Here is a 57,671-nt window from a genome sequence, read left to right on the forward strand (position 1 = left end):
TCCAACTTCGTCGGAAACCTCAATCTTCATCAAGGAATCTTCCAAAGCTTCCACAGAACCAGAAGAATCGCCCTTAATAACAATGTTGAGCATATCAACTTCGGACTTAGCGAACTGTTCCTTAAGGCTTTCAAGAGACACAACCTTGCGACGCTTAGCAAGCTGAGCTGCACGCTCTGTAGCAGAACGTTTCTCTGCAATCTGGCGAGCGGAACGATCGTCGGATGTAACTAAGAACAAGTCTCCCGCAGTTGGAACAGAAGTCAAACCAAGCACCTGAACTGGCGTAGATGGACCAGCTTCCTGCAAGTGGTTGCCATTTTCGTCGAGCATTGCGCGCACACGACCATAAGACGTGCCAGCAACAATAGAATCTCCGACTTTAAGCGTGCCTTGCTGAACAAGAACAGTAGCAACAGCACCACGACCCTTATCGAGTCGAGCTTCAACGGTTGCACCACGAGCATCCATGTTTGGATTTGCCTTAGGATCAAGCTCAGCGTCAGTTGTCAAAAGAACAGCCTCAAGAAGCTTATCTACGTTAGTTCCCTGCTTTGCGGAAATATCCACAAACATTGTGTCGCCGCCGTATTCTTCTGGCACAAGACCGTACTCTGTGAGCTGACCGCGCACCTTATCTGGGTTTGCTCCAGCAACATCAATCTTGTTTACAGCCACAACAATAGGCACGTGAGCAGCCTGAGCGTGGTTGATTGCCTCAACAGTTTGAGGCATAACGCCGTCATCTGCTGCAACAACAAGAATTGCAACGTCTGTAAGCTCTGCACCACGAGCACGCATAGCAGTAAACGCTTCGTGACCTGGAGTATCCAAGAACGTAATCTTGCGCTTGTCTCCATCTAAAGTAACCGTAACCTGGTAAGCGCCAATACGCTGAGTAATTCCACCAGCTTCGCGCGCTACAACATTCGACTTACGGATTGTATCGAGCAAACGAGTTTTACCATGGTCAACGTGACCCATAACGGTAACAACTGGAGGACGAGTTACAAGATTATCGTCTTCTTGAAGTTCCTCTTCGTCCAAATCAATGTCGAACTGTTGAAGAAGCTCTTTATCTTCTTCTTCTGCAGAAACGAGATTAATATTCCAACCGATTTCTTCGCCAAGAATCTGGAATGTTGTTTCATCCAAAGACTGAGTAGCTGTAGCCATTTCTCCAAGATGGAACAAAACGGTTACCAAAGCAGCTGGATTTACATCAATCTTTTCTGCCAAATCAGAAAGAGTTGCACCTTGACGAAGTCGAATTGTAGCGCCATTTCCAGAAGGAATACGCACGCCACCAATCACTGGTGCTTTAAGCTCTTCGTATTCTCTGCGCTTTGCAAGACGGTTCTTGCGAGCCTTAGAAGACTTTCCACCCTGACGACCAAATGCGCCTGCAGCACCTGCGCGACCGCGACCACCTCCACGAGATGGACCAGCATTTGGAGCGCCAGCAGCTGCAGCTTGGAAGCTTGCAGCCTGATTTGCATTAAAGCGCGATTCTGCAGATGGACGAGAGCTTGCGCTATTACCGCCGCCCTGACGATGTGAACCAGACCACTGCGAAGAGCGGTTTGAACCATTACCGCCGCCCTGACGAGCGCCTCCGCGACCGCCGCGACCGCGACCACCGCCGTTGCCATTACCGCCGCCTTGACCAGGCTTTGCTCCACGAGAATTTTCTGCAGCAGCGCCTGGACGTGACATTGGGTGAGGACGAGGAATATCACCAGGTGTAGGAGCGCGCATACCTTGCTTTCGGCTGAACGGATTGTTACCTGGACGAGGAGCAGAACCAGAACCAGCACCCTGATGCGGACGAGGGCGTGGAGGCATCTGAGAAGAACGATCTGACTTAGAAGAACGATTTTCGCCGCGCTTATCGCCTCGTGCATCGTTACGATTTTCGCTACGCTTATCGCCTCCACGCTTAGAATCAGCGTTAGCGATAGCATGTGGCTTTACGTGACCAGCAGAAGGCTTAGGAATTACACCATTTGGAGTGGAAGATGAATGATTTCCTTTATTGTCACTATCATCATGATTATCATGTGACTTTTGCGAAGATTGCTGTTTTTCTGAAGACTTATCCAAATTTCGTTTTTCAGCATTATTCTGAGCCAACGACTCCGCTTTATTAGAAGAATGATTAGTCTTATTCGAAGAATTATCAGCATTCTTATTTGCAGAAGGTTTCGCATCATTCTTTGCAGCAGACGATCCAGAAGATGATCCAGCGGACGCAAACTCTGTTTTTAATCTACGTGCAACAGGAGCCTCTACTGTTGAAGACGCGGACTTAACAAATTCGCCCATGCTCTTCAACCGCTCCAACACGGTTTTGCTGTCTACACCAAACTCTTTAGCTAGTTCGTATACGCGCTTTTTTACCACTCAGTGTTCTCCTCAGTCTGTGGCAGCGCAAAACGAACGCAGCCACTTTATATTTTTATAAGATTCTTATTCTTATGCTCTTTAGTGAGATACCTCATAATGCGATATCTCATCGTGCGACCATGATTTCAACCATGATTTTCTGTACCTCGTTCCCACTAGGCAGAAAGCTGCGCATAAGCCCAAATTGCAGCTTTCAGCATACTCGAAACGTTGGATTCTCGGGAGTGTCGCTAATGCTAATCCACGGGATGTTACTCTGCTGAAACCTTAGAATCAGCATTCATTTCTTCCTGCTTCTTAGCATGTTCTTCCGCAGACTCAATACCAATCTTCCAACCAGTAAGTTTTGCTGCAAGCCTTGCATTTTGACCTTCCTTACCGATAGCAAGAGAAAGCTGAGAATCATGAATAAACGCTACAGCCGTCTGGTTCTTTTCACTAACAACATGAACCTGTGTTGCTGTTGCTGGAGAAAGAGCAGCGGCAACAAACTTCGCTGGATCTTCCGACCAATCAACAATATCTATTTTTTCTGGACCAAGATTTTCCATAACAGCACGAACACGAGAACCACCAGGACCGATCAAAGCACCCTTTGGATTAACACCTTCCGTGTTGGCACGAACAGCAATCTTAGTGCGAGCGCCAGCTTCGCGAGCAATAGCCATAATCGAAACTGCTCCAGAAACAAGTTCTGGAACTTCGCGCTCAAAAAGTCTACGAACAAGATCAGGATGAGACCTAGAAACAACGATTTCTGGACCACGCAAACCACGAGCAACGTTCACAACGTAAACACGAATACGCTCACCATGGCGATATCTTTCGCCTGGAACCTGCTCACGACGTGGTAAAATCGCCTCAACATCTCCAACAGCAACATGAATATTAGAAGGATCTTTAGAATCCTGCTGCACAACGCCGTTAATCAGCTTTCCTTTTTGTCCAGAAAAAGCACCAAATACGCGGTCATCTTCTACTTTACGGAAAAGTTGAGTAATAACCTGACGTGCCGTAGCAGCAGCAAGACGTCCAAAATCACGAGGTGTATCATCGTATTCTTCACCAAGAGTTGGTGCTGGATGAGGATTATCTTCCGTAGGAACTCCAGGAATCTCGTCTTTTGCCCACACTGTAAAGCTGCCAGCACGCTCATCTAATTCAACGCGAGCATGCCTAGCTGGGTGAGAAGTCTTCATGTATGCAAGACGCAAGGCCTCGGCGAGTGCCTCGTCCAGCTCCTCGGCATTAATCCCCTGCTGCGCCGCAAGCTGATGCATTCCCGCCAAATCCAATTCCATCGTGCATGTCCTCCTGTTGAAAATTCATTTATAAATTCACTTATAAAATTAACTTATTTTTCTTTTATCACGATTCGCACACAACAAACGCGTTAAAATCTAAACCTAACGACGGCTGTAAAGCACAAAATCTTATGACTGCAATTGAAAATGTTAAGCATACAATGCCAAACGCAAAACAAGCAAACATTGGTCACAGTCACGGACTATTTTAGTAGATTATGCAGACACAGTTTGTTTTGTTAAGAAGCCTATTAGAGCGCACAAAACACAATAAAAAGCGCAGTCAAAAGCATACGCAAAATCATCTTTTAATAGTTGCATCATTAATGGCAATAACAATGCTTTTCAGTGCATGTTCTAGTACAAAAGAATTAAAAAACAACAATCTGAATTCTTTGCAAAACCACGAACCTTGCTACAAAATTATGCAAAAAGCAAAATCAAGCCAAGAAAAAGTGGATAAAAAAATAAATAATTTAACATCTAAAGACTTAAAGAATGCTTCTGACACATGGAAAAAAGTCGCAATTCAATGTAACAGTAGATTCGCTCAAGGCGTTGTGTTCAGTGCCCAAAACATTTGGAAATTAGCCAATTTAAATCAAACTGGAAATGCTGAAACAATTAAGCTAGCTGAGCAACTAGAATTAGACGCTTACAAAAAAATCCAAGACTTTGCAGACAATAACAAAAACCTATACTGGAATCATGATCCGCTAGCAAAAGCAGCTGTAGCACAAGACAAACTCGCATTTCTATTGCAAACACTAGCTGCTAGAGATGCAAAAAACGTTTCACTTCGGCAAAGTGACATGACGGCTACAATTGCAAACACGCTTATGCACTTTGCATCAAGTGGAAGTGACTTGCGTCAAAAAGTCTATGAGATACCTAAGCAAAACTTGGAATCAGGAATCGCTAAAGACAACGCCACAGGAAAAGAACTACCTATTGTTGCAATAGCCTATATGGATTGCGCAAGAGAAGAACTAGACGCGTTAAATCAAACGATTTTCCCAGTAAACAAAGATGGAAAAATCAACAATGACGCGATTGTAAGTATCGAAAATCAAGATTTTGTAGGGATACTTGCAGATATTGTAGTTTCACACATAATAAGCGCGTATTCAAACGGATATCCAACTGACGATTCTGCAATCTTTGAACAATAAACGCACTAACCTAGCAACTTCGAGCTTAAAGCGTAGCGCGAGAACGACGTAACCACACTCACATAAGCGTAATCCTATTCCCGCGTTTGTTCCCTTTACCCCACGTTTGTTCCCTTTTTGACCCATTTGGTAAACAAAAGCTGGAACACTTGCCCGCGTTTGTTTACGCATTTGGCAATTTTGGGAACAAATGCGGGAACACTTGCCCGAGATTGTTTACGTATTTGGTGATTTTGGGAACAAACGCGGGATAAAAGAAACAAAAACAAGCGAAGACTCGAGCGCACTCGAGTAGGCTAAACTAGACCACACATGGCGTGGATCCTGCTGCGTCAATCGAGACGCAGCAGGCCGCGTTCGCGCGGTCTAAGCGCGCGAACGTCCTCGCCGCAGCAGAAGCACCACACTGTGCTTCTGCCTTAAGCGGCTCAGGCGCACTCGAGTAGGCTAATTTCCTAGTGAAATTAGCCTAGGCGAGTGCGCCCATTGGGTCCCACGCTGGCAAAACGATTGCTGGCTCTTCAAGCGCCTTGCGATACTCCTCCGGCAAAAGCGCCTTAGGCACAGCCACCTCATACACGTACTCAGTAAACCAATCGTCGCTCATAGTAAAGTAACCCTTGTCGGCAATATCCGCACCCCAAGAGTTCTCCACGCGCCAGCGGCGAGTAGTTGTACCATCATCAGCAACGTCAACTCCAGCAAACGCCATCGCATGGTTCATAGCCGAATCAGCAAAACGCACGCGCTGCTCCTTGTTTAAATCAAAATCAACGCCGTAAACGCGATCATACTCAAACAAGTCCGTAGCCCAAGCACCGTTTACGCGATCCATCATAGGATGGCAATCCGCGCCAAACCAAACTGGAATGCCCTGCTCAACGAGGATCTTACGCACACAATCCTTCATAAACTGATTTGGTACGTTCAAATATTCCGTAGCGTCTCCACCAGCGACGTTACCCAAGTGCTCAATCGCAATCTTCTTGCCTTTTGGATGCTCCGCACGCGGGTCGTCTACTAAGCAAACGTAATCTTCCAGCCCAGCTGTAACGTACTTCTTCCAAAACTCAACTGGCGTAATCTCGCCATCGCGATGGAACTTTCCATCCTCGTCCGTCCACTCCCAGTCAAAGCTCTTTGGCGGCTCGCCCAAGTGGATTGTAAGAATCCTATGACCTGCAGCAGTCGTTTCCGTAATTATGTCGTCAATATCTGCAGCATTAGCGTACATGTGTGCAACAGCTGTTCGCAGCAAACGGCGAAGCTGAGTGTTCATAGCATCCGTATCTTTAGACGACTCCGTTTCTGGATACAAGTCTTTAGGCACGGCACCATACTTCTTATATACGTTCATAGCCATTGTCCACTGACCGCCGTCACCCATAACGTCGTGCAACAAATGCTGAACTAGTCTAGAATCAGCTGGTTCACCAGAGCGAACAAGAGCCGCAACATCCTTTAAGAAATAGTTGATTCGCTCAAGCTTATCGAAATACATTGCGTAATTTTGCGAAAACTCAAAATCCTTAACTTTAAGCGATTTTTTAGCCACAAATCGCGCAACGTTCAAAGAGCTAAATAGCCAGCAGCGACCAGAATGATCCTGATGCCTTGCGTCACCATTGTCCACAACCGTTGAGAATCGGCGCTGCAATAAACGCGCGCGGTCATAGTTGCGCGCTACCTTGTCGATTCCAGCGGCAGTAACGCCGTTCATTGCTAAACGATTCAATGGATTTGCATCAAAATCGTCACGCAAACCTTGCAAAGCCTCGGCACTTAATTCAGAGATCTCAGTCACTGTCTAACCTTTCTTGTTTTCCTTATTTTATCTTTATTTTTTATAGTTTATTTTAGCTTTTTTCGCAAATCTTGCGTCCTGCTTGCGACTTTTCCGTGAAATCTCTTTACTGATTTTCTTTATGAGTTTTCACTTATAAATCCGCCACACAGCGCAATTCGCCACTCGCTACTCGCCACTCAGGATTCCTGCGCAATAGCTTCTTCAACTTGAGCTTGTGCGTCTTTCCTTGCCTGTTTTTGAGCGTCAGCATTGCTATTATTCGAAGCATCCACATCTGCAGAATCGCCAGAATGCCCCTGTTCAGAAGCCGCATCACCAAAATCAAATCCAGAAAAAGCGTTTGCAAACAAAGACCTTAGCTCGGTAACACGCTGCGTGATTTGCGCTTCTCTATGCTGCAGCTGTGTTAGGCGCGCCGTCATACCATCCAGCTCCTGCTGAGCTGCTGCCCTGCGCTCTTCCACTTGAGCCGTGGCATCTTGCATAGCTTTACGAACGATTTGCGCAGCCTGAGCATCTGCATCCTTATGTGCCTGTGCCGCATAATTATCCGCATCCTGATGAACAGTTTTTGCCCTAGCAACAAGCGCATCAGCTTCTTCTTGAGCAGCGTGTTCTCGCTCTTTCAAGCCAGATATAAGTTCGTTCACCTTTTTTGTGGCTTCTTCTTGCTGAGCTGCAATATCGTTTCTAATTTGCTCAACTTCTGCACTAACCTGGCTTAGCGTGCGCGTGCGCTCAACCTGCGCTTCGTCCGCAATCTCCTGTGCTTTTGCCGCAGCAGCATCTGTAATTTCTCCAGCCTTGCGCTGCGCATCCGCCATCATCTTTGTTGCTCGCTCCTGCATGTCTGCAAGTTTCTTGTTTGCTTCTGCCAAAGCCGACTCAATCTGGTCATTTGTCTCTGCTTTAGCATGAGCAATTTCCGCGTTTGCCGCAGACCTCTGTTCCGCGATTTTCTGCGCTGCATCCGCTTTTAGCTGCGCAATTGCACGCTCCTGCTCGGATTTTTCGGATGCCATTCGCTTCGTGTGCTCTTCTCTAGCGTTGTTTATTTCCAGCGTTGCAGCATCTCTTTGCGCAGTAACATCTTTATTTGTTGTTTCGCGCAAACGCTGCGAGTCTTCTTTTGCCGCACTCGTCATCTGGCTTGCCTTGTTGCTTGCTGTAGAAAGCAGCGTATCCGCTTTTGTTTGAGCTTCTTGCAGCAAATGCTCTGCGTCTAATTTTGCATTGTTCAGCAAGGTTCCAGCCTGCGCTTGAGCCGTTTTTTTAATCGACGCAGCGTCTTGTTTTGCGCGTTCAATTAGCTGCGCACTCGTCTGTTCTGCAGACGCAAGTAATTGTTGCGCATTTGCGCCCAAAGATGCAAAAGTATTCCCACTTTTTGCACGTTTTACATTATTTTTTTCTTCTTGCAATTGTGCTTGCAATTGAAGAATAGATTCGTCACTAGATCGCACTTGCTCACGCAGACGCGATATTGTGCGCTCGTAGTTAGAAAAGGCTTCGTTGACTTTATCTTTGTCGTATCCGCGCAAAGCAGTTGGGAAACGATCTGGCACCATAGTTTTTCCTTTCACAAACCCCCGCACGATTCACTAACTTATCGTGCACACTCCATCAGCAATAACGCTATCACTTTAGGCGCAAAAACACTCGGGCGTGTCGAGCGAACTACTCGAGCAATATGCTTAAAGATGAAGGTTTCATATAGTATTTTACGGCTTCACGAATTATGTTTTGACCAGCTTTTATTTGCGAATCTAACGGCAGCCCATGCCTAGCGTCATGAGTTGCAACTACTGGAGGAAAACTTACGAAACCTGCAATTATGCGCTTTTTAGAATTATTCGACGCCCAATCCAGCAATCTATAAAACAGCGAATTGCAAACGTATGTTCCTGCATCCGAGCTTAGTGTTGACGCTATTCCGTCGTGAGCAAAATCGTTTAGAATCATTCGTAATGGCAACCTGGTCCAATACGCAGATGGTCCATTTTCAACAATTTGTACACTTTGTGGAGTGTGGTTATCTACGTCTGGTTTAGTTGCGTCCATAATATTTGTGGCACACCGTTCTAATTGCACTCCGCGAGCAGTATGTTTTACTCCTGTTGCAATTACAATATCCGCATTTTGCGCATTAATCGTTTCTAAAAGCTGAGGCCATGCGTTTGCAAAGCTAATCGGCAGCATTACAGACTTGATATTTACGCTAACATCTTCTGGAAGATCAAGCCCCTGACTTGAATATTGTTCTAAAGTCAATGGCACTTCATAAGACGGGTTTACGCTAAGATCAGCATATGGTCCAAATCCTGAAATAACTACGTTAATTTGCTTCATAACAATAGCTTTCTACACAATTAGCTTTCTACTTGTCTTTGACTATAAGCGCAAGCAATCGTCCTTCATGTGATTTTCCAGCAAGACCCGCGCGTCTATGAGAATACCAGAGTGGATTTTCCAACGTACACATTGGGTTTTGCAACGCCTGAAGGCGACTTTTCAGCGTTCCACCTTCGCGATCAACATCGCAAACTGTACTCAATTCTTCGTCTTCTGCCAAATATTGAGTTGCGGCTGTAACTCGCGGCAAAGCATCAACAATATTTGCAACTCCTGCGAGCGCTAAATCAATGCGGGCAGCTTCAGCAATATCAATTCCCACTCCACCAAAACGCGTTTGTGTTATAGTTTGTGGATATCTGCGTTCAAAGTCGCTAGCTATTTCTTCGCCAACTTCATAGCAATCGCCACAAATGCATGGTCCAAGAACAGCTGTTATATTCGAGCGTTCGGCTCCTTTTTCACACATTGCTTCAATAGTAGAATCAAGTACTCCAGACATTAAGCCTTTTCGTCCGCAATGCGCTGCAGCTATTACTCCAGATTCACTATCGGCAAGTAAAACTGGTAGGCAATCTGCAGCAAACATTCCTAAAGCGAGTGAGCATGCTGTTGAAACTTGCGCATCAGCCTCAATTCGCACTTTGGAATCTGCAAAACCCGTTGCATCAAAACCGTACGGCGTGTTCCACGAATGGATTATTGTATCTGCATCAAATACGTTCCTGCCGTGTACCTGGCTAACAAGACACAAGTCGGCTTTAAGAGTGTTTTGCAAAGCGGAACGGTTGCTAAACACAGCTTTAGCATCGTCGCCAGCTTTGCCACCTAGGTTAAGCGACGCAAAATCACATTCGGAAATTCCACCTAATCGTGTTGTAAAAACGGCGTGAGCGCGCGATCCCAATGGCACTGGAATTGTGACTGGAATTGGCAATCCATGCTCGTCTTCGTGAGCAAGTGGCATTCCTGCTACGCTAGTTTCCTGCATATTATTCGCTTTCGTTTTGTTTTATTTGCCGTAAAAGTTATTTGCCGTAACAATTAGCCCAAATAAGCTAATTCTTCATCGCTTAACTGCAAATCCGCAGCTTTTAGACTATCCAATATTGTAGCTGGCCTATGAGCGCCTGGAATAACAAAAACGTTATTTCCCTTAGCAAGCTCCCAAGCCAAAACAACCTGTTGATAGCTAACTTTATGAGCATCTGCCACTTTGCGGAATGGGTCAAAAAGATGCTCGTCGTATGGGTGGCGGAATCCTCCAAGAGGACTCCAGCAAACAAACGCAATACCAAGCTTCTTGCAATACTGCAACGTGTCTTCGTTTTCTAAATGCACTGGCGAATACTGGTTTTGTACAGCCACAAGCTTTTCTCCCAGAATCCCGCGCGCAATGTCAATCTGCTCAACAGATGCGTTAGAAATACCGATTTCGCGCGCAACTCCTTCATCAAGCAACTGTTGCATTGCTTCAATCGATTCGTTATACGGCACTTCTGGATCTGGCCTGTGGAAGTAAAGCAAATCAATCGTATCTACGCCAAGAGCCATTGCCGACTCTTTAGCGTGAGCAATCAAATGCTCTGGCTTACCATCTTTACCCCATGTTGGCTTTCCATCTGTAAAGTTGCGGAAGTGACCGACTTTTGTTGCGACTAAAATAGAAGACTTGTCGCCTTTCCAACTTTCTAAAGCCTCGCGAACAAGCTTTTCTCCAGTTTGTTCCTCGCCGCCAGAACAATAGTATGCCCATGCTGTATCGATATGAGTGCATCCAGCATCAAGAGCTGCATTAATAGTGTCAATACCCATATCGTGTCCAAGATTGTTTTCAATCGTCAATGGCATTTCACCAAAACCAATAGCAGTGGTTTTAAATGACCCTAAAGTGCGATCCATAATAATATTTCCCTTATTTTAAGCCGTTTTAAAATGCCCCCAAGTGCAAAAGCTACTTGAAGGCATTTAGAATTATTTTTATTTTATGCGACTACGCTTTTGTGCGTTCATCTATTTGACTTAAGATTAATCCTCGTCAAATGGGTCAAAATCGCGACGGATCCTACGACGAGGACGCTCAGAACGCTCTTCGCGAGATGCGCGATACTCATCATAGTGATCGTCATCAGCTGCGTAACGTGGGTTACGGTCGTTTCCATGACGATCGGAATTGCGACGAGCAGACCTATCTTCATGACGATCATCGCGATTATCCCTGCGATCATCCCTATCATCATAACGATCTTCACGCGGAGCACGGCGGCGAGGACGATCTTCAAAATCGTTGTCATCGTAACGATTATCCCTGCGATCATCCCTTCTGGAAGAACGATCCTCATAACGGTCAGAACGATCGCTTCTATCGTTTCGATCATTCCTATCGTCATAACGCGAATCGCGATCATCACGAACATTACGACGACGAGGACGATCATCCCTATCGCCCCTATCATCCCTATCGTCACGTGGAGCGCGTCGGCGATCGCTTCTGCGATCATCCCTATCATCGCGATCTTCACGAGGAGCGCGACCACGGTTTTCGCGAGGCGCTGGAGCAGAAGATTCCTGATTCTCAAAACCTGGAATAGCCAAAGAAATCTTACCGCGTTCATCCACGCTTTGTACGATTACTTCTACGTTATCGCCTTCCTTAAGCACATCTTCGACGGTATCAATGCGCTCACCATTAGCAAGGTTACGAATCTGAGAAATATGCAACAAGCCGTCACTTCCAGGAGTCAAGTTTACGAAAGCACCAAAGCTTGTTGTCTTAACAACCTTACCAGTGAAAGTTTCACCAGCTTTTGGAATACGAGGATTTGCAATAGAATCAATGATTTCCTTCGCCTTCTGAGCAGCTTCACCACCTTCGGAAGAAATATAAACAGTACCGTCATCTTCAATAGCAATCTCGGCACCAGTTTCTTCCTGAATTTGGTTAATCATCTTGCCCTTAGGACCAATAACTTCACCAATCTTGTCTACAGGAATCGTAGTTGTGATAATGCGTGGAGCAAATGGGCTCATCTCAGCTGGGCAATCAATGCACTCGTTAATAACTTCAAGAATCGTTGCACGAGCTTCGTGAGCCTGCTGCAAAGCGGCAGCCAAAATATCAGCTGGAATACCATCAAGCTTAGTATCAAGCTGCAAAGCAGTGATGAACTCGGAAGTACCAGCAACCTTGAAGTCCATATCTCCGAAAGCATCTTCTGCACCGAGAATATCGGTCAAAGTCTTGAAGATATGCTTTCCATCAACATCTCCAGAAACCAAGCCCATAGCAATACCAGCAACTGGAGCCTTCAAAGGCACACCAGCGGCGAGCAAAGAAAGCGTAGAAGCGCAAACGGAACCCATAGAAGTGGAACCGTTAGAACCAATAGCCTCAGATACCTGACGAATAGCGTATGGGAACTCTTCGCGACTTGGCAAAACCGGCACCAAAGCCTTCTCTGCTAAAGCACCGTGACCGATTTCACGACGCTTAGGGGACCCAACGCGACCAGTTTCACCAGTGGAATATGGAGGCATTTCGTAATTGTGCATATAACGCTTAGTTTGCGGACCAGAAAGTGCATCTACCTGCTGTTCCATCTTAAGCATATTCAAAGTAGTTACGCCCAAAATCTGGGTTTCACCACGCTGGAAGAGCGCAGAACCATGAACGCGAGGAACAATATCAACCTCGGCAGAAAGCGTACGAATATCGCGCAAACCGCGTCCATCAATACGATAATCTTCCGTCAAAATACGACGACGAACAATCTGGCGCTGCAACTCCTTAAAGGCGTTACCAAGCTCCTTTTCCTTCTCCTCATCGTCCATATCGGTAAACTCTTCAGCGATTGCAGCACGCACGCCTTCCTTAATCTCCGCAATACGGTCTTGGCGTGGAAGCTTTTCAGCAATAGAAAGAGCCTCGTTCAAATCAGCATGAGCAATCTCATCGATTCTGGCATAAAGTTCGTCAGTGTACTCTGGGAAGAGTTGGAATTCCTTGGTTTCTTTAGCAGCAATACGCTTCAACTCGTTCTGAGCGTCGCAAATAACCTTAATAAACGGCTTTGCGGCTTCCAAACCACCTGCTACGACTTCCTCATCTGGCTTGATTTGACCCTCATTGTAAATCAAATTCCAAGCGTTCTTACCAGCACCAGCTTCGATCATTGCAATAGCAACATCGCCATTTTCAATAACACGACCAGCGACAACAATCTCAAATACTGCACGCTCGCGCTCACTCCAACGTGGGAAAGCAACCCACTGACCATCAATCAAAGCCAAGCGCACACCGGAAACTGGGCCTTCAAATGGCAATCCAGAAATCATAGTAGATGCAGATGCAGCATTCAAAGCAATAACATCGTATGCATCATCTGGATTAATCGCCAAAATCGTTTCCACAACCTGCACTTCGTTACGCAAAGTGTGTGGGAACAATGGGCGCAATGGGCGATCGATAATACGGCACGCAAGCGTTGCTTCGTTAGAAGGACGGCCTTCACGACGGAAGAAAGATCCTGGAATCTTTCCAGCAGCATACATTTTTTCTTCCACATCAACAGTTAATGGGAAGAAGTCGTAATTTTCCTTTGGACTAGATCCTGCAGTCGTCGTAGACAAAATCATGGAATCATCATCCAAATATGCGGCAACAGCACCGTCTGCTTGCTGAGCAAGGCGACCAGTTTCAAAGCGTAGCGTACGCTTTCCAAATGAACCATTATCAATAACGGCTTCTACAGCCTTAATTTCGGGACCCTCCACGGGTTCCTCCTTTTCTTAACTTACCTAATCAACCAACATGCGTAATAACATTGACAACTTCGCTTTTGTTATTTGTTTACCTCTAACATCCACGCGAATTTTGCAAATTTGCATATGTCAATGTTTCATTTCGTAGTGTTTTTTGTTTCGGCTACTTCAATCATCCATATTCAATTATGCTTCTAAATCTTCAGTTATAAATCTTATGAATCCTAAATTCTAAAATCCAAAAACAGAAGTCTCTACAATATTTTCTCTAGTTCTTTTCTATAACTTTACAAATTAGACACTATAAGTCTGTTTAAAACTGATAGATACTAATAGATTTAATTCAAGCTTTTTAATTCTACTTCAAACCCACTAAAACCGATAAACCTAATAAACCCGACAAATACACAATGAAAATATTCATCATGAAAATATAAAAGCCCGAGCTTATGCCCGGGCAAAAAGACTTATCGACGCAATCCGAGTCGATCAATCAAAGAACGATAACGGTTGATGTCTACACGCTTCAAGTAATCAAGAAGACGACGACGATCACCAATCATGAGCATCATACCACGACGAGAGTGGTGATCATGCTTATGCTCCTTCAAGTGATCAGTAAGGTCAGCAATACGCTTGCTCAACAAAGCAACCTGGACCTCTGGGGAACCCGTGTCACCCTCATGTGTCGCGTATTCGTTGATGATGCTCTTCTTATCTTCAGCCGTCAATGCCACGGCGTCCTCCTTAATATCACTGCGCGGTGCTGCAACCTTATGATGCAGCGCTCTCAATCCGCGGGCGTTACACGCCAAATGTTGATTCTACAACAACGTGTTAACAAGATTAATTCGATTGAATACTCTTAACCCTACCAATACCCTACTTCTCCAAACGTTTCTTAGCTTTGTTAGCAACATGAGCTTTATAAAGTCCAATAAATGTTGGCACAAGAGAAATCAGCAGAATCGCCACTATAACAAGCTCAAAATTCTTCTGAACAAAAGGAATATTGCCGAAGAAATATCCGAGCATTGTAAAAAGCGACGACCATACCACTCCACCAAGAATCGAGAAAGGAGTAAAACGCGTCCAACGCATTCCAGAAATACCCGAAATAAAAGGCATAAAAGTTCGTATAAACGGGAAAAACCTACCAAAAAACACAGCGAGAGGACCCCATTTATCAATCATCTTCTCTGTTTTAGCAACGCGTTCTGGAGTCAATGCCTTAACTTTACCAGATTCAACAATTCTTCTGCCGAAAAAGTGTCCGATGAAATAATTGCACTGGTCGCCAACAATAGGTGCAATCCACACAACCGCAAGCAAAAGCATAAGCGGAAGAGAACTTTTACCAGTTTGCGAATCTGGAGCAGCAAAGAATCCTGCTGCAAAAAGCAAAGAATCTCCAGGTAAAAATGGGAAAAACACAACACCTGTTTCAATAAAAATGATTAAGAATATTAATCCCAAAGCAGGAGCTGTACCCATAGCAATCCAACCAGCTATAGCTGAACGCGGGTCTTTAAGAAGATTAAGAATAAAATGAATAAATCCCATAAGAATACCTAAAATCCTGTTTTGTAGTGCCGTGTTGCACTTGCTCTGCACGCATTTTGCGCGGATTAACAATTATATTGCACGCTTTAGATTATAAGATTACGATTTGAATCCCGACTTTGTTTCCTTTTTGAATCCCGACTTTGTTTCTCTAAAGACGATATTTGACTACAAAACCAGGAACACTCGCGCACTTACCTTGCACACGCAACACAAACTAACGATTCGAGATTTTTTACAGACAATCAGGCGTTTTTCGCGTATATTTTATTTTGCTGGTAATGTAGTCATTGAGAATTTGATATTACAAATTTGATCTAGCTTTAAAGTGTTTAACGCGTTTAAAGGAGAGTGGCAAAAGATGGATCAGCGTAAAGCAAACACTGATGCTAACGCAGATAAAACACTTGGATCACCTAACGAATTGGAATCTGAGCTATCGATAGCAGATATTTCCAAACGTCACTCTAATCCTAAACGCTGGATACTCTACTTTGCAGTGCTTCTAGCAGCAATAGTCATTCCATATTGGATAGGTAGAACATTAGCCGTACAACACACTTCATGGGTTGTTCAACATTATTCTGGTTTAACACCACAAGGCGTTGTGTTTATATCATGGGTTACAACCGTTGCAACAGCTACAACACTAGCAATGGCATTAATAGAGTCTAAAAAATGGCTGTGGAGATTCTTATTCGTTATTTTTCTAACGATTGAACAATTTATAAGCGGCTTATGCTTGCTAAGACTGAGCTTTTGGTACTCAACATACGTCGTTTATGGGTCTGCAGCTGGACTGGCTAATGCAGCAAACCTTGGAATAATATCTGCAGGATTTGGCGTTGCTGTATACGCTGTTTTATTCGTAGGACTACTTGTAATAGTGCCTAAAACATCACGCTTAAATGTGCTGACTCGCAGCTGGGCATCATTAATAATGTTCTATACTATTGAAGTCTTAGCGATTCTTGTGGTGATTTTTGGCGGATTTATGACAGCAATGTAGCTTCCACATATGCATACTAAATGTGTGTACTATATGAAAATACAAATAAGCATTAGGCGCATTATTATTGACATTTAAACGTTTTTTGCAACACTCCATACTGGTTTAGCATTGTACTTTTACGCACCTTGTAGTACAGTGTGCAGAGTTGTTGTAGAACAATGGGGCTATAGCTCAGTTGGTAGAGCGCTTCGTTCGCATCGAAGAGGTCGTGGTTTCGATTACCATTAGCTCCACTAAGCCCACTGCATTCATTCCACCGCAGTGGGCTTTTTCTTTTCTTACTCACTGCTGCGTGATTTTCCTATTTAGCGTTGTGAGAGGGCTGGGTGTTTATGCTCTCGCGTTATGGCGCAATATTCCTTGCTTGGTGTTGCGCGAGGTTTGAGTATTTCTCTCCTCGCAAGTCCCGTCGCTACGCTCCTCTTTTATTGCTCGTAGAGAAATACATCAAACCTTCTGAATATCTAAAACTTTTGCGTATCTTTTATCACCGAGATTCTCGATTTTTCTTCTTCATTCGATGAATCACCATCAAAGATGCTGAGGTTCATCTCATTCAGTGCAAAAAATCTCGAATCTCCACCGCACCTAGTGAATCCTTAAACATCAAATATCGCTATTATCAAATATATTTTCAATTGAATCAATTAACAGATCCGCTTGGCTCATTATCTGCTTAACTCTATTGTCAACGTTTTTATTTTGCGACTTTATAGATCGCGCTAAATCCAACGTGTTGTCAAAAATATTTTCAATACTATCTTGACTAACAGCATAAGACTTAAATAAACCAGTCCACGATTTTAACGAATTAAAAACAAGTTCGCACGCATCTATTTTTACAATCTCGTTCTGATTTTTCTTAGCATTTTCAATAAAATTATGCAATTTCGTAATATAATCAAAATTTTGCGGCTTGGGTTGCCCTTCCGCATAAGATGCAAAGCTTAAATACTCGCTTCCAACCGAATAATACATTGATGCCAACTCATAGTCTTTTGATTTAACACCTTCTAACGCTTCTTTAAACCATTCAGACGCTGCTGTTATGCGAGTTTTTCTATTTGAATCACTAACTTCTTCCCCGTTTTCAACGCTATAGTACCAATATGCTTTGCCCACGGATAAGCACAACTCATACCAATCTTCAGATTTTTTAAGCATGTTTTTATACTCATTGATCAATGCTGTAAAATCTTCTCTTTCATCAAGAGTCCACCGAAAATCTTCAATTTGATGCACTAAAAGTCTGAGTATTGGTTGAATGGAAAGCGGCTGAATATTGGCATTAAAAAGTTTTATTTGCAATCGCATGGCTTGCTTAACATTTTGAATCACCTGCTTAGAATCCATTGATTTTGCCGCTGTTCTCATGTAGTTTTTATATTTTTCAACATCACTTATTTTCTCTATAGCATTCTTGCTTCTTTTTTCATCATTGTCACGAGCCACTCGCGCATAATCATTTTTTCGACTATTTATTTGACTATTTGATGTTAAAGAATGCAACGATGTTCCTATAAAAAAGCAGCCAATAATCACCATTAGTATGCAGCAAATAATTTTGATTACAATATTTCGATGACTAATTCCACTACTCTTTTTATGACTATTTTTACGAATACTCCTACGACTACTCTTACGCCTATCGCGACGATTATTCTTATAATGATTTACACGCGACCTGATATTTTCTATACCCTCCACGTCGGAATCTAAATTGTCACCTAAATAATTTTCTAAGCAATCCTCTAACGACTGAGCAAATTCTTTACAATCCACATAACGCTCCAAAGGATTTTCTAACATGGCACGCATTAAAACAGCTTGAAGATTGTTAGCAAAACCACCATCTGCTAAGTCGAAGTTAGTAAAGTGCTTTGTAGCATCATAATGCCCTGAGTTTTCTGAGTTTCCTGAGTTTATAGTCTCGTTATTATCAGAAAAACATTTACCCGTAAGAACAAACCACAATGTAGCACCAAGAGAATAAACATCAGTAAAAACGCCTATTTTAGATTCAGTCTTAAAAAGTTCTGGAGCAGCAAATCCACGAGTAGCAAAACGCGCATCTTGTTTAAATCTGCTTGGTTGCACCAATACACCATCTTTATTTTTAATTTCTAATGCAGATCCGAAATCAATTAAATAAACCTTTGAATCTGTACCAAGCATAATGTTAGATGGTTTTAAATCACAATAAACAATAGAAGGATTAAGTGAATGAAGATATTGCAACAAGCCACATAATCGTATGCCTAAATTACACACTTCGGCAGGATTCATAACACCTTCTTGTAAAATCATTGATTTTAAAGAAAATCCGTCAACATAGTCGCGAACAGCGTATGCTCTGCCATTCTCCTCAAAAAAATCAACAATTCTAGGTATAGAAGGATGATTGCAATGATTTAAAACCTCAACTTCTGCACGCAAAGATTGCAAAATCAAGGCTTTTTTATCGTCATCAGAATCAGTAGCAGTTTCTTTTACAGCCCACTGCTTATGAAGAACATTATCTACCGCAAGATAAACAGTAGATGTTCCTCCAGATCCAAGTTTTCCGAGAATCTGATATCTTCCACCCACACAAACCATATTTGCCGCACTTTCATAAAATCAAAATGACAATAATCCTGTGCTGCAAACTTTATAGACTAATTTGCGTATTGAAAATACTTACAGAACAATGTGTACCAAAGCCATCAAAACCCTAGAAAAATAAGGGAAAAGTTATCCACATTGCTCAAATTGCACAAATTACTCAAATAACTCAATCAATATCCGCGCCAAGAGCAGTCAACTTACCGCGGAAATCTGCATAACCGCGGTCAATAAGCGAAATACCCTTAACGTTAGATGGACCTTTAGCTGCAAGAGCCGCAATAAGATGACTAAAACCGCCTCGCAAATCAGGAACATCAATATCTTGACCAGTAAGAGGTGTTGGACCAAAAATCACAGCAGAATGCTTGTAATTTCGCTGCTGGAATCGGCAAGGAAGAGAACCTAAGCACTCGCGGTACAACTGAATCATAGCACCCATTTGAACAAGCGGCTTTGTAAAGCCAAAACGATTCTCATACACAGTCTCGTGAACAATACTCAAGCCTTTAGCCTGCGTTAAAGCAACAACAAGAGGCTGCTGCCAATCAGTCATAAAACCAGGATGAACATCGGTTTCAATAGCAACAGGATGCAAATCACCGCCTGGATGCCAGAATCGAATACCGTTATCCGTAACGTCAAACTGACCACCAACTTTACGGAACACGTTTAAGAAGGTCATCATCTCTGGCTGAGTAGCCCCTTTAATAAACACGTCACCATGAGTTGCGAGAGCCGCCGAAGCCCAAGATGCCGCCTCAATCCTATCTGTTAAAGCCGTATGATTGTAACCTTGAAGTTTATCAACGCCCTCAATCCTAAATGTGCGATCAACGTCAACAGAAATAATAGCGCCCATTTTCTGCAAAACAGCCACCAAATCCATAATTTCTGGCTCAATTGCAGCACCAGAAAGCTCTGTTTTACCTTCTGCAAGAACAGCGGCAAGAAGAGTTTGCTCAGTGGCACCAACCGATGGATAAGGTAGATGAATTTTAGTGCCATGTAAACCATTAGGAGCAGTAATATGAATACCATCCTCATGATCTTTATCTACATTCGCACCAAGTTTACGCAAAGTTTCAAGATGGAAATCTATTGGACGTCCTCCAATATTGCACCCACCTAAAGCTGGAATAAAAGCCTCACCAAGTCTGTGAAGAAGCGGACCAGAGAAGAGAATCGGTATTCTAGAAGATCCCGATAATGTATCTACGTCTGCAACATCAGCAAGCTGAACCTTGCTTGCGTCAATGCTAACAACGCCTGCAGCACCATCAACATCTACGTTTACTCCATGCAAACGCAGCAAATCAGAAACAACGTGAACATCTCTGATTTCTGGCACATTTTTAAGAACAGATTTCCCAGGAGCAAGCAAAGCAGCAACCATTGCCTTACTAACAAAGTTTTTTGCACCACGAACTTTAATAGCTCCGTTAAGCGGCTTGCCACCTTCTACATGCAAAACGTCTGCAGCGTCAATGCCACTTTCGTTCTGTTCAGCCGTATTATGCGCAGACACATTTACCTCTTTCGTTTGCAACTAAAACTAATCACTATAATACCGACATGCGTGCCAATAACACGTACCAAATAACACGTATCAATCACACATATCAATTCGAGCATTAACCAAGCTACTTTGCCACGCGAGACCGCCATCTTCTCAATAGCCTTGCAAAAAGCGAAGGTTTTTGCAATAAATCTACTTCTGGCAAATCGTGATCGCAATCCGCATTTAGCCCATAAGTATACGCCTTCTTAGACGAAGGTTTTCCAACTAAATCACCAAATTCAAGCATTTGCGTTCTAGGCTCATATGGGTGACGCATATCAAATTCGATAAGTCTTGCACCACATTTAGATGCAGCAGGCCCATAAGATCCAAAACCACACGTTGCAGTAGACATAAGTAGCATATCCGAATCCTTACAACGTCCAGCAAACGCGTTTCTGTGATCATGACCTGCGCAGAAAGCAAAAGTGCCAATATTTTGCAAAATATCAAATTCGCCATTATCTTCATCTGGGCAGCTCACGCCTTCTCCCAAATAACCATCTGCAAGAACACGATTCTCATCTAACGCATAATATTTTCCAGCGAAACGCCTGTAACCCTCGATCGCGTGTTCCTGAGACGCATAATCTTTAGAAACTTCACGCATTAAACCATAGTATTGAGGAAGAGGAAAATGTTGGAAAACACAGAATTTTGGAGGCAATAACTTTGGCAGATTCCTCAAAAAATCAAGTGCCTTATCCGAAGGTTTCCCATAACCTCCACTCTTATCATAGTCTCCAGAATTAACTAAAACTAATGAAAATACAACATTTTCCTGATTCACATCCATAACTGGAAGCGCAAACGTGCCAGCTTCACAAGGAAAAATGATTTGATTTGGCAATATGCATTTAGTGGACTGCAAAGCTGCAACATTGCAACTAGAAGAATCATAATTATTCGACTCGTTTTGCGAAGAACGGTTCATGCAACCCTTAAACTCTTGATACAAAGAATCCAATTCTTCATTACTCAACCCACATTGAAAATCATGGTTTCCATAAGTCAACGCCCATGGAATTGAACGATCTTCCAAAGGCTTCACCATACGCTTAATATGCTCAATAACTTTTTTTCGCGTTTCTTCTAGTTTTTCTGCATACGACTCATCTTTAGGTGAGTAATTATCAGAAAATCGTCCTGAGGAAGAGTCGCCAGCCTCCGAAGACCAGCGTCTGCGTACAAATGTATCTGCAAAATCTTTAACATATCCAGCAATTTGATTACCCGTAAAAATTACAATATCTGGCTTAACAGCATCACAAGCGGACTCTATAAGCCTAATTGTATCTTTGCTAATTTTTGGAGCATCCTGAACATCTGCAAACTGCAAAACACGAAATTTGCCAGAAAGATGGAATTGCAATTTACCTAATCGTGCAGAAATAGACATCGGCAAATTAGCCGATTCAGAAGAATTAGCCGATTCAGAAGCGGGCAAAACTTTAGACTCATCGCTATTCGTAGATTCTGCAATTTCTGACATGATTCAAGCATACGGCACATCAGAGAACAGTATCAACAAAAGATTTAACAAAATTCAAAGAATTTAACGCGAAATTATTAACATTGCACTCGAACTCAAGAAAAATAAAGAAATATACCCAAAAATGACGAAACGTAGGGATTTTTTACAAGATTTTCAGGTAATTCACAGGCAATAACATCTTTGTCTTAAGTAAAGGGTGCCTATTATAGAGACATCAAGGAAAAAGCAAATCAACATAATGAATGATTTGCAAGAACCAATAACTGAACCTCTCTTCTTCTCTTCTCTTTCATAACCCCGGGTTACTAGCCCGGGGTTTTTGATTACATTACAAAGTTACATTACAAAATTACGGATTATTCCTCAAAACGCAAAACAAAAGTCGGGGCGCAGCAAACACCACACCCCGACTTATGAACTGATAAAATCAGATGCGCGCAACAATCACAAAACGCGCATTAAAAATCAAACAATAGGCTCTACCTGATTAAAGCCAAGCTCCACAGGAGTTTCGCGACCAAAGATAGAGACAAGAACCGTAAGCTTCTGCGTTGTAGGATCCACATCCGACACCACGGCAGCCATAGTCGCGAATGGACCATCGGTAACTGTAACCTGATCGCCAACCTTGTAAGCCACCTCAACGGTACGCTTACGAGCCGCAGCAGGCTTATCTCCAGCCTTCTTCAAAGCCTCAGACGCAATCATAGGAGCCATCATATCGATAACTTCCTTACGGCTAAGAGGAGCAGGCTCCTTAGATGGGCCAACAAAACCAGTAACGCCTTCAGTTTCGCGCACAATACGACGAGCATTCTCGTCTGGCCACATACGAATAAGCACATAACCCGGAACGCGCACGCGGGTAATAACCTTCTTACCCTTGTCAGTGTGCTTCTCAACCTCTTCCATTGGCACTTCAATCTGGAAAATCTTGTCTTCCAAACCAAAGCTTTGTACACGAGATTCAACGTTAGTTTTAACGCGCTTCTCATAGCCAGAGTAGGTGTGAAGAACATACCACTTACCCTCAAGAGTGCGCAAAGTCTTAGAGAACTCCGCAACAGCGACAGCACCGGCATCTGTAGCATCAACTTCTTGTGCAGCGGAAGAATCGCCAGCAACCGTTTCAGCAGACTCAGCAGGAGACTCGGTCTCACCAGCTACGTTTTCACTATTTTCAGAAGCATCCTCTACGACAACAGCATCTGCAGCATCTGCGTTATCAACATTTGCAGAATCAGCCGAAATATCAGCTGCATCAAAATCCGCAAAATCATTCACAGAATCAACATTTTCGAGATTCAACTCGTCAGTCATATTCGCACACCCTCAAAATTCGTCGAAATCAGCCAAACAGCCACATAACAGACTTACCTAAACCGAAGTCCATAACAGTGACGAAAACCATCAAGAAAATAACAAAAATAAACACGGAAGCTGACCAAGCAAACAATTCCTTGCCGTGAGGAGCAACGACTTTACGCGTTTCGTCAATAGTTTGCTTAATGAACATGCCAATACGCATGAACAAATTCGGCTTCTTCTCTTTTGCCTTGGCCATGCTTGAATCCTTCGTTTGAAAATTGTTAACAATAAAACTGGCAGGGACGGCGGGACTCGAACCCACAACCTACGGTTTTGGAGACCGTTGCGCTACCAATTGCGCCACATCCCTAGGTGAACTTGCTAATCATACCTTAAAAAGATTGACTTGGCAAAACCGCCAAGTAGATATGTTAGCGGAAGGGCAAGATTTAAGGGTTTTATTATGATTAGCGAGTGTCGCTAAACGCGCGGTTGCTGGCGACTTTTGCGTGCGCAAACAACGCGCTGGCGACTTTAAAACGCGCTTCCGCTTTCAATCCACTGCTTCATACGCCTCATGCCCTCGGCAAGCTGACTGTCTGCTAAAGCACACGAGAATCGCAAGTAACCAGGCGCACCAAAGGCCTCGCCAGGAACAGCGGCAACATGCGCTTCATCAAGTAGCATTTGCGCGAGCACGGACGACGTGCCTGGAATCTTAGAATCCTTGCCTAGCGGGCGATTAAGCAGTGCCTCAACATTTGCAAACGCATAGAAAGCACCATGTGGCAGAGGACAAGTCACGCCATCAATATCGTTTAACGCTTGCACAATCGCCTTGCGACGAGCGTCGAAAGAATCACGCATTTTTGCAACTTCATCTAATGGTCCGCCGACTGCTGCAAGAGCTGCACGCTGTGAAATATTGGAAACGTTAGACGTCATGTGACTTTGAAGCTTAATCGCAGCTTTTGCGGCCTCAAGCGGCGCAACCATCCAGCCAACACGCCAACCTGGCATTGCATACGTTTTAGCAACACCGTTCAAAACAAGCAGCTGGTCGCGAACTTCTGGCACTTCTACGCCAATATACGACGTTTTTACGCCGTCGTAATGCAAGTGTTCGTAGATTTCGTCGGAAAGCACCCAAATATGGTGTTTTACAGCCCATTCGCCAATCGCGCGAATCGTTTGCGCACTCCAAATAGCGCCTGTTGGGTTAGAAGGCGAAGTTACAATAATCGCACGCGTGCGTGGAGTGCAAGCCGCCTCAATCGCATCAATATCTGGCTCAAAACCGCGATCCGCGCCAGACATAACAGGCACAGGCACGCCACCTGCAAGTTTTACTGCCTCTGGATAGCTTGTCCAATATGGCGCTGGGATTATAACCTCGTCGCCATCGTTTAACAAAATCTGGCATGCTTCGTAAACAGCTTGTTTGCCGCCATTCGTTACAACAACTTGATTTGGGGAAACATCGTAGCCAGAATCGCGCTTAACTTTGCGCGCAATCGCCTCGCGCAATTCTGGAAGACCAGCCGTAGCCGTGTACTTGTAGTTTTTTGGGTCTTTGCATGCGGCTGCAGCGGCTTCAACAATGTAGAGCGGCGTTGGAAAATCAGGTTCACCTGCGCCGAAGCTAATAACGTCGATTCCTGCGGCTTTCATCGCTTTCGCCTTGCCATCTACAGCAAGCGTTGCACTCGGTGCCACTTTGTTAATGCGATTGCTCATAGAGCGCCATTGAGAGTTTGATGTATTTACTGCGATTTGCGATGCATTTTCTGCCATATTTGCTGCGATATTTTCTGCCATACTTACAGTTTAACCATTACACGTTATTTCCCGATTTTGTTTCTTTTTGCCCACATTTGTTTACGTACTAGCCGATTTGGGAAACAAACGCGGGAATCGAGGCATTTCCTTGTTTGGTGTGTAGGAGGGCTGGGTGTTTCTTGTCTCACAACGCTCTGCCTCTTGCGTGTAGTCTGTTGTTGCGGTTGTTCCGTTTTGGCTTTGATTTTGTTTTTGGGTTGAAGTTTGTTTGTAGTGGTTGATCATTGGATTATTTGGTATCGGCTGCCGCTCTTATACTGTTCGACCAAGAATCACCCAGCCCTCTTGCATGCTTGAACAATTGCGTATCGCTAGTCGCCTGAGATTCTCGATTTTTCTTGCTGCTTCAGCGAATCACCATTTCATGCTGAGGTTCATCTCATTCAGTGCGAAAAATCTCGAATCTCTACCTTGCTTGGCGTAATTTTAAGCGCACATGCAAATCGATTAGCAAGTAGAAGATTATAAAAGCACAAGATTGTCGCGATGCACCACAGGATGCGCGTATTGCCGCCCCAAAGTCGCCTCTAAATCATCCGTTGTAAGCCCCATTACCTGCGGTATCTCATCTGAATCGAATGCAACTAATCCTTTGGCCAAGTGATTGCCATGCTCATCGTCAATCCACACTGGATCGCTTGCAGAAAAGTCGCCAGCAACCCCTACGATTCCAGCAGCCAACAAACTTGCTCGTCCTCCTCGAACTGCTGCAGCAGCACCAGCATCTACAATAATCGAGCCATGCGGATTAGACGCAAAACCAATCCAAAGCCTTCTGGAAGATGCGCGCGAATTTAGTGGCGCAAACACGGTTCCAACTGCATCGCCAGATAGCGCACCCTCCGCGTTACTAGCACATGTCAAAAGCGTTGGGATTCCAGAAACAGCAGCAACGTGCGCCGCATCCATCTTGGTTATCATTCCGCCTGTGCCTACACCCGAAATACTGGAGCCAACTTTAACATCGTCTAACGCGCGCGTAACATCTGGAACAAAACTAATCCGCTTAGCATCTGGCTCGCTAGGCGGAGCCGTGTAAAGCGCGTCAACATCTGTTAAAAGAACCAGCGCATCTGCTCGCACAATGTTCGCCACAAGCGCCGCAAGCCTATCGTTATCACCAAAACGTATTTCGTTGCTAGACAGAGCATCGTTTTCGTTTACGATTGGCACAACGCCCAATTCTAGCAGCCTAAGCATTGTGCGTTGGGCATTACGGTAACGCGAAGGGCTTATAGTAACGTCTGCCGTTAGTAGCATTTGCCCTACTCTTATGCCGAATTCCGCAAATGCTGACTCATATTGGTACATGAGCAAGCCTTGTCCAACTGATGCTGTTGCTTGCTGAGTCGGCACATCTTTAGGACGTTCATTAAAACCAAGTAGTCCAAATCCCGCTGCGATAGCACCAGAAGATACTAAAACTACATTAGCTCCAGACATTTGAGCACGGCTAATAGCCGTAACAAGAGCACGTAATTTTTGCACGTCTAAATGACCAGATAAGTCTGTAAGCGAGCTAGAGCCAACTTTTACGACTATTGTGTTCGCATTGCTAATTGAACGCCGAATCTCATCTTCGGTAGGCTCAACTGCCTTATTAATCATTTACTCACCACGTCCAAATAAACTCTGCTCATCGTGTTTGTCGTCATCTACCGATGGATCTGCCCAATGACCTTGCTTTCGTTCCGCCATCATAGCGTCTCGTACAGCGCTCTTTGCATCCATCATCATGTGATAATCGCGTCTGCGCTCCGCATTCGTGCGTCTTGCACCTCTAGGGTCATTTGCTTCAAGTCGCAAGTCTTTTCCACGCGCTCCCAAGCTAGCACCGTCCAAACCTTCCGCACCTGCTGCAATGCTTGGATCCCAGTCGAAGCAAACCATGCGGTTTCCGCGACCAATCCTAATCTCGTCTCCTGGACGCGCACCCTTCTTGCGCAACTCGTCTTCTACACCAAGTTTTGCTAGGCGATCCGCCAAATAGCCAACTGCCTCGTCGTTGTCGAAGTTTGTTTGCACAACCCAACGCTCCGGCTTAGCGCCCGTAACAGTAAACCAGAAGTCGCCATTTTTGTCTTCTTCGCGCTCGATTGTAAAGTCGCTAGCACTTCCGCGGCCATCATCTCTGCGTCGTCTCAATGCTGGCTGTTCAAGCGGCTGAATAACAACTCGCTCTTCTTCACGTGCCGCCTCTTGCTCAGCAAGCTTTTCGCGCATACTAGCCACCATCTTTCCAAGCGCAAAACCAAGCTCTTTCAAGCCTTCGTGAGACGCAGTAGAAATCTCAAAAACTGGAAAGCCCATTTTTTCAAAGTCGCTTCGCACAAATTCTGCCAACTCTTTTGCCTCTGGCACATCAATCTTGTTTAGCACAATAATTCGCGGACGCTCTGGAATCGGAATTGCTCCAAGCGGCAAATCCAACTTGTTTGCGTATTGCGAAAGCTCGTGTTCCAAAGCCTTATAATCGCTGATTGGGTCGCGATTTGGCTCTAACGTTGCACAGTCGATTACGTGGGCGATTATTTCCGTGCGCTCAATGTGGCGCAAAAATTCTAGACCAAGCCCTTTTCCTTCGGAAGCTCCTGGGATCAATCCTGGCACGTCTGCGATTGTGTAGCGGTATTCGCCAAAGCTGACCACACCAAGATTTGGAACAAGCGTTGTAAACGGATAATCTGCGATTTTTGGCTTTGCAGCGCTGATTGAAGCTACAAGACTTGACTTTCCTGCAGACGGGAAGCCCACTAGCGCCACGTCTGCTATCGACTTTAGTTCTAGGATTACGTCTCGTTCTTCACCAGGTTCGCCTAGTAGTGCAAAACCTGGAGCGCGGCGAGTTTTATTGGCAAGAGCGGCGTTTCCAAGTCCGCCTGCGCCTCCTGCTGCAACTACGAATGTATCGCCTACGTGTTGCAAATCCGCCAAAACGTTGCCCGGCTTTTTCTGCGCTCCTACAGCGCCCTTCGCCTCAAAAACTACGGTTCCGACTGGCACTGGCAACATAAGGTCTTCTCCTTTGGAGCCGTCCTTTGTATCACCTAGACCCATTGTGCCACTCTGCGCTACGCGATGTGGCATGAATCGGTAGTCGAGTAGGCTGTTCGCGTTGCGATCGGCTACGAATATAACGCTTCCGCCGTTTCCACCATTGCCGCCATTTGGACCTGCAAGTGGCTTGTATTTTTCTCTGCGCACGCCTGCGGATCCATTGCCGCCGTCGCCGCCTTTAACATGTACCGTTACTCGATCTACAAAATCGCTCATAACTTTTACCTTACTTGATGCTCAATACTCGCCAGATTTGCCTGCGTTTGTTTCTTTTTTCCCACGTTTGTTTACATATCAGCCGATTTGGGAAACAAACTCGGGCGCATTTTCCCGAATTTGTTTACTTATTTGCTCATTTGGGAAACAAACTCGGGCACATTTCCCCACATTTGTTTACCTTTTGTCCGATTCGGGAAACAAACTCGGGATAAAACTCAGGCATGTCGTGTCGTTCGCGCGTTACAGCGCGCGAACGTCTTCGCCACACGTAAAGTCCACTGGACTTTACGTTTGAGCGGCTCAGCGCTCCGAATTGCCTTTTCGCGCTACGCTTTAAGCGAAAAGGCAGGTCGTCGCGCAAACAAACAAAAAAGCCGCACCGAACTGGGTGCGGCTAGAAGATTAATGAGTTACTCAGGCGGTAACTACGTCTACAACCTTGCGATCGCGACGAATGCCGAACTTCACATTGCCGTCCACCAAAGCGTACAGCGTGTGATCCTTACCCAAAGCAACGTTCTGTCCTGCATGGAACTTGGTGCCGCGCTGGCGAACAATAATGTTTCCAGCCACAACAGCTTCTCCACCGAACTTCTTAACGCCAAGATATTGCGCCTGTGAGTCGCGACCGTTGCGCGAGCTAGACGCACCCTTCTTATGTGCCATCTTGCTGTCCTTTCAGGTTTATAACACCGTCAATCAGGCGATGGCCGTGATCTTGACGAGAGTCAACTTCTGACGATGACCCTTGCGGCGAGCCACGCCAGTCTTGTTCTTATACTTCATAATGCTAATCTTTGGACCCTTAGCTTCGTCGTTAAGAACTTCTGCCTTAACTGTGATCTTTGCAAGATCCTTAGCGCTTAAGGTCACCTTAGCACCGTCAACAACGAGCGCGACCGGGAATTCCACGGTATCGCCCTTCTTTGCATCGAGACGGTTTACGAGGATGGCGTCTCCAACCTCAACCTTCTCTTGATGGCCACCGGCCTTCACAATCGCGTACATAATTCGTTCCTTAGCTAAATTGAAAGCTTTACTATTGCCTCACGCGCAGCGTTGAACCTGCGGCAAGACACCGACTATCAAAATTACACCGACCCCTGTACTAACGTCAAGTCTTAATTCATAAAGTCGAAATAAGCAATAGACATTATTGTACTCGAGCCGTATACTTTGCGTCTATTTTTTAGTTTTCACTAGATTCTTGAGAGCTTTCTGTGGATTCTTGAGATTCTTGCGAATCATCAGATTCCTCAATTTTCCCGACTACCTGCGATTCTTCACTGCTTTCTGCAGATTCATTACTCGCATCTACTGCAGAAAAGTCGCCAGCAACCGAAGATTCATCAACACTGTCAACACCATCAACACTGTCAACACTGTCAAAAACACTATCACCTGCATCGCCATTATTATCAACGTCATCTGCAGCTACAGCATTCACATCATTATTGTTATCGTCTTTATTATCGTTACCGTCTTTTTCGTCACTTTTACGCAAAGACTCCTCCAAGAAAGCCGACGACGCTGCAGCGGCCGCAATACGCGCTAATTTGGCGCGAACATCCGCACTGGACTCCTGCTTAACCACAGGCATAGGGTCCGCAATACTTCCATGACCGTGCTTATTGGTTTTAATAAACGGATCACCGCCCTTAAGCGCGTAAGGATCCGCATACTCCGAAGACACAGTCGGCTCGTCGTGAAGAATAAACCCACGACCCTTGCAAGTCGGGCACTCCTCCGAAAACGCCTCGACCAAACCCTGCCCAACGCGCTTACGAGTCATTTGAACAAGGCCAAGAGATGTGACCTCCGCAACCTGATGCTTTGTGCGGTCGCGCGCAAGACACTCAACAAGACGGCGCAAAACAAGATCGCGGTTCGCTGGCATAACCATGTCAACGTAATCGATCATAACCATGCCGCCAATATCGCGAAGTCGCAGCTGACGCGCAATCTCCTCGGAAGCTTCCAAATTGCAGCGAGTCACAGTCTCTTCCAAAGACTTACCGCGACCAATAAAACGACCCGTATTTACGTCAATCGTTGTCATTGCCTCCGTTCGGTCAATAACAATCGATCCACCTGCAGGAAGATAAACCTGGCGCTCCATGCCCTTTCTAAGCTGGCTGTCGATTTGCCACTTGTCGAACACGTCTTTGCCTTCATGCTCAGCAGGATCCCAATACTCAATCTTGCTGCGCAAATCAGGAGCCATCATCTCCAAGTATTCACAAATGCGGTCATACGCGCCCTTGCCTTCCACAATCATCTTTTGGAAGTCATCGTTAAATATGTCTCGAACAACGCGAATAGCCACATCTGGCTCGCCTTGCAAAAGCTTTGGACGCTTGCCATGCAAGAACTCTTCTCGCTTCGCTTCGATTCGTTCCCACTGTTTTACAAGCGATTCAAGGTCTTTTTCAATCGCATCTTCACTAGCACCATCTGCGGCGGTTCTAATGATTATGCCCATGTCTTTAGGCGCGATTTTGCTTACGATTGCGCGAAGTCTGCTGCGTTCACGGTCGGATAGCTTGCGACTTACGCCCGTCATAGCTCCAGACGGAACAAGCACAAGGAACCTACCAGCAAGCGTTACTTGCGATGTTAGTCGCGCACCCTTATGGCCTATAGGGTCTTTAGTAACTTGCACTAAAACAGGGTCTCCTGCCTTAAACGCAAGCTCCATTCTGCGCGGCTGTCCTTCTAATCGTGTTGTATCCCAGTTGACTTCTCCAGCGTAAAGCACGCCGTTTCTAGCCTGACCAATGTCTACGAATGCAGCCTCCATGCTTGGCAACACATTTTGTACACGACCAAGGTAAATGTTTCCAACGGTTGCAACTTCTTGAATATCAGAAACATAGTGTTCTACAAGAATATTGTCTTCGATTACAGAAATTTGCGTGTGACGATCGCGCTCACGCACAACCATAAGTCGATCAACGTTTTCACGCCTTGCCAAAAAGTCTTGCTCCATAAGCAAGTTTTGGCGATTACGCTCCCTGCGATTGTCGCGACGACGCTGTTTTTTGGCTTCAAGTCGCGTAGAACCTTCAATATCCGTAATCTCGTCAATATACTGTTGTTTTCTAGATCTTCGACTAGACGAATCGGAGTCTATTGACACAAAACGCGATTGTGTGCTTTGTGAATTTTGCGAACTTGAGGAACTTTGAGACGAATCGTCAGAAGATTTCGACCTGCGACGACGGCGACGACGAGTGTACACTTCCTCGTCATCTTGAGATCGCAACTCGTCTGGATCTGGAATTAAATCGCGGTCTTCTTGAGAAACTTCTATTTCGTTTATGTCATAATCGTCAGCGTATGAAGAATCGTCCGAAGATAGGTCGGATGTTGTTCTACGGCTTGATCTATCAGACTTATCTGCCCTATCTGTCCTATCTTCCTTATCTGCGCGAGACGGTCTGCGACGACGGCGACGACGGGTTATCATTTCTCCGTCTTCATCATCATTATTTTCTAAATCAGAAGTTTTTGCATACTTGCGGGTTGATTCAGAATCTACATCATTATCTGACTCAACACTATTTTCAATTCTTTCGTCAATTACATCATCGATTGGAGAATAAACTATGTCGTCGTATTCAAGGTCTTCTTCTATTTGCTCGACTTCTGCGGCGGCGCGTCTTTCGGCAGCGTTTAGTCTGCGATTCTTGCGTGACTTTCTATGATTTTGATCATCGTAATTATCCTGATTGTCACGATTCTTACGACCATTATTGTTATTCTCGCTATATTTGTCACCATTATCTTTGTCAAGGTTAGCTTTATCAAAATTAGACTTATCCAAGCTATCCTTATCCAGATAATCTCGACTATTTCTACTTATTCTGCTATCGCTTCTATTATCAATTTCGTTTAAATCTTCAGAATTTGCACGATTAGTTCGATCTGCACGATCTGCACGATTTACTCTGGAACGCACACGAATAACACGTGTATCATCGTCAGATTCAGAATCATAGTTATCGTCAAAATTGTCACGATTATTGCGATTTTTGCGACTACGTACTCTACTTAGATCCTCGTCTTCATTGCGATTCTTCCTGTCATTCCTGCCAGAACGCGTTTTACGCAACTTTCGCGAACTGCGACTATTGTCTTTGTCTAGATCATCTCGACTGTTTTCTCTATCGCTTTCATTTGCATCATCGTCGTAATCTAAATCGCGCATACGACTATTGTTTTCAGGCAAACGATGAGGTAAAACAGGCTCCTGAAAAAGTAGCGATGTTATCGGTCTTACAGGAGTTTGGTGTTCAACAACACTTTCAGATTCAGTTTCCTCAGAGCGTGTATCGTAATCGTTTCCGCCTTGTACGTGTAGTTTCATCGATTCGCCAGCTGCTCCTGCAACTCTTACAACGCGTCTTCCAGCTCTTCTGCGTCGTGTGCTTGACGCTGCGTCTTGCGAACCTGAAACCACATTGACAACGCCTGCTGTAACGGGTGATGTAATAGTTGATGCAGCTGCTGATCTTTGCTCGTCAGCTGCGTTAGTAGATTCGTTCGCGCTTGAATTTGCTGCTACGAATGAAAGATTTTTATCTTCATTTTTATCATTATTGGCTTCGGGCACGGTGAAGCCTTCTCGTGTTACTCTGGGCACTATGCTCCTAGCGAAACTCTGCAATAGTTTCGCGCTCTTAGCCTGAAGAATGCACACGCTTATGCGAGCCACCCCTAAGGCTATCAATAAAGTCTAGCTGCACGACAGCGGACACCAGCCTCGCCCAAAATCATGCGTGAAAATCACGTGAGGGGATCGACGCCGTCGAATGCTCTGGCGGCTTGCAGCGCCACCGTTTTCTAGTATGCCATATTGCAACGTCAAATAACATGCGCCAATAAAAGTAACATGCGCTAATAAAAGTCGATTGCGCATTACCCCCAATCCAAAAATCAGCGCTAAAATCGTTTTCATGGGTTTAATCAGTGCTATGCAAGGATTTTGCGTAATTGGCATCGTAATCGCCGCTGGATATGTAACAGCACGTCTTCACATCGGCGGATCGCAAGCACAAATGGTGCTTAATCGCGTAAGCTTCTTTGTATCTAGTCCTTGTTTAATGTTCGCAATCCTTGCCAAAGAGCCAATTTTTGAGATTTTTCATTCTTCGATCTTTGTTGCGTTTTTCTCCGCAATGATTGTTGGCGTAGCATTTATTCTGCTTAATCGCCTGTTTTTCCGTCTTCCTGCAGCGGATTGCACAATTGGCGCGCTTAACTCGCTTTACTTAAACTCAAACAACATTGGATTGCCTGTTGCAACTTACATTTTGGGTAATCCCGCGCTTGTTGCCCCGATTTTAGTTATGCAGCAAGCTGTTTTTACTCCTGTTGGTCTTACTGTTTTAGATGTTACAACTACTGGAAAGTGCTCGCTTAAACGCATTGCTCAGCAGCCGCTTAAGCAGCCGCTTTTAATTGGGTCGCTTGGAGGAATTATTATTTCGGCAATTTCCGCAAAAGTTGGATATTTCCCTGTGCCGAATTTTCTTTATGACCCGATTAAGATGATTGGCGATTCCGCGGTTCCTATGATTTTGATGGCTTTTGGAATGTCACTTTACGGCAGCAAGCCGCTACAAAAGGATTCTAATCGTGCTGCTATTGCGACTGTTGCTATTCTGAAAAACTTGATTATGCCAATTGTTGCGTTTTTATTGGCTTATTTTGTTATGGGTTTCCGAGGTGCCACTCTTTACGCGTGTGTTGTGCTGGCGGCGCTTCCGACTGGTCAAAACGTGTACAATTACGCTGCTCGATACAATGTTGGTTTGAGTTTTGCGCGTGACGGAATCCTGTTTTCTACGGTAACCAGTCCAATTTGTATTGCTCTAATCGCAGCAATTTTAGGGTGACTAATACTCCCGCGTTTGTTCCCTTTCTGAGCAAATATAGAAACAAACGTGGGCGAATCTACGACTTCGAGCTTAAAGCATAGCGCGAGAAATCACATACCACAAAACAAAAAATGCTTCCGGTTTTGCAAGCCCCTAGTAGCAAACAAAACCGAAAGCAACAACACTCAACACCCAAAACCCAATAAGCTAAACGAATCAACACTGGGAAGAAAAGAAAAACAATAGCAAACCAATGTTAAAACAATAAAACCAAAGAGAATCGGGAATAAACCAGTGTGATGCTTCCCTACAAAACACCACACCAGTCGTTGAGCGCAAACCTTAAATAAGGCAGCAAATGCTTAGTGACGCATCTTGCGAACAGCAGCACCCATACCAGCAAGCATAGAAGCAGCCAAAGCAGTCAAAGCAACACCAACACCAGCATTACCAAGCTTCTCGCCAGCCTTACCATGACCATTGCCACCCTTAGCAAGCTCACCCTTAGCAGCAGCAGCCTTACCAGCAGCAGCACCAGCAGCGGCTGGAGCAGCAGCCTGAGCCTTAGCAGCCTCAGTCTTCTTAGCAGAAGCCTGAGCAGCAGGACCAAACTTACCATTCAAAGCATCAGCATAAATCTGCTTCGTACCAGGAACAGCTGGGAAATCAGCAGCCAAAGGATCAGAAGTCACAACAGGAGGAAGAGCAGCAGGATTCACACCCAAACGAACTGCATCGTTATAAGCATCCTTATACTCAGCCAAAGCCTTGTTATAAGCAGCAACAGCAGCGAAAGCAGCATCACGAGCAGCATTAAACTCAGCTTCAGCCTTCTGCTCAGCATCAAAAGCACGCTGCTCATGAGCATGAGCACGGTTCACTGCATCACGAAGAGCAGTTTCCTTAGCAGAATTATTCTCACCAGAAGCCAAGAAATCAGTCAAATCCTGGTTAGCCTTCTCAGCAGCAGCCTTACGAGCAGCAAGCTCAGTCATAGTGTCAAGAAGAGTCTTCCTCTTAGCAGCATAATCAGCCTTCTTCTCAGCAAGATTATTATCAGCCTCATCCAAAGCAAGCTTAGCCTCATACACGTAATGAGCAGCAAGCTTCTTCTTAGCAGCATCAGACAAGTTCAACTTACCAAGATCCTTGATCTTCTCATCAGGAGTGGTAGTATCATCCTTCTTGTCGTCCTTCTTGTCATCCTTCTTAGGAGCCTTCTCATCATCCTGCTTTGGAGTACCATCAGGATTCTCCTGACGCAAAGTACCATCTTCCTTAAGGAATGGATGATATGACTGACCATACTGGGAATGCTCATAAAGATCCTCAGCAGCCTTAGCATCCTCAGCATCCTTAGCATCCTGAAGCTTCTTAGCAAGTTCAGCTGCAGAGAAATCATCTGTAGACTTGCGTAAAGCTGCATTAGCCTTACGCAACTCAGCCTTCTTAGATGCAAGAGTTGCATTAGCTGTGTTCATCGTCTCAAACAAACCCTTGCCAGTATTATCCTTCTGGTAATCAGATTCTTTCTTACCTTGATTAGCAGCTAAGTAAGCTTTAAGACCATCTTGGTATGCCTTGGTTGCTTCAGTTGCGGAATCCTGAGCAGTTTTAACATCAGCCTGAGCAGTTGCAGCTTTAGTCTCAGCATTAGTCTTAACAAGGAGGGCTTCTGCATAAACCTCGTTAGTGTAATCACCAGCGAATGCTGGGGTTGCCATTGCAAAGCCAGCAAGCAAAGTAGCGCCAGCAGCGAAAGCGGCGATAGCCTTCTTATTCATCATTTTAATTTCCTTTCTTCTTCTCCTCCGTGCAGGTACACGAAGAAAAATTTTAAACATCCAACAACATTCAAAACATTGTGGATAACTACCAACCAGAGCATCTAGCTAGCAGCTGTTATTAACATACCCCCCCCCCGTTTAAAAAAGTCAAGAGGCAATCACACAAAACAAACAGAAAAAAATAATGTTACACACAAACTAATCCACAATAAAAACTATTTTCACCATAATATTTGTGGATTAACACTAATAAAACCGTAAAAACACATTGTTTCAAGGTTTTTAAAGAATTTTCCCAGACTTTTCTCAGGAAACTACTCAGACAAGAACACTAACACTATAAAACCATTGAAAAATCAACATTCCACTCAACCCACACACGCAACACGCCGACACCACACTAACACCAAACTAACACCGCACAAACATCACACCAAACCGAATACCACACTGGCGCCAGATCAAATGCCACACTACAAGACAATCGCACCCAATTAAATTCCCGCGTTTGTTCCCTTTCTGAGCAAATATAGGAACAAATGCGGAAACACTTGCCCGTGTTTGTTTACGTATTTGGCAATTTTGGAAACAAATGCAGGAACACTTTCCCGAGATTGTTTACACATTTGGCGATTTTGGAAACAAACTCGGGCAAAAAGAAACAAAACAAGAGAAGTCACTTCAATTCGCTGAGCTTGAAAAGGCAGGTCGTCGCGCAACTAGCGAATCCATGCAAGAAATCGATAAGCGCGCAGAAACTGTACTGCACGCATACACTAAAACGAGGTAAATATCAGTATTAAGCGCAGAATTAAAAAGTGATTAAACTCAATTTTTTAGCGCGGAATCCAAACTCTTTATTCCAGAATTATTCAAATTCTCAAGAGATAAAATCTGCGTTCGCGCCAAATTTCTAAGTTCCACCATTCGATCTGCCTGTGGCAAACCCTTAGAAATCAAAACAGCGTTATAGCTTTCCATATTCGCCAATACAAGAAGTTCATTAATACTCGCCTCGTCTCGAATGTTGCCTTTTGACTTAGGATTTGCATCTCTCCATTGTTTAGCAGTCTTATTAAACAGTGCAACATTTAACAAATCTGCTTCATTTGCATACTTATACATCAACTGCTCAGGAGTCAAATCCTTCAACAAATATTCTTTAATAGCATCCGTATGAATCTTGTAATTAATCTTCGAAATCTCACGGTTCAAATTCCAATTCAGTGAAAGCCTTGAGTTCTCATCAGATTTAAGTCTTTGATAATCTTTGATAATATATAGTTCAAATTCTGCTGAAATCCAAGCTGCAAACTTAAATGCTATATCTTTATGAGCGTAAGTTCCACCATACTTACCAGATTTAGAAACTATGCCAATAGCATTTGTTGATTCTACCCATCTTTTAGGAGATAAAGTAAAAGCATTAGAACCAGCCTCATTCTTAAAGGAGTCGAATTCGACCCCTTTAAAATTCGGGTTGTTAATACTCTCCCACAATCCCAAGAATTCAATAGTATTCTTCACTCTCAGCCAGTTTTTAACAACATCTTTAGGCTCTTCTTTGTTTTTATATCTCGCAATATCGGTTAAACTAACGTAATCATTCATAAAATCTTCCGTATAAACCTGAATTGTAAAGCCTTTTGCCTTAATAATATCTTTTTTAATATTTGACACATTAGACATAATTTCCCCCTAATTTTTACGCAAATCTACGCAAATAGTTGCTTTATTTGATTTGTTTACTTTATTTCTATGCGCTTAACACAAAACCCATGAATCACAAGCAAAATTACAAAATCAAGCACAAGCCATATAACATCTAACAACTAGTAGAAAACTAGCATGCATCAGCGCATAAACATAATTCTATAAGATTTCACAGATAAGAATCAACAAACTCGGATTATTCCCCAAAACTCAAGCAAAATAAAGAGCTAATCCTCAAAACAATGCTCTAACTAAACTAGCGCAAGTTGGAAGTCTACTTCCAAGTTTAGTGCAAAATGGCAAAAGTTGGAAGTCTACTTCCAAATTCTGCAAAACTAGCTAAGATTTGGAAGTCTACTTCCAGCCACTCTACACTTTCTAATTCCACGCATCTGGCCAGCAATCTGGCTTATTAGTGATTTCGTTAAGTTTTGGCAAACCGTCAATAATGTTCATTGTTTCTACGCTAACGCGAACTACCTTTTTAACCAAATCAACAATATAGCGCGGATTATCGCAAGCTTCGTTTGGATTTCGTACAATACCAGTCTTCTTATCTACAACTACTTGATATCGCTCAATCAGCCATTTGATTGCACTTTTACCGTTCACAACATACCTGTATGCTTGCAAAGGAATATTTTCAAGCACAAGATTTTGAGATACTTGCAATACCTTTAAATCGTCCTCTTTTTTGCCAGTTTCTGGATTGACGATTTTGCGAGGATACTTCATTTTGATTGTTTCGCCAGGATTTTCACTGTCTCCTACTTCGCAAATATCATCCCACGGCTTAACTTTTTCATAGTTTAAGTGCAATTTAGCGAGTTTTTCACCAGCTTTTTTGAAAGCTAAGAAGTCTTGAGCTAATGGAATTCGAGGTAAGTCTTTTTGCAAATTATTAGCAAAGCGACTGCGATAATCCGAGCTGTGCAAAACTCCGTAAACATAGTAGAAAATGTCTTCTTTAGTAATAGTTAGACCAGGATATGCTGCTTGGAATACTGCTAAACCTGCGTCTGTGATTGCATCGTGACGCACGTATCCAGATTTATTTTCTTCAACATTGGTGCTGAAAAGATCTTGATCTTGGCACACCTTTTCGTACCAATAAAGTGGGAAACATTGCGAATCACCAACAAAATGTAGATCAGGAATAGAATTTGCAATTAATACATAATTCCCAGATACACAAATCACCATATTTTCAGCACAAGAGGAAGAGTGTTGCTGACATGTCATTTCGCGCGCATTTTCATTATTAGCATATGAGGATATATTGCGGTTGCTGACATGTCCTTTCACCCGATTGTCTCCGACAATCGGGAAAATGCGCGGTTGCTGACATGTCATTTCATTCATTAACGAATCGAAATACAACCAAGACTTAGTAAAAGGTCTATACATTCCTTGCACGCAATGTTCTGGAACGTACGGAATATATGTACCTTTTTTAGCATAATCCTGTACTCTTCTTGACCAACTATATTTTGTAGTATCTTGCGGAAGTTGATTATTGTTATTTTGCAATTCTTTCATTGCATTATTAGTATTATCAATTAAAGTTCTTACGTTATCTTGCAACTTCAATAAAGACATATTCCAAACCCAAGCATCACGATTGGTTGCAACTCCGAGAGAATACATCTTAAATAATCCATCCGGCATTTTGTCAGGCTTATTAACCAATCCCATAGGAATGAAGCCATCAAAATTGCTATCTCGCTTATTTAGCCAATCACCATGCTCATCTTCATTAAGAATCTGCCACTGCGGATCTTCTTTAACAGCATTTTTAAGAATAGTAAATTTGTCTTCTCTAGTTAAATAATCGCCAATATCGCAATAATGAATAACGCCATGCTCTGCAGAATTAGTATTCTTAACAAGCATTGTTATAGCAATAGTAGTTTTTGTACCATCTCCAAATACATTTTCTCTTTCTTTACGACGTTCTTCACCTTGAGTACGAGCATTCCCACGTAAGTTATATACATAAATCGAATTGAATTCTTTACTTATAGTTTTTCGCATTCCAGCTCCACTAGCACTAGAAAGCCAACCTCCATTAGAAACAAAGCATATAACACCATTATCTTCAATACGGTCACTCGCCCAACGGAATGCACGAATATAATGGTCATACAACTTACCATTTAGAGATGCATTGCTAAGTTTCACATACGTTTCTTCAATACGCTTATCTAAATGTTCATACTTAGTATTTTGATTACCAGTATTATCTTTATCCCCAGAACGGTAAGGAGGATTGCCAACAATCACTCGAATAGGTAAATGCAATTGATGTTCAACGCGCTCAGTATTCTCCGAAAAAGTAGTAGTATCAATCGGATCGTCTGGCTCATACATTTGGAAAGTATCCGCAAGAAGCGCACCAGCAAACGACTTATACTCTCCACCAACACGCGCATGATACGACTGCTCAATATTTACATCCATAATCATAGAAGCCAAAGGAACAATCTCATTAGAATGCAAATCATGCTCATACTTGTACGTTAAATTATCTAAAGGAATAAGTGACTCATCTTCAATAAGACGACAAATATACGTGCCAGTACCAGCAAAACCATCCAACACGTGTACATCACGGTTTCCAAGGCTTAAGCCAAACTCGTGCTTAAGAACACGATTAACCATGTGAAGCTGAGCATCAACCACTTCAACAGGCGTATACACAATGCCAAGCTCATTAGCCATCTCGTTAAACGCAACCGAGAAAAAGTCGTTATAAATTTCCTTAACAAGATTCTGACGAGCCGAATCCTTAACAACTTGAGAAGCTTGCATCTTAACAGAAGAATACAAGTCTTGCAGCTTAGAATCACCTAAGTCTCTTGGCAAACCAGCAAGATACAAGCTTTCCAAAGCGCGATTCATACCCTTAACAATAGGATTATTCTCAATAACACTCGGATTATTAAATAAACTTTCAAAAATCGGGCGCGTAATCTCATGCTGAGCTAAAACACTTACAGCTTGCTCTCTTGAATAATTAGAATTAAGACTATTGCGCAAACCTTGTAAGAACCTATTAAACTCTTCAACAGCAGCACCCGATTCCAACATTTCATCAATCGCTTGTGCGCGAGCAGTAGTAACTTGAGCAACGTCCTGAGTCCACTCATTCCAATACACCTTAGTTCCACATTTGCGCACAATTTGAGCATTAATTGAGCGACTCAAATCACGTAAAGAATCGATTTCAAAAACGCCTTGAGTAGCGTTAATAGAACCATCATCTCCATAGCAGGCATGACATAAATCATCACCTTGCGCATCTGAGCCAATAAGATGCGAGTTACCATTTTTATTAGCTTTAGCAACATTTAGCGCATCAAGTTTATTGCGTACACTTTCTTCGCCAAGAACATCGACTTCAACAATATGATTAAGAGCATCAGTGTCTCCTAATGCAGCAGCATTAATCTTAGCTTCCAAACGCTCATCATGGCCTCGAAGAGCATTAACAACTCTCCACACAATCTTATAAGCATCACTACTTGCTAAAGCCTCACTAGGGTCTACACCGCTAGCAACAAAAATAGGCAAAATAATATAACCAAATTCTTTACCCTCTGCTTTACGCATTACTCTGCCAACACTTTGAATAATCTCCACTCTGCTCTTACGCGAACTCAGGTAAATAATCGCATCTAAAGCAGGAACATCAATACCTTCCGCCAAGCAACGCGCGTTAGAAAGAATATGACAAGAACCATCTTCTGCAGCTAAAGCTTTAAGCTTTTGCGCGCGAGTAGAAGAATCCATGCTTCCATCAACATGATCCACTTCAAATTTAGTGTTTCCAGAAGCATCCAAAAGAGCATCACGCTCAGCAGCATCCTCTTCACCAAGAGCTTTAGTATAAGCTTTAATAACTCGCTGAAATTCATTACTAAGCTGCTTCGAAGCCTTAATACTGGAAGCAAAAGCTATAGCATGATGCAAAACGCGTTTAGCATCATCGGAACTCTGAATAGCATGTTTGCCAATATTTTTCAGCTCATTTGCATGACGACGATCAAAAAGAGCTTTCCAAATGCCAACAAATTTAGCCTGATCATCAACTTCAATTGACGGGCCTGCAGACAAATGTTGCTGCATACTCTTAGGCAAGGCATCTTGACTTATTTGCATAACAACAATCTTGTAATCAGTAAGAATACCTTTTTCAACAGCCTTACCAAAACCAAGGTGGTAACACATGCGTCCATATGTTTTTTCATCGTCCATGCTTGCAATAGTCACAGCACCTTCAAGACTAGCTGCACGTTTAGCGCTCGTATCATAAATTCTAGGAGTTGCAGTCATATACAATCGTTTTGAGCATCGCAAAAAATCGTTATCATGAACTTTTTGGAAGTAGCCTTCGTCTTCACCAACCAAGCCAGTTGTACGATGAGCTTCATCGCATATAACTAAATCAAAATCAGGTAAACCTTGCTCTTGAGCATCATGTAAAACTTGAATCGACTGATACGTACTAAACACAACATTAAGAGCATCAGGCTTGTGCTTAAAACGATGGACTAAAGTATAAGCGTTAGTAGTAGCTGGAGACGGAATATCGCTGATTTGACCATAATTATCTTCACTATCGATATTCGATGCTCCGCCATCCGAACAAACAACATACACATTGATTTTTTCACGAACTTGGTTCACCCAAGACTTCATTGTTTGACTTACCAAACTAATAGACGGTGCTAAAAACAGCACGGTTCCAAAACCACAAAATTCTTCTGCAAAACGCAAAGAAGTCAAGGTTTTACCAGTGCCACAAGCCATTACAGCGAGCGCACGATCATGATTTCTTAACTCTGCACTAATAGCATCAATAGCTTCACGCTGATAATCGCGAGGCTCATTTACTTTTCTAGCGTTCGAAGGTTTTCCATTGAAATAATCACGCCAGTCAATATTTGAACAGCTTATAGTCTCTTTATCAATACGAACTATATCGATTCCATCAGCAACACTTTTATTAATATATTTTCTAAGCTCGCTAGTAATTCCAGGAGCACTATCTGCAATAATATAGTGACTGTATTGTTTATCTGCTAAAGCGTTAGCAAAGAACGTACTTAAATTTTTATTGCTTAACTTTTCTTTGTAGCATTTTGCTTGAATTGCCCAATACTCTCCATCTGTATCTTGAGCCACAAGATCTATGCCAATGTCTTTGCTTCCTGGATTGGTTGGAGAATCGTTCCACATCCAAACATTTGTAAATCTACTTTTCCACTCTGGACTTGTTTGCAAGAAGTATCGAATAGCAAGTTCCCAAGATGTGCCCTTTTGACGCTGGTCTACTGAATCTTTAACAATACGATTTATAACATCATCTACTGTGAGATTTTCGTTATCAATCTCATCATTGAGATTGTAAGACTTAGCGCTTGCATAATCAGTCATAGTACTCTCCTGCAATCTAAAGTCACTCTATTGTCACTCTAAAGTCACTAATAAGCACGATATAGAAAAACAAATTACTCTAATTCTACCGCCATTAATAACTATAGAAGTATAGCGTTTAATAAATTCACCCACCCACACCACAAAAGAACTAGTTTATGTTTGAAAGTCTCTTACAGTCACTCCCACCGCAGTGAGCATATAAATACCTTGCTCAGTAAAAGCATAAGGAAGATCTCTGCGACCACCCCAACTTGATGTAGAATTTTTCGACATCAAGTTTTCGAACTCATCAGCGGTTAGCTTAAACATAAAGTCGTTATCAAATTTTTCTATGTTATTTTTTACCTGCTCGTTGAACCTTGCTGTAGTGTACCCATAAATCTCAGCAATCTCAAAATCAATCGCAAGAGAATAACACACTTACTGCAATAAATTATGATTTGAATAATACTCTTTCAAAGAAGTCTTAGTAATTTTCTGAACGCATATTGCAGAGCCATCAGTAACATCATAAGCATTCTTCCATGGATCCTCGCGATGTGTAAGATTGCTCAAATCGCTACCAGAATATTCAGCAAACTTTTCGCATACCTTTTTCACAATGAGCTTTTGATCATCCGTTAAAGAATTCTCATTCAGTTTCTCGGTATCGGGAAGCGCGATTTCTCCCTTACGAATCAAAAACTTCCCGCGATGCATTGCGAATAATTCCGGGCAAACAGGACCATTCCTCCATGCCTGAAAATCCTCGTTAAATAGCGGATATCCAGTGGTAGCCAAAGAATACGCTTGTGAATAGTAAGCTAACTTCTGAAGCTTCATAGTGGTAATGGTTCCAGTAATATCAAGGATGTACGATGCCACGTTAAAGATTGTTGTCATACGCACCTCCCTTTTATAAAACAGACAAGTTATATATTATATTCGTATGACGATAATTAGCCGAAAGCAAGCCACTGCAGCTGGAAAAATACTGAAGGAATTAAACGGCCAGCAAAACTCAGAAGAGTATGGCAAGCAGATATTAATACTCGACTCATGGCGTCATCAGCATGAAGAACCGGCACAAATCTTTTTCAAGAAACTTGTTGGAATCATAAATAAGTATCCAGACGCAATGGCTACGTATCGTCTTAAACGCAAAGAATCAATACTTAAAAAGTTATACCGCAGCAATGGAAATTTTGAGCTTGGTGCAATGGATGACATCGCAGGATGTAGGGCGATTGTAAATTCTGTTAGTGAAGTTTACGAAGTTTATAATGAAATTCTTAATCTTAAAGAAGCTGGTGAAATCGATATTAAGAAAACGAAAGACTATATAAAAAATCCAGAAAAATCCGGATATAGGTCACTGCACATAATAGTAAAACAGACATTAACACAAGAAGACATAGATAGACAATATAGGATTGAACTGCAAATACGCACTAAACTGCAACACTATTGGTCAACAGCAGTAGAAGCTATGAGTGAGATAGATAACGTAGAATACAAAGATCCTACTTTGATAAGTAAAGGTAATACTCGAATACAATCTTGCTTACAATTCTTCAAAGTAATCTCTAAGTTATTTGCTTGCTGTGAAAATAACGATGATGAGCTTAAAGAAGAACTAGCAAATTCAGTGCGAACAAACGATAATTTTAAAGAAATTATTGAGGATCTCAAAGCTGCGCGCAACAGTGTAACTATTAATATGCAAAAAAATAGCGCACAAGGCGGCGAAGGACTTTACTTACTTGAGCTTTCTCGAGAAACACAAGAATTAACCATACATTCATACACTATGGATTGCGTAGAGAAAGCTATAAAGAATTATAATAGCAAGGAAAATAGCAGCATAAACAATGAAGCTAACACAATTCAATATGATACAGAAATTGATAACTGTAGCGTAAATAAAAACCTGACAGTTGAGAAACCAGATGCGCAAACCTCATATATAACTAGTATTAACAGGGTACTTATTTATGCGAAAAACGAGGATCAACTAGGAGATACTTATCCTAATTACTCATATAACATAGAAAAATTTATTGAAAAAGTAGAAGAACTAATTCATTAATTAATGAAAATTGTGGTAATAATCATGAATTCTTCTTCACCTGAGCGTTATCTTTGCAGTCAAATATATTCTTTATGCATGATGAGATTGCATTCTGCTTACTTTGAAAAAGATTACATACAATAATGAAAATAACAGCTAAAATAATAAACCTGTAAAATCCTAACCACATATGTTCTGTAATAATTTCATTATTTAGCAATCTCGTACCACCACTAACATTAGCGCGATCATAAATCCAATTTAATAATTCTGATAAATACTCAGAAAGTTTCAAAGATAAATACAACATTGCCTCAAAAACTACTGTCATAATATTGATAATAATTAATTTATATTTATTACTATCTGAATCTTCTATTTTTATATCAAATATCACTTTACATAGAATCTGTAAATTTTCAAATTTAAGCAAAAATACAATGCATGTTATTGTCAAAGCAACTATCGTCCAATTAGACTCACTTAGAAACCCTAAAAGTATAAAAAATATTGACAAAACAGAAATCAAGAATTTTGAACTTTTCAAGAAAGCTCTAACGCTTCTGCGTACTAAAAAGCAGAACGGTATAAACCATAGAATGAACATTACTAGCGATTTATAACATTCTGGCAACCCCTTAGTTGTATCATAATAAGTATATGCCAAAATGCAAAAGGATAAATACAATTGAATAAAAGGTATTAAAAATAGAATTTCATTGTTTTTAAACTTTAAATAAATAAGAAACAATAAAAATAGTATTAAGTACACCACACAAGCATTAATAATAGAATATATTCGCTTTGAGTATCCAATATGACCGTAAAAAATTATACCTATTGTAAAATACAGTAAAAGCGCAGATAACAGCATTAAAAGTATGCGTGACACTATTATACAATTCCTACGACTGCTAAAAAAGGAATATAATTTATCTTTTAAATTAAGCATTTCAAACTCACTTTTAGTAAGTGCAATGCGCGCGAAGGTATGTCGTCGCGCAGCTACCTTTGCGAGTCAAGAGAATCAAGGCGCGCACGGAAAGACGGCCAATCAGTGCGCATTGCCGTAAGCAGCTTTAGCTTTGGCACATCATCAATCGGCACCCACTTGATTTCCATGCTCTCGTCGTCATGTGCGCACGGATTCACACAATGACCCGGCTTTTCAAACGCGAAAACCGTTGTATACCGCCAATTCCCGTGACTTTCGCAATACGCTCCGACAACATCAATGTCTTGAGATGTTATGTTCGCTTCTTCAAACGACTCGCGCAATGCGCCCTCAATCGCAGTTTCGCCATCAGATATTGCGCCGCCAGGAATACCCCACGTGCCACCTTCCGCACTCCAAAGCGCGCGATGTTGCATAACAACGTGAGTCACACGCCCAGTTGCTTCGTCTCTCCTAGCAAGCAGCACGCCAGCCGCGCCATTATGCCCCCAATGCCTGCGTCCACAATCGCACATCACCCATCCGTCTCCTGGCTGATGCACGTTTTCTTTAGGCACTTGCGCGGAAGAAGGATCGTCCTTAATCGCCTCGACCTCTAGCTTGCGAGTATTCCACAAATCATGCCAAGTGTACCCAAGCTCGCAAACCATTTGTCTAAGAATCGGCAAGCTAATGCCAAGAACTCCATGTGGATCTCCCTGAATTCCCTCAATAAAAGCCCCGCCGAAGCCTTCTAATGTAAAGGATCCCGCGACTTCCAACGGCTCGCCAGTTTCCACATACGCGCGAATTTCCTCATCGCTCATATGCGCAAAAGTCACGCTTGCGCGGCTCACTTTGCACACGGTTTTGCCACTTTTTGCGTCGATTAAGCAATGACCAGTAAACAATTCTCCAGTTTTTCCGCTCATCTGCTTGATTCGCGCAGCAGCCACTTCGGGAGTATGCGGCTTTCCGTAGCATTCGCCATCTAACAAAAACATGGAGTCGCAGCCAACAATCAGCACGTTGTTGGAATCAGCAGAAGACTTATTCACGTGCGCAAAATCGTGAATATCAAAAGTCTTAGTAGGCACTTTTACGCCCGAAAAATCGCGAGTTTGCGCGGTATCTACATTGTGCGTTACATGCGATTGCGAATCGTTTGCTAAAGAGTTACTACCAGTTACAGAAGATCCAGCAGCCTCAGCAACCTCAGCCTCCAGCGGATACCCCACAACCAAATCACCACTAGCCGAAGCCGCTGCATTTGCAACAAGTTTCCACGACTCATACACCGCCAAAGCCTTTGCTCGCGCCAAAATCGAAACGCGCTCCTCGGCGCTCATCTGCTCCACGCTAACGCCTCGCGCATTTGCAGCATCACGCAAAGCCGCTGGCTCATCCACCTCGCTCACATGAATCACAGGAATCACGCCTGCAGCAGCCAGCACTGCTCTACGCGATGGCGATTGAGAAGCCAAAATCAACGAAACTGTCATATTCCCTTCTTCCTTTTATATTTTTGCAAACTACGCGCGAGAGGCGGTTACGCCGTGCGAGTCGATTTTTACGTGCAAAATTTTCCAATCGCAGCCATCTAAAAGCGGTTTTGCAATTTTTTCTATTTTTTCGCTTATATTAGTGGCGTTATTGGCTTCTACGGTTGCTTGCGACTTTTCCTCGTAGAACACCGCTGCGCAAGATCCAGCTCCCGAAATAGCAGCTGCAAACCCAGCATCTCGCAAAGTTTTTACTAAATCCCAAGTTGGTTGCATAAGACTTGCTCGGTACGGCTGGTGAATAGAATCTTGAGTAGCTGTAAAGAGCAAATCGTTTCTTGAAAGAGTGGTTTTTGCGCAAGAATCGCAAGAGTTGGCAGAATCGCAAGAATGGGCAGAATCGCAAGAATGGGCAAACGCGCTAAAATCTCCAAAATCACCAAATGCAATCGGCAATAAGCAAGCGCGCGAAACATTAAACACAGCATCTGCGTACGGCACTTTTTCTGGAAGCGCTTGGCGAGCCATTTGCGTTGAAAGAGTAAAGTTTGGCACAAAAATCGTTGCGCGAATCTTCTTAGAAACGTTGTATCGAACAGTGTGGAACTCCTCGCCATTCTTCCAGCTGGTTGTCAATCCGCCAAAAACCGCTGGAGCAACATTATCTGGATGACCTTCAATTGTAGCTGCAAGCTCAAAAATCGCCTGCTTATTAAGATCCTCATTATGTGCAAAAGACCAAGCCGCAGCCACGCCCGAAACAATCGCACTGGCGGAAGACCCCATTCCGCGCGCTTGTGGAATACGATTACGCGCTTCTAGAGTAAATCGCAAATGCGGCAAGCCAAACTCTTCACACGCTTTACGAAATGCGCGAACAACAAGATGCGTCTCGTCTTTTGGCAACGTATCTTCGCCTTCGCCGTGAATAATCACGCGAACATCTTGCGAATCATCAAGCGAATCATCAAGCGTAAAAACTAGCGAATCCGCATAATCAAGCGCAATTCCTGCAACATCAAATCCAGACCCAAGATTTGCGCTGGTTGCTGGCACGCAAACTGACACACTGTTGCATACTGGTTTCATTTCGCACCTTTTCTATTCGAGCAGCCTACTAAATTACTAAATTACTCAATTACTCAATTACTCGATTACTTAATTACTCAACTACTCAATTACTCAATAATTCGCAAAGCAAGAGGCTTTTCGCACACAACATCCACTTTTTGCAAATCAGCAAGAATTGCGAGTAAATCTGCCTCTGCACAATCTTTTACAATCACGCGCAAATCGCCTGGACCGCCAATTCCGCAAGCTGGGCAATCACCTTCGCCCTCATATTGAGTTTGGCACAACATTGGCAATCGCTTAGCACTAACTCCATGCTCCTCAAACACGTCCATCACTTCGCTGCACAGTGCAAGCGAAGTATCCTCCATGCTGCATCGCACAACAAAATCCGCACGAATCGAGCGCGTGGAAGCCAAAGATTTGGTGTTATACATTGGCACGCTAGCATCGTTGCAGCCGCGCGCTATGTTTCTAGCGGCTCCAACAATATCTCCAACCACCGCGCTGGCTGTTGGCGCTCCACCAGCGCCGCGGCCGTAGAACATAAGATCATCCGCCGCTTGCGCTTTAACAAAAACGGCGTTAAAGCTGCCATGAACGGAAGCCAGCGGATGCTCTTTGCTTACCAACGCTGGGTAAACGCTTGCGCTCACCAACCCACTCGAATCGCAAGCAACCGCCGCAAGCAGCTTAATCACGCGATTTTCTGCACTTGCCGCAGCAATGTCTTCAGCCGTAATCGCGCTAATTCCTTCAACGCTAACGTCATCAATGCTTATTGGCATCTGGAATGCAAGCGTTGCCAAAATAGCAGCCTTGTTTGCCGCATCAAATCCTTCAACGTCTCCTGTAGGATCCGCCTCCGCGTATCCCTTTTCTTGAGCCGCGCGCAAAGCCGAATCAAAATCAAGCCCGCGCACCGTCATTTCGTCAAGAATGTAGTTTGTAGTTCCGTTTACGATTCCAAAAATTTGCGTGATTTTGTCGCCTACAAGCGACTCTCTAAGTGGACGCAAAATCGGGATTGCTCCTGCCACAGACGCCTCAAAGCTTAAGTCCACTCCATTTTTTTGCGCGCACTCGTAGAGTTCTGGACCAAACTTTGCAAGTAATGCTTTGTTCGCTGTTACAACCGATTTTCCGCATTCTAGCGCAGTTTTTACAAATGTGCGCGCTGGTTCCAATCCGCCAATTAACTCAACGATTATGTCTATATCTTCGCGTTCACATAATGCTAGAGCGTCTGCGCTTAGAAGATTTTTGGCAATCCATGGAGCATCCACATCTTCTGGATGCAAGCATGCTACTCCTGCAAGTTCTAGTGGAGCACCGATTCTCGCGGATAGTTCAGAATTTTCTTCGACTATTAGACGCGCTGTTTGCGATCCTACTGTTCCGGCGCCTAAAAGACCCACGCGGATTGGCTCAGCAGAAGAGTCGCCAGCAACCGATCCATCACTATGTTCTGCATTTTTTGCATTTACTGCATTTACCGTAACCATAAAATCGCCTCCAATATATCAAATAATCCCAAATAATCCCAAATTAATCTGGAATAAATCCAGAATCAATCCCTAATAGACCCGTAATCTAAATCACACTAAACGCGTTCTCGCTCACACAAAAAGCATTATCATATTCATAAGCACTGAAACCACAAGGAAACCCATAATGCCGATTGTTCCGTAGAGCGCCTTTGTTCCAGCGCTCCCACGAATTTCAAGCGGCGAATCGTAGAATTCAAGATATTTTTTGCTCCTTGCTAACAACACAATTCCAAACACAAACATAACAATCATGAACATCGCGTAAAGACCTATGAACATGAATCCAGGAGCCAGATCCGCTATTTCTTGCGGTGTAAGATTCTCCACTTTAATTAAGTTCCCGTTTGAATCCATCATATTGTCGGAAATCCACATCGCTATAACGCTTCCTTGGAAATTCACAATCATGTGCAAAAATACGCTGTATCTAAGCTGCGATGTGCGCGCATACATGTAGCCGAACACAAGCCCCAGCCCAAAAGCGTAGAAGAACTGGAACATGTTCATATGGAACAGCGCAAACGCCAACGCCGAGAACACAATTGCGCGCTTTTCGCCATACACTCGCAGTCTGTCTATAATCTGCTTTCTAAACAGCCATTCTTCCACAACTGGAGCAAGGAAAACAACGAAAATTATGGTTTCCCATACGTTTCCGCCTGCCACTATGTCTGCAATCCTGTTTTCAGCTTTGCCGCCAGATATAAGCGCAGAAATCGCCAAACCTAGGTAGCTTCCTGCGTACATTATCGGTACGCTCACTGCGAAAAATCCACCAAACTGTCTGAACGTCATTGTGAATTTGCGTGTTTCTACCGCTGGCACTCGTCTTAAAACAAGCATCGCTATCGGCAACGCTATTAAGTATTGCGCAATGTCTGACGAAACAAAGGAGCTTAGCGAAGGACTTAGAACACCTTTTGGAACGAACAAGCCTATAAGTTCACCTATTAAAATAGTTGCAAGAATCCAAACAAATAGGAATAAGCATAGCGATATGCCAACATCTCCTTGACGTTTTCGCGCTAGATGGTACATGTCGTTATGCTGAGTTTTCCGCATTTTTACCTCTTCGTTTGTGTTTTAAGTTTTCTTTTAAATCTGATTTTATACAGACTTTAAGATTTGATATTTGCGCGAATTTGCACAAATTCTTCGGTTGCTGGCGACTAATCCTCAAAAACTATGATTTTTAAGATTGTTTCAGTCTAAAATCACGCCTTCAATAAGCTTTGTGATTAAATCACTGTAGCTTATTCCGGTTGCTTCCCAAGCTTTTGGATACATGGAGATTGGCGTAAATCCAGGCATTGTGTTGATTTCGTTAATCATTACATGTCCTTCTGGAGTAACGAAGGAATCCACGCGACTAAGTCCTCTGCCATCTGCCGCTTTGAACGCTGCAAGCGCTGTTTTGCGTACAAGTTCCAAAGTTTCTTCCGGAAGATTTGCTGGCACTTCCACGTGTGAAGCTGCAGAATCCATGTATTTGCTGTCAAAATCGTAGAACTGGTCTTCTCCAGCCTCGCGCTTGTCAAGCACAACTTCTCCAGGCCAGCTTGCCTGAGGCTCGTCGCCGTCGCGCGCCGCAAGAACAGCGCACTCGATTTCGCGCGCGTCAATTCCCTGCTCTACCAATACTCGCCAATCGTGCTTTGAAGCCTCATAAACGGCATCTGCTAAAGCTTTAGAATCGCGCGATTCAACTTTTGTTACGCCAAAACTAGATCCTGCTCGGCTTGGCTTTACAAAAAGCGGATATTCGAGTTTTGCAGCTTCAACTTGCTCAAGAATTTCGTTTGCGTACGCATTAAAGTGATTTGCCGCGTCGCTAGCGAACTTTCGCACATCCAGCGCGATTCCTGGGGCAACATCAATTCCTGCTGCCTTAAAAAGTTGCTTAGCGTAATACTTATCCATGCACGCAGCGGATGCCAAAACTCCGCAACCAACGTATGGAACTTGCATCATTTCTAGCAAGCCTTGCAAGGTGCCGTCTTCGCCGTTTGGACCGTGAAGAACTGGGAAAACTGCGTCAATACGACCTAAGCTTGTAAGCGTGCCATCCGCCTCTCGCACCAAAAATCCATCTGCTCCCTTTGCAGGGTCTAGTACAACATCGCGCGTTTCCGCGGTTTTTGTTATTACCGGAAGCTCTCCTTCTTCCATGCGGAAGTTTCGCGGATCTTCGCCACCAACAATCCACTCGCCTTGCTTTGTGATTGCAATGCGCACGATTTCAAATCGACTTTCGTCTACAGCACTGAGCACTCCAGCAGCAGATATGCAAGAAATCGAATGTTCGTCTGCTTTACCGCCATACAAGAACACTACACGCTTTTTAGTCATTTTTTTCCTTTGAAAATTATTTTAATTATCTTAGTTATTTAGTTATTTTAGTTATTTTGAATTATCTACGCGCACTGCTTATCAGGCGCTTCACTATTCTTCGCAAACATCTTCCTTAAAAAGCATTGCAAGCATTTCTTGGCAAGAGATTCCTTCTTCAAGCACGCGAGCCATTGCGCTTGCAAGCGGAGTTTCAACGCCTAAACGCTTGCCCATCGCTATAACCGCGCCAGTTGTTGGCACACCTTCAGCCACACCATTGCTTACGGCAGTTGCTTCCTCAACGCTCATGCCTTTTCCAAGATTTGATCCGAAAGTGTAGTTGCGGCTTAGAGGAGATCCGCAAGTTGCCACTAAATCGCCAAAGCCTGCAAGTCCTGCAAAAGTGCGAGAATCTGCGCCTTCCGCAACGCCCAATGCCGTCAACTCTGCAAGACCGCGCGTTTCAATCATCGCAGCCGTGTTTTCGCCGTATCCTGCGCCTCGAGCCATGCCGACTGCGAGCGCAACCACGTTTTTAAGCGATCCGCACATTTCTACGCCGATTACGTCGGTTGATACAAACGCCTTAAAGTAACTATTTGAGCATGCTTTTGCAACGACTTCGGCATTTGCGCGATTCTCGCACGCCACAACCGCCGCTGCGTGCTGCCTTAATGCCACTTCTTTGCTTAAGTTTGGACCCGATAGTGCTGCGAAGCGGCTTCGAGGTAAGCTTAAAGCTTCGCACACAACTTCGTCCATACGCTTTCCTGTTGTGCGCTCAATGCCTTTCATAAGCGAAACAACAATCGCATTTTGCGGAATTTTGCCAGCAAATTCTTCGAGCGCAACGCGCGCAAACTGTGCTGCAATTGCCACGACTACAATATCCGAGTTTGCTACGGCTTCTTCGCGATCCCCAGTAGCTGTCATGTTTTCTGGCAATCGCTCTACGATTGGCAGTCTCACTTCGTTGCGGTGATTATCTCGAATGCCTTCAACAATCTGTGGCTCTATTGCCCACATTGTCACTTGATTTCCTGCATCTGCAAGCACTTGCCCAAACGCAGTACCCCAAGCTCCAGCACCCAACACCGTAACATTCATGTTTACGCCTTGCCTTTCGATTTATGAGTTTGTAAATTACTTTGGTCGTAAGCCATTTGTAGCGATTTACAACTAGTCAAGTTATAGTCAACTTAGTCAACTTTTAATCACACTATTACATAATTCTACACAGTGCGCTTTACGGATGATTCACAAAAGTTTTACGGCTTAATGAACCGCAAATTTACAGCCACTATTCTTTGACTCTATTCTTTGACCCTCTTCATAAGTCTATAGTCAAAGTATCCTTCTGGTGCTTTTTCGCCGCGAATCTCTTCCATAATTTCCGTCATTCGCACGCGAATACGACGAGCTAATTCGGCAGCAGAGTCCATAGGAGGCAAATCACCCCAACTTTCCATATCTTTAAGAAGATCCGAATAATCAAGACGCGCATCGTAGCACATTACAACATTCTTCTTTGGCCATGGCCACCAATGATTGATGCTTGCAGCACCCCAGACAACGGCGCAAAATAGCGGAATTTGATGCCCCAGCCTGCGCGATGCTTCTAGTGCAATCACACCCACTCCTGGCTTCATACTCATAGGCCATTTTTGTGGGTCTCGCGTAACCGTTCCTTCTGGCCATACGCTAAGAGGTCTACCATTTGTTAGGATTTTAATCGATTCTTCCTCGATTTCACGCGCTTTTCCGCTTCTACGAGGTACTGGTTGCATTCCAACAAGCTGGAACCATTTTCCCATGATTGGCCAATGAGCGAGTTCTGCTTTTGCCATGTATCGCGGCCTGCGGCCTTGGTGGAATAGAGACGTCATTGGCACAAAAACGTCGAACATTGTAACGTGCGTGCAAGCGGTTATAAACACGCCTTCTTCTGGCACATTTTCCAATCCCCAAGCGCGCACTTTGCAACGAGATCTAAGAACTCTAGACGTTCCTTCAAGCAGGCGTTCGGTTGCTTTTGGATTTTGCGCGTTGATTTCTGCCGTGTTTGGCGTGCGCGCTCCCGTTGGATAGTAATAAGTGGGGTCAACTAATTCGTGTGCACGCGCTAAGCGTTCTACTTGCTCATCGCTGAGCGGCTTAACTGCGCTTCTAGGCGAAGGTTTTCCTTTAGATACCATACGTCTATTGTGCCGCAAACTATAAACCGCGAAATCTTCCACAATCACTCACATAGAAGGTTGTCGTTCGCACGGATTAGCCGTGCGAACGTCTTCGCTTGCGTTGAAAGCACACTGTGCTTTCAACCTTAAGCAAGCTCAGCGCTCCGAATTACCTTTTCGCGCTACGCTCTAAGCGAAAAGGCAGGTCGTCGCGCAAGCTGGGTAGAGATTCGAGATTTTTCGCAGCGGATGAAGCGAACCTCAGCATGAAATGGTGATTCGCTGAAGTAGCAAGAAAAATCGAGAATCTCGGTGATGAAAACTACGTAATTGTTCAAATACGTAAGAGGGCTGGGTGATTCTTGGTCGAACAGTATAAGAGCGGCAGCCGATACCAAATAATCCAGATGACCAACCACTACAAACAAACTTCAACACAAAAAACAAAATCAAAGCCAAAACGGAACAACCGCAACAACAGACTACACGTAATAGGCGGAGCGTTGTGAGACAAGAATTAGCCAGCCCTCGCGCAACAGTAAATAGTAAATATTAAATGTCGCTCGCGCGTTACAGCGCGCTCATGCAACAACTGATCGCAGTTTTGGCACAATCCTCGCTACCAACCCGTGTTTAGGCGAGCACACCCACGCTAGAACAAACATAAAAGTCGCAACCAAAACGATTGTTCCGCCAGTGGCAGTGTCTAAACTCCAAGACAGGTACATTCCAAGAATCGAAGAAGCGCAACCAATAGCAGGCGCTAAAATCATCATCTTTCCAAGTCGGTCGGTAAGCAAGCGCGCAGTTGCCGCAGGCGTGATCAAAAGCGCTAAAACAAGCACGTTTCCGATTATTTGCACAGATACTACTACAGCAATCGCAACTAAAACGTATAGCATTCCATCTAACCACGCTACTGGCAATCCCATTGCGCGGCTTGTTTCTCGATCCATTGAAACGCATACTAGCTCTTTGTGGAACATCATTAGAAGCGTTACGATTATTAGCCCTGTTATTGCTACTACAGCAATGTCGGAGTCTGGGATTCCTGTAATGGAGCCGAATAGGAACGATTCCAGGGATCCCGCATAGCCTGAAGCTTTTGATATTACTACGATTCCGAGCGCAAATGCAGACACAAAAAATACGCCGATAAACGAGTCTTCGCGAAGTCTACGATTTTGGCTAAAGATTGATACGATTAGCGCGGTTGCAACTCCTGCTAGCGCGCCACCAAATAGCAAGTTTCCTTGCAACACAAATGCGATTGCGAGTCCTGGAAAAACGGAGTGAGCTACTGCGTCTCCAATAAACGCCATTCCGCGCAGCACTACGTAGCATCCTACAACTCCGCATATTACGCTAGAAAGGCACGCTACTATAAGCGCTTTGAGTAAAAACCAAAGGTCTGGGTTTGTAAGGTCTTGTATAAAGTCGATTGGAGATAGCATTATTTTTCTACCACACTTTCATGCGCCATGACGCGCTCTACTGCTTTGATTAGTGGATTTTGCGCATCCACATGGAATGTTTGCACCCATTGATTTGCGTTTAACGATTCTGGAACACCGTCTCCTACTATGCTTCCGTCAAAAAGCATGATTCTAGAACACGAGTTTATGGATCCGATTATGTCGTGCGAGCTCATCAAAATCGCTTCTCCCGACTTTGATAAATCCAAAAAAAGACTCGTGAGTAGCTCTTGAGTAGGCATGTCTAAGCCTGTAAATGGCTCGTCTAAAAGCATCAATCGCGGTTGTCCTGCGAGAGCGCGCGCAACGAGTACGCGCTGCCTTTGGCCGCCTGAAAGCTCGCCGATTGTGCGATCCCTAAAATCCGCCATTCCTGTGCGCTCAAGAGAAGCGAGAGCTATCTCGTAGTCCTCTTTTTTTGCGCGACGCACGTAGCCAATGTGGCGAATGCGGCCCATCATTACCACGTCTAGTACGGAAAGTGGGAAATCCCACGCAATATCGTGGCGTTGTGGCACGTAACCAACGTTACTCACTCGCGAATTAATCAAAGATTCACCGCTTTTATTAGCGTGCACTTCGAGTTTTCCAGTATGCGGAATCAAACCCATAATCGCGCGGAAAAGCGTTGTTTTTCCAGCTCCATTTGCACCAAGAAGTCCCACAAATTCGCCGCTTTTAATCGTAAACGAAACGTCTTTTACAATCGTGCGACTGCCGTAACTTACGATTAAGTTTTGCGCGCTTATAACAGTATTTTCGTCCATATTCGCGTCCATATTTCCCTTATTAATCTTCATAAATTCAACTTCAATCTCACTTCAAGCATTTCGCTAAAGAATCCGCGTTCGCTCGCATCATATCCGCATAAGTTCGCACTTTAGAATCGAAAGCATCTCCATAAATCGGGCAAACTTTTACGTGCGCTTGCGCCGCAAGCTCTTTAAGCACAGACGAACGCGATATTAAATTTGGCTCCAAAAACACAGCTGGGATCTCTAAATCGCGCAAAATCTGCTGCAATCTACGCCTATCTTGCACGCTCGGCTCACTCGAAGGATTAATCGTTACAAATCCTGCAATATTCACGCCGTAAGTTTTACCTAAGTACGCAAAAGCGTCGTGTGTTGTAACCAAATTGCGCTTCTCTTTTGGTATTGACGCCACTTTTTTGCGCATATACGCGTCTACATCTAGCAACTTGTTAATGTATCGGTCCGCATTTTCGCGATATTTACGAGCATTTTTAGGGTCCACTTCGCAAAGGCGATCTGCGATTGTGCGCACGTATGCTATG

The 57,671-nt window shown here is 43.7% G+C and carries 41 protein-coding genes, 2 tRNA genes and 1 pseudogene (2 of these 44 only partly in view); 6 read left to right on the top strand and 38 right to left on the bottom strand.

Annotated features, from left to right (window positions below; translation table 11 throughout):
- Positions 1–2,403: the 5' portion of a translation initiation factor IF-2 gene (gene infB / locus ABVC65_RS01015; RefSeq protein ID WP_353582373.1), read on the bottom strand. The gene continues 519 nt to the left of window position 1, outside the view; only the first 2,403 of its 2,922 coding nucleotides appear in the window; the start codon lies at positions 2,401–2,403; its stop codon lies off the left edge, out of view.
- Positions 2,404–2,657: 254 nt separating this feature from the next.
- Positions 2,658–3,707, bottom strand: coding sequence for a transcription termination factor NusA (gene nusA / locus ABVC65_RS01020; protein ID WP_004121389.1), 1,050 nt, complete (start codon positions 3,705–3,707; stop codon positions 2,658–2,660).
- Between the two features lie 221 nt (positions 3,708–3,928).
- Here nusA and ABVC65_RS06555 point away from each other — a divergent pair, with 221 nt between their 5' ends.
- Positions 3,929–4,882, top strand: coding sequence for a hypothetical protein (locus tag ABVC65_RS06555; RefSeq protein ID WP_435528266.1), 954 nt, complete (start codon positions 3,929–3,931; stop codon positions 4,880–4,882).
- 469 nt (positions 4,883–5,351) lie between these two features.
- On the opposite strand, the gene ABVC65_RS01025 is transcribed toward ABVC65_RS06555, so the two are convergent.
- From ABVC65_RS01025 to ABVC65_RS01060, 8 genes are all read right to left on the bottom strand, one after another.
- Positions 5,352–6,686, bottom strand: a complete 1,335-nt coding sequence (locus tag ABVC65_RS01025; RefSeq protein WP_353582374.1) for a C1 family peptidase — start codon at positions 6,684–6,686, stop codon at positions 5,352–5,354.
- A gap of 179 nt (positions 6,687–6,865) precedes the next feature.
- Positions 6,866–8,257 carry a hypothetical protein gene (locus ABVC65_RS01030; RefSeq protein WP_004124196.1) on the bottom strand — a complete coding sequence of 464 codons (1,392 nt, stop codon included), beginning with the start codon at positions 8,255–8,257 and terminating at the stop codon, positions 6,866–6,868.
- Positions 8,258–8,366: 109 nt separating this feature from the next.
- Positions 8,367–9,038: a pyroglutamyl-peptidase I gene (locus ABVC65_RS01035; RefSeq protein ID WP_016814623.1), complete on the bottom strand. Its 672-nt coding sequence runs from the start codon at positions 9,036–9,038 to the stop codon at positions 8,367–8,369.
- Positions 9,039–9,066: 28 nt separating this feature from the next.
- Complete coding sequence (locus ABVC65_RS01040) at positions 9,067–10,032, bottom strand: polyphenol oxidase family protein (RefSeq protein WP_353582375.1); 966 nt, start codon at positions 10,030–10,032, stop codon at positions 9,067–9,069.
- Positions 10,033–10,085: 53 nt separating this feature from the next.
- Positions 10,086–10,943: an aldo/keto reductase gene (locus ABVC65_RS01045; RefSeq protein WP_435528267.1), complete on the bottom strand. Its 858-nt coding sequence runs from the start codon at positions 10,941–10,943 to the stop codon at positions 10,086–10,088.
- Positions 10,944–11,069: 126 nt separating this feature from the next.
- Entirely contained in the window at positions 11,070–13,814 is a 2,745-nt protein-coding gene (locus ABVC65_RS01050) for a polyribonucleotide nucleotidyltransferase (protein WP_353582376.1), read from the bottom strand.
- A 455-nt stretch (positions 13,815–14,269) separates the two neighbouring features.
- Positions 14,270–14,539 carry a 30S ribosomal protein S15 gene (gene rpsO / locus ABVC65_RS01055; protein WP_004111957.1) on the bottom strand — a complete coding sequence of 90 codons (270 nt, stop codon included), beginning with the start codon at positions 14,537–14,539 and terminating at the stop codon, positions 14,270–14,272.
- Positions 14,540–14,684: 145 nt separating this feature from the next.
- Entirely contained in the window at positions 14,685–15,365 is a 681-nt protein-coding gene (locus ABVC65_RS01060) for a DedA family protein (protein ID WP_353582377.1), read from the bottom strand.
- A gap of 361 nt (positions 15,366–15,726) precedes the next feature.
- On the opposite strand from ABVC65_RS01060, the gene ABVC65_RS01065 reads away from it, so the two are divergent.
- The gene (locus tag ABVC65_RS01065) at positions 15,727–16,374 is read left to right on the top strand and encodes a teichoic acid transporter (protein WP_353582378.1); all 648 of its coding nucleotides are present in this window, start codon (positions 15,727–15,729) and stop codon (positions 16,372–16,374) included.
- Between the two features lie 163 nt (positions 16,375–16,537).
- Positions 16,538–16,610, top strand: a tRNA-Ala gene (locus ABVC65_RS01070).
- 373 nt (positions 16,611–16,983) lie between these two features.
- On the opposite strand, the gene ABVC65_RS01075 is transcribed toward ABVC65_RS01070, so the two are convergent.
- The 12 genes from ABVC65_RS01075 to ABVC65_RS01130 all read right to left on the bottom strand — a co-directional run bounded on the left by ABVC65_RS01075 (position 16,984) and on the right by ABVC65_RS01130 (position 33,075).
- Complete coding sequence (locus ABVC65_RS01075) at positions 16,984–18,975, bottom strand: serine/threonine protein kinase (RefSeq protein WP_353582379.1); 1,992 nt, start codon at positions 18,973–18,975, stop codon at positions 16,984–16,986.
- Positions 18,976–19,150: 175 nt separating this feature from the next.
- The gene (murA, locus tag ABVC65_RS01080; protein ID WP_004124216.1) at positions 19,151–20,509 is read right to left on the bottom strand and encodes a UDP-N-acetylglucosamine 1-carboxyvinyltransferase; all 1,359 of its coding nucleotides are present in this window, start codon (positions 20,507–20,509) and stop codon (positions 19,151–19,153) included.
- Between the two features lie 115 nt (positions 20,510–20,624).
- The gene (locus ABVC65_RS01085; RefSeq protein WP_353582380.1) at positions 20,625–22,034 is read right to left on the bottom strand and encodes a metallophosphoesterase; all 1,410 of its coding nucleotides are present in this window, start codon (positions 22,032–22,034) and stop codon (positions 20,625–20,627) included.
- Between the two features lie 468 nt (positions 22,035–22,502).
- Positions 22,503–23,357, bottom strand: coding sequence for a transcription termination/antitermination protein NusG (gene nusG, locus ABVC65_RS01090; protein WP_353582381.1), 855 nt, complete (start codon positions 23,355–23,357; stop codon positions 22,503–22,505).
- Positions 23,358–23,385: 28 nt separating this feature from the next.
- Positions 23,386–23,601 (bottom strand): preprotein translocase subunit SecE, encoded by a 216-nt coding sequence (secE, locus tag ABVC65_RS01095; protein ID WP_004111941.1) that lies wholly within the window; start codon positions 23,599–23,601, stop codon positions 23,386–23,388.
- A gap of 38 nt (positions 23,602–23,639) precedes the next feature.
- Positions 23,640–23,715 (bottom strand) — tRNA-Trp (locus ABVC65_RS01100).
- 164 nt (positions 23,716–23,879) lie between these two features.
- Positions 23,880–25,139, bottom strand: a complete 1,260-nt coding sequence (locus ABVC65_RS01105) for a pyridoxal phosphate-dependent aminotransferase (protein ID WP_435528281.1) — start codon at positions 25,137–25,139, stop codon at positions 23,880–23,882.
- A 507-nt stretch (positions 25,140–25,646) separates the two neighbouring features.
- Positions 25,647–26,792 (bottom strand): glutamate 5-kinase, encoded by a 1,146-nt coding sequence (proB, locus tag ABVC65_RS01110; protein ID WP_353582383.1) that lies wholly within the window; start codon positions 26,790–26,792, stop codon positions 25,647–25,649.
- Positions 26,793–28,457 carry a GTPase ObgE gene (gene obgE / locus ABVC65_RS01115; RefSeq protein ID WP_353582384.1) on the bottom strand — a complete coding sequence of 555 codons (1,665 nt, stop codon included), beginning with the start codon at positions 28,455–28,457 and terminating at the stop codon, positions 26,793–26,795.
- A gap of 417 nt (positions 28,458–28,874) precedes the next feature.
- Positions 28,875–29,126 (bottom strand): 50S ribosomal protein L27, encoded by a 252-nt coding sequence (gene rpmA, locus ABVC65_RS01120; RefSeq protein WP_004106248.1) that lies wholly within the window; start codon positions 29,124–29,126, stop codon positions 28,875–28,877.
- Between the two features lie 33 nt (positions 29,127–29,159).
- On the bottom strand, positions 29,160–29,468 hold the full coding sequence (rplU, locus tag ABVC65_RS01125) for a 50S ribosomal protein L21 (RefSeq protein WP_004111933.1): 309 nt from the start codon (positions 29,466–29,468) through the stop codon (positions 29,160–29,162).
- A 181-nt stretch (positions 29,469–29,649) separates the two neighbouring features.
- Positions 29,650–33,075 (bottom strand): Rne/Rng family ribonuclease, encoded by a 3,426-nt coding sequence (locus ABVC65_RS01130; protein ID WP_353582908.1) that lies wholly within the window; start codon positions 33,073–33,075, stop codon positions 29,650–29,652.
- 343 nt (positions 33,076–33,418) lie between these two features.
- Between ABVC65_RS01130 and ABVC65_RS01135 the strand changes: the two genes are divergently transcribed.
- A complete protein-coding gene (locus ABVC65_RS01135) occupies positions 33,419–34,360 on the top strand; it encodes an AEC family transporter (RefSeq protein WP_353582385.1) in 942 nt (313 codons plus the stop codon).
- Between the two features lie 344 nt (positions 34,361–34,704).
- Here ABVC65_RS01135 and ABVC65_RS01140 read toward each other — a convergent pair whose 3' ends face one another.
- Positions 34,705–36,129, bottom strand: a complete 1,425-nt coding sequence (locus ABVC65_RS01140) for a hypothetical protein (RefSeq protein WP_353582386.1) — start codon at positions 36,127–36,129, stop codon at positions 34,705–34,707.
- A gap of 592 nt (positions 36,130–36,721) precedes the next feature.
- Here ABVC65_RS01140 and ABVC65_RS01145 point away from each other — a divergent pair.
- On the top strand, positions 36,722–36,919 hold the full coding sequence (locus ABVC65_RS01145) for a hypothetical protein (RefSeq protein ID WP_353582387.1): 198 nt from the start codon (positions 36,722–36,724) through the stop codon (positions 36,917–36,919).
- A gap of 38 nt (positions 36,920–36,957) precedes the next feature.
- On the opposite strand, the gene ABVC65_RS01150 is transcribed toward ABVC65_RS01145, so the two are convergent.
- The 4 genes and pseudogenes from ABVC65_RS01150 to ABVC65_RS01165 all read right to left on the bottom strand — a co-directional run bounded on the left by ABVC65_RS01150 (position 36,958) and on the right by ABVC65_RS01165 (position 44,166).
- Positions 36,958–37,818: a KilA-N domain-containing protein gene (locus tag ABVC65_RS01150; RefSeq protein ID WP_004121325.1), complete on the bottom strand. Its 861-nt coding sequence runs from the start codon at positions 37,816–37,818 to the stop codon at positions 36,958–36,960.
- A gap of 402 nt (positions 37,819–38,220) precedes the next feature.
- Positions 38,221–43,281, bottom strand: coding sequence for a type ISP restriction/modification enzyme (locus tag ABVC65_RS01155; protein WP_353582388.1), 5,061 nt, complete (start codon positions 43,279–43,281; stop codon positions 38,221–38,223).
- Positions 43,282–43,467: 186 nt separating this feature from the next.
- Positions 43,468–43,686: pseudogene (locus ABVC65_RS01160) on the bottom strand (ORF6N domain-containing protein); the annotation flags it as partial.
- A gap of 18 nt (positions 43,687–43,704) precedes the next feature.
- The gene (locus ABVC65_RS01165) at positions 43,705–44,166 is read right to left on the bottom strand and encodes a Panacea domain-containing protein (protein WP_353582389.1); all 462 of its coding nucleotides are present in this window, start codon (positions 44,164–44,166) and stop codon (positions 43,705–43,707) included.
- A gap of 46 nt (positions 44,167–44,212) precedes the next feature.
- Here ABVC65_RS01165 and ABVC65_RS01170 point away from each other — a divergent pair, with 46 nt between their 5' ends.
- Positions 44,213–45,352 (top strand): RelA/SpoT domain-containing protein, encoded by a 1,140-nt coding sequence (locus ABVC65_RS01170; RefSeq protein WP_353582390.1) that lies wholly within the window; start codon positions 44,213–44,215, stop codon positions 45,350–45,352.
- 22 nt (positions 45,353–45,374) lie between these two features.
- Here ABVC65_RS01170 and ABVC65_RS01175 read toward each other — a convergent pair whose 3' ends face one another.
- The 11 genes from ABVC65_RS01175 to ABVC65_RS01225 all read right to left on the bottom strand — a co-directional run.
- The gene (locus ABVC65_RS01175; RefSeq protein WP_353582391.1) at positions 45,375–45,665 is read right to left on the bottom strand and encodes a hypothetical protein; all 291 of its coding nucleotides are present in this window, start codon (positions 45,663–45,665) and stop codon (positions 45,375–45,377) included.
- Between the two features lie 674 nt (positions 45,666–46,339).
- The gene (locus ABVC65_RS01180; protein ID WP_353582392.1) at positions 46,340–47,770 is read right to left on the bottom strand and encodes a Maf family nucleotide pyrophosphatase; all 1,431 of its coding nucleotides are present in this window, start codon (positions 47,768–47,770) and stop codon (positions 46,340–46,342) included.
- 30 nt (positions 47,771–47,800) lie between these two features.
- Positions 47,801–48,859, bottom strand: a complete 1,059-nt coding sequence (gene thrB, locus ABVC65_RS01185; RefSeq protein WP_353582393.1) for a homoserine kinase — start codon at positions 48,857–48,859, stop codon at positions 47,801–47,803.
- Positions 48,860–48,948: 89 nt separating this feature from the next.
- A complete protein-coding gene (locus ABVC65_RS01190; protein WP_353582394.1) occupies positions 48,949–50,346 on the bottom strand; it encodes a homoserine dehydrogenase in 1,398 nt (465 codons plus the stop codon).
- A gap of 114 nt (positions 50,347–50,460) precedes the next feature.
- Positions 50,461–51,453: a CPBP family intramembrane glutamic endopeptidase gene (locus ABVC65_RS01195; RefSeq protein ID WP_353582395.1), complete on the bottom strand. Its 993-nt coding sequence runs from the start codon at positions 51,451–51,453 to the stop codon at positions 50,461–50,463.
- 141 nt (positions 51,454–51,594) lie between these two features.
- Positions 51,595–52,740 (bottom strand): D-alanine--D-alanine ligase family protein, encoded by a 1,146-nt coding sequence (locus tag ABVC65_RS01200; RefSeq protein WP_353582396.1) that lies wholly within the window; start codon positions 52,738–52,740, stop codon positions 51,595–51,597.
- A 93-nt stretch (positions 52,741–52,833) separates the two neighbouring features.
- Positions 52,834–53,829 (bottom strand): NAD(P)H-dependent glycerol-3-phosphate dehydrogenase, encoded by a 996-nt coding sequence (locus tag ABVC65_RS01205; RefSeq protein WP_353582397.1) that lies wholly within the window; start codon positions 53,827–53,829, stop codon positions 52,834–52,836.
- 206 nt (positions 53,830–54,035) lie between these two features.
- Positions 54,036–54,917: a lysophospholipid acyltransferase family protein gene (locus ABVC65_RS01210; protein WP_353582398.1), complete on the bottom strand. Its 882-nt coding sequence runs from the start codon at positions 54,915–54,917 to the stop codon at positions 54,036–54,038.
- A 563-nt stretch (positions 54,918–55,480) separates the two neighbouring features.
- Complete coding sequence (locus tag ABVC65_RS01215) at positions 55,481–56,353, bottom strand: anchored repeat-type ABC transporter permease subunit (protein WP_004115980.1); 873 nt, start codon at positions 56,351–56,353, stop codon at positions 55,481–55,483.
- A complete protein-coding gene (locus ABVC65_RS01220) occupies positions 56,353–57,174 on the bottom strand; it encodes an anchored repeat-type ABC transporter ATP-binding subunit (RefSeq protein ID WP_353582399.1) in 822 nt (273 codons plus the stop codon). The genes ABVC65_RS01215 and ABVC65_RS01220 overlap by 1 nt, the downstream gene beginning before the upstream one ends.
- A gap of 16 nt (positions 57,175–57,190) precedes the next feature.
- Positions 57,191–57,671: the 3' portion of an anchored repeat ABC transporter, substrate-binding protein gene (locus tag ABVC65_RS01225; RefSeq protein ID WP_353582400.1), read on the bottom strand. It continues 1,364 nt past the right edge of the window; only the last 481 of its 1,845 coding nucleotides appear in the window; its start codon lies off the right edge, out of view; the stop codon is at positions 57,191–57,193.

The sequence above is a fragment of the Gardnerella vaginalis genome, from assembly GCF_040427915.1.
GTDB lineage: Bacteria > Actinomycetota > Actinomycetes > Actinomycetales > Bifidobacteriaceae > Bifidobacterium > Bifidobacterium vaginale_C.

Excerpts from the sequence above, each read along its gene's own strand:
- nusA (WP_004121389.1), bottom strand. The coding sequence starts at position 3,707 with ATGGAATTGGATTTGGCGGGAATGCATCAGCTTGCGGCGCAGCAGGGG.
- ABVC65_RS06555 (WP_435528266.1), top strand. The coding sequence starts at position 3,929 with ATGCAGACACAGTTTGTTTTGTTAAGAAGCCTATTAGAGCGCACAAAA.
- ABVC65_RS01030 (WP_004124196.1), bottom strand. The coding sequence starts at position 8,257 with ATGGTGCCAGATCGTTTCCCAACTGCTTTGCGCGGATACGACAAAGAT.
- ABVC65_RS01035 (WP_016814623.1), bottom strand. The coding sequence starts at position 9,038 with ATGAAGCAAATTAACGTAGTTATTTCAGGATTTGGACCATATGCTGAT.
- ABVC65_RS01040 (WP_353582375.1), bottom strand. The coding sequence starts at position 10,032 with ATGCAGGAAACTAGCGTAGCAGGAATGCCACTTGCTCACGAAGACGAG.
- ABVC65_RS01045 (WP_435528267.1), bottom strand. The coding sequence starts at position 10,943 with ATGGATCGCACTTTAGGGTCATTTAAAACCACTGCTATTGGTTTTGGT.
- ABVC65_RS01060 (WP_353582377.1), bottom strand. The coding sequence starts at position 15,365 with ATGGGATTTATTCATTTTATTCTTAATCTTCTTAAAGACCCGCGTTCA.
- ABVC65_RS01065 (WP_353582378.1), top strand. The coding sequence starts at position 15,727 with ATGGATCAGCGTAAAGCAAACACTGATGCTAACGCAGATAAAACACTT.
- ABVC65_RS01075 (WP_353582379.1), bottom strand. The coding sequence starts at position 18,975 with ATGGTTTGTGTGGGTGGAAGATATCAGATTCTCGGAAAACTTGGATCT.
- ABVC65_RS01085 (WP_353582380.1), bottom strand. The coding sequence starts at position 22,034 with ATGTCAGAAATTGCAGAATCTACGAATAGCGATGAGTCTAAAGTTTTG.
- nusG (WP_353582381.1), bottom strand. The coding sequence starts at position 23,357 with ATGACTGACGAGTTGAATCTCGAAAATGTTGATTCTGTGAATGATTTT.
- secE (WP_004111941.1), bottom strand. The coding sequence starts at position 23,601 with ATGGCCAAGGCAAAAGAGAAGAAGCCGAATTTGTTCATGCGTATTGGC.
- ABVC65_RS01105 (WP_435528281.1), bottom strand. The coding sequence starts at position 25,139 with ATGGCAGAAAATGCATCGCAAATCGCAGTAAATACATCAAACTCTCAA.
- proB (WP_353582383.1), bottom strand. The coding sequence starts at position 26,792 with ATGATTAATAAGGCAGTTGAGCCTACCGAAGATGAGATTCGGCGTTCA.
- obgE (WP_353582384.1), bottom strand. The coding sequence starts at position 28,457 with ATGAGCGATTTTGTAGATCGAGTAACGGTACATGTTAAAGGCGGCGAC.
- rpmA (WP_004106248.1), bottom strand. The coding sequence starts at position 29,126 with ATGGCACATAAGAAGGGTGCGTCTAGCTCGCGCAACGGTCGCGACTCA.
- rplU (WP_004111933.1), bottom strand. The coding sequence starts at position 29,468 with ATGTACGCGATTGTGAAGGCCGGTGGCCATCAAGAGAAGGTTGAGGTT.
- ABVC65_RS01135 (WP_353582385.1), top strand. The coding sequence starts at position 33,419 with ATGGGTTTAATCAGTGCTATGCAAGGATTTTGCGTAATTGGCATCGTA.
- ABVC65_RS01140 (WP_353582386.1), bottom strand. The coding sequence starts at position 36,129 with ATGATGAATAAGAAGGCTATCGCCGCTTTCGCTGCTGGCGCTACTTTG.
- ABVC65_RS01145 (WP_353582387.1), top strand. The coding sequence starts at position 36,722 with ATGCAGGAACACTTTCCCGAGATTGTTTACACATTTGGCGATTTTGGA.
- ABVC65_RS01150 (WP_004121325.1), bottom strand. The coding sequence starts at position 37,818 with ATGTCTAATGTGTCAAATATTAAAAAAGATATTATTAAGGCAAAAGGC.
- ABVC65_RS01155 (WP_353582388.1), bottom strand. The coding sequence starts at position 43,281 with ATGACTGATTATGCAAGCGCTAAGTCTTACAATCTCAATGATGAGATT.
- ABVC65_RS01165 (WP_353582389.1), bottom strand. The coding sequence starts at position 44,166 with ATGACAACAATCTTTAACGTGGCATCGTACATCCTTGATATTACTGGA.
- ABVC65_RS01170 (WP_353582390.1), top strand. The coding sequence starts at position 44,213 with ATGACGATAATTAGCCGAAAGCAAGCCACTGCAGCTGGAAAAATACTG.
- ABVC65_RS01175 (WP_353582391.1), bottom strand. The coding sequence starts at position 45,665 with ATGACAGTAGTTTTTGAGGCAATGTTGTATTTATCTTTGAAACTTTCT.
- ABVC65_RS01180 (WP_353582392.1), bottom strand. The coding sequence starts at position 47,770 with ATGACAGTTTCGTTGATTTTGGCTTCTCAATCGCCATCGCGTAGAGCA.
- thrB (WP_353582393.1), bottom strand. The coding sequence starts at position 48,859 with ATGAAACCAGTATGCAACAGTGTGTCAGTTTGCGTGCCAGCAACCAGC.
- ABVC65_RS01190 (WP_353582394.1), bottom strand. The coding sequence starts at position 50,346 with ATGGTTACGGTAAATGCAGTAAATGCAAAAAATGCAGAACATAGTGAT.
- ABVC65_RS01195 (WP_353582395.1), bottom strand. The coding sequence starts at position 51,453 with ATGCGGAAAACTCAGCATAACGACATGTACCATCTAGCGCGAAAACGT.
- ABVC65_RS01200 (WP_353582396.1), bottom strand. The coding sequence starts at position 52,740 with ATGACTAAAAAGCGTGTAGTGTTCTTGTATGGCGGTAAAGCAGACGAA.
- ABVC65_RS01205 (WP_353582397.1), bottom strand. The coding sequence starts at position 53,829 with ATGAATGTTACGGTGTTGGGTGCTGGAGCTTGGGGTACTGCGTTTGGG.
- ABVC65_RS01210 (WP_353582398.1), bottom strand. The coding sequence starts at position 54,917 with ATGGTATCTAAAGGAAAACCTTCGCCTAGAAGCGCAGTTAAGCCGCTC.
- ABVC65_RS01215 (WP_004115980.1), bottom strand. The coding sequence starts at position 56,353 with ATGCTATCTCCAATCGACTTTATACAAGACCTTACAAACCCAGACCTT.
- ABVC65_RS01220 (WP_353582399.1), bottom strand. The coding sequence starts at position 57,174 with ATGAAGATTAATAAGGGAAATATGGACGCGAATATGGACGAAAATACT.